Origin of the sequence: Enterococcus sp. DIV1208, assembly GCF_050530455.1 — a bacterium.
GTDB lineage: Bacteria > Bacillota > Bacilli > Lactobacillales > Enterococcaceae > Enterococcus_B > Enterococcus_B hirae.
Genome location: NZ_CP172887.1, coordinates 1 through 57,671, shown reverse-complemented (window position 1 = coordinate 57,671; position 57,671 = coordinate 1). Strand labels below are relative to the sequence as shown.

The window sequence follows — 57,671 nt, the reverse complement described above, 5'->3', positions numbered from 1 at the left end:
TAACAATTCCATTACGAATATTTTCAGCAGCAAAAGCAATATGATCCGTTAACGCGATCAACACATGCTCATTCAGCTTTTTCATTAAAACTGTTTCTGCATGATCAATAATGTGTTCAGCAGCAAAAAGAAACTTTTCGTCAATTTGATTCAGCAAACTTTGTAGTTTCATTTGACTTTCTGGCTCCATCACAAACATCCGCTCAATTTCTCGATGAAAAATCAAGTCATTGCGCTTTTTATCGAATCCAACACCTTTACCAATTGCGACCTTTTCTTGTCCATCGTCATCGACTAAGACCGCATTTTGATTAAAAATCTTTTTGATTTTCATAATAATAACCCTTTTTCTGCAGAATTAAAGTTACTTCATGGACCAATCATCCTTTATCAATCTTAAGCTTGACAACAAAAAAAGCATAGAAAAATTCCACCAAAGTCTCCTTATCGACGGAATCTTCCCATGCCTAGTATGATCTAGTCACATGAAAAATAAATATGTTAACGCTTTAATTTTATCGAGGGAACGTTTTTTTGTCAACATCTTTTTTTCCTTTTGTCAAACAAAATGCTTTCATTTACTCAATAAAGTTTAAAATAAGCCATAAAAAAAGCCATGATGTCTAATGACACCATGACTTTTTATTGTCCGAATACAATGTTGCTTACAATTCAGTTGATCAAAGATTAAGCTTTGATTTCAGTAACGACACCGGCACCAACTGTACGTCCGCCTTCACGGATTGAGAATTTAGTACCGTTTTCGATAGCGATTGGGTGGATTAATTCAACTTCCATTGTTACGTTGTCGCCAGGCATAACCATTTCAGTTCCTTCTGGTAATTCAACAACACCTGTTACGTCAGTTGTACGGAAGTAGAATTGTGGACGGTAGTTAGTGAAGAATGGAGTATGACGTCCACCTTCTTCTTTTGTCAACACGTATACTTCTGCAGAGAATTTTGTATGAGGTGTGATTGTACCTGGTTTAGCTAAAACTTGTCCACGTTGGATGTCTTCACGTGCAACACCACGTAGTAAAGCACCAATGTTGTCTCCAGCTTCAGCGTAGTCTAATAATTTACGGAACATTTCAACACCAGTAACTGTTGTTTGAGCTGTTTCTTCTGCGATACCAACGATATCTACAACGTCACCAACGCGAACTTGTCCACGTTCAACACGACCTGTAGCAACAGTACCACGACCAGTGATTGAGAATACGTCTTCGACTGGCATCATGAATGGTTTGTCGTTGTCACGTTCTGGAGTTGGGATATATTCGTCAACTGCAGCCATCAATTCAAGGATTTTTTCTTCGTATGAAGCGTCGCCTTCTAAAGCTTTCAAAGCTGAACCAGCAACTACAGGAACATCGTCACCAGGGAATTCGTATTCTGTTAATAAGTCACGAACTTCCATTTCAACTAATTCTAGTAATTCTTCGTCGTCAACCATATCTACTTTGTTCAAGAATACAACGATGTATGGAACACCAACTTGACGAGATAATAGGATATGTTCACGAGTTTGAGGCATAGGACCATCAGCAGCAGAAACTACTAAGATAGCTCCGTCCATTTGAGCAGCACCAGTGATCATGTTTTTAACGTAGTCCGCGTGTCCTGGACAGTCAACGTGAGCGTAGTGACGAGTGTCAGTTTCGTACTCAACGTGAGCTGTTGAAATTGTGATTCCGCGTTCGCGTTCTTCTGGAGCACCATCGATTTGATCGTAAGCCATAGCTTGGCCGCCGTTTTTCTTAGATAGTACAGTTGTGATTGCTGCTGTTAAAGTTGTTTTACCGTGGTCAACGTGTCCGATTGTACCAATGTTAACGTGTGGTTTAGAACGGTCAAATTTTTCTTTTGCCATTTTAAAATGTCCTCCTAAAAATACAATATATTTTTTATTTGTCTGATAGGTATGTGATAAACCAAAAGTCTATCACATGCCCATATCATCGATAATTATTTTACACGAAACTATATTAAAAATACAGTCTCTTTAGATAATCTGTCAAACAGACGATCTTGTTTTAAGAAATTATTCAGCTTTACCGCCGTTTTTCTTAATGATTTCTTCTTGGACTGATTTAGGAACATCTTCATAGTGGTCAAATACCATCATAAATGTACCGCGTCCTTGAGTTGCTGAACGCAATGTTGTTGCGTAACCGAACATTTCAGCCAATGGAACAATCGCATTAACGATTTGTGAGTTACCATGTGCTTCCATACCTTCAACGCGACCGCGTCGGCTAGTTACGTGTCCCATGATATCACCTAAGTAATCTTCTGGAACAGTAATCGTTACTTTCATCATTGGTTCTAAAATAACAGGACGTGCGTGTTTTGCAGCAGCTCTTAAAGCCATAGATGCAGCAACACGGAAGGCTGTTTCATTTGAATCGACGTCATGGTATGAACCATCGTAAAGTTTTGCTTTGATATCCACTAATGGATAGCCAGCAAGAACACCGTTATTCATAGATTCTTCTAGTCCTTTTTCAACAGCAGGGATGTATTCACGAGGAACGACCCCACCGACGATTGCATTTTCAAATTCGAAGCCTTTACCTTCTTCGTTTGGTGTAAATTCAACCCATACGTGACCGTATTGACCTTTACCACCAGACTGACGTACGAATTTACCTTCAGCTTTTGTTGCTTCACGGAATGTTTCACGGTATGAAACTTGTGGAGCACCAACGTTTGCTTCAACTTTAAATTCACGTTTCATACGGTCTACTAAAACGTCTAAGTGCAACTCACCCATACCTGAGATAACAGTTTCACCAGTTTCAACGTTTGTTTCAACTCGGAATGAAGGATCTTCTTCTGCAAGTTTTTGCAACGCAACACCCATTTTATCTTGGTCTGCTTTTGATTTAGGTTCAACAGCAACTTGGATAACTGGGTCAGGGAATTCGATTGACTCAAGAATAACCGGTGAGTCTAATGCACATAATGTATCCCCAGTTGTTGTATCTTTCAATCCAACAGCAGCGGCGATATCACCTGAGTACACTTTATCAATTTCTTGACGAGTGTTGGCGTGCATTTGTAGAATACGTCCGATACGTTCTTTTTTGCCTTTAGAAGCGTTCAATACATATGAACCACTTTCAAGGACACCAGAATAAACACGGAAGAAAGTTAGACGACCTACGAATGGGTCAGTCATTACTTTAAACGCTAATGAAGCAAAAGGAGCTTCATCGTCAGCTGGACGTGTTGTTTCTTCGTCTGTTTTTGTATCGATCCCTTTGATTGCTTCGATATCAACTGGAGAAGGCAAGTAATCAAGAACGGCATCCAACATTAATTGAACCCCTTTGTTCTTGAACGCTGAACCAGCTAATACAGGGAAGAATTCAACATTAATTGTTGCACGGCGGATACCAGCAATCAATTCTTCTTGTGTGATTTCTTCACCTTCAAGATATTTCATCATTAGTTCTTCGTCTGTTTCAGCAACAGCTTCGACTAATTTTTCGCGCCATTCTTGAGCTTGTTCTAAATATTCCTCAGGAATTTCAGTTTCTTGAATATCTGTTCCTAAGTCATTTGTATAGATTTCAGCTTTCATTTTAACCAAGTCGATGATACCAGTGAAGTTTTCTTCAGCACCGATTGGCAATTGGATTGGATGCGCGTTTGCTTGCAAACGATCATGCAATGATTTTACTGAGTACAAGAAGTCCGCACCGATTTTATCCATTTTGTTACAGAATACGATACGAGGCACTCGGTACTCAGTTGCTTGACGCCAAACTGTTTCAGTTTGAGGTTCAACACCTGACTGTGAGTCAAGTACAGTTACCGCACCATCTAATACACGTAGAGAACGTTGAACTTCAATTGTGAAGTCTACGTGTCCTGGTGTGTCGATGATGTTTACACGGTAACCTTTCCACTGCGCTGTAGTCGCAGCAGATGTAATTGTGATACCACGTTCTTGTTCTTGTTCCATCCAGTCCATTTGTGAAGCTCCTTCGTGGGTTTCACCAATTTTATGGATTTTACCAGTATAGTACAAGATACGCTCTGTTGTTGTAGTTTTACCTGCATCAACGTGAGCCATGATACCAATATTACGAGTTTTTTCTAGCGAAAATTCTCTTGCCATTTTCTTACTCCTCTCTTTATTTAAATCGATTGTAAATTGACTTTCTGCTGTCGTTTACCCCAACAGGCAGAGAGGATCTTACCAACGATAATGAGCAAATGCACGGTTGGCATCAGCCATTTTATGAGTGTCTTCACGTTTTTTAACAGAAGCACCAGTGTTGTTTGCAGCATCCATGATTTCTTTTGCTAAGCGTTCTTCCATTGTGTGTTCACCGCGCAAGCGAGCGTAGTTTACTACCCAACGAAGAGCTAAAGTTGTACGACGTTCAGGGCGAACTTCAACTGGTACTTGATAGTTTGAACCCCCAACACGACGTGCTTTAACTTCAAGAACAGGCATAACATTTTTCATAGCTTGTTCAAACACTTCTAATGGATCATTACCTGTAGATTCTTTAATCAAATCAAAGGCGTTATAAATAATACTAGCTGCAACACCGCGTTTTCCGTCAACCATTACACGGTTGATCAAGCGAGTTACTAATTTTGAGTTATAAATAGGATCTGGTAAAACATCACGTTTTGCAACAGGACCTTTACGTGGCATCCGTAACTCCTCCTTCCGAAATATTCTTCATAGTAATTGCCTTACTCTCTTAACATAGTAAGAACAAGTTTCATTTGTTTAATAATTAAAATTAAGCTTTAGGTTTTTTAGTACCGTATTTAGAGCGGCTTTGTTTACGGTCGTTTACACCAGCTGTATCAAGTGCACCACGAACGATATGGTAACGTACCCCTGGTAAGTCTTTTACACGTCCACCACGTAGTAATACTACGCTATGTTCTTGTAAGTTGTGACCAATCCCTGGGATATAAGCAGTAACTTCAATTAAGTTTGACAAACGAACACGAGCATATTTACGTAAAGCTGAGTTCGGTTTTTTAGGTGTCATTGTACCCACACGTGTTGCTACCCCACGTTTTTGAGGAGAGTTCACGTTTGTTTGAGTTTTCTTAAAGCTGTTATATCCTTTGTTCAAAGCAGGTGAATTAGATTTTTCCACCTTTGATTTACGAGGTTTACGTACTAATTGGTTAATTGTAGGCATTCCTTGTTTCCTCCTTCCCACGATTCGCGTCTAGTTCCACACATCCAGGTGGTTCTTTTTTTGCGATAAAAAATAAATGCAATTCTGCATCTTTATCAAATATGCTTTGATAAACAGTCAGCACGTCTCTTTACCAGAGACCTGTAGATAAAGCACCTTGGTTAGGATATCATGAATAAAGTACTCTGTCAACCAGTGTTATGTATTTTTTTTAGCCATTTGAAATTAAAAAAAGGACGCTATCTTTTTCCAATCATTCAATATAAAATAGCTATGAATAGAGACGAAAGAAAAGGTGGGAACAACAGATGAATTTGAAACAAGCAGCTGGAATTGAAGCAGCTAAATTTGTGAAGGACGGAATGATCGTTGGTTTGGGTACCGGTTCTACAGCCTATTATATGGTAGAAGAAATTGGTAGAAGAATGCGTGAAGAAGGATTAAACATCACTGGTGTCACTACATCGAATGCCACTAAAGAACAAGCAGAAAAATTAGGTATCCCTCTTAAGAGTATTGATGAAGTACCCGTAGTTGATCTCACGATCGATGGTGCTGATGAAATCAGTAAAGCATTTCAAGGAATTAAAGGTGGTGGCGCAGCATTACTTTTTGAAAAAATTGTTGCTACGTATTCAAAACAAGTCATCTGGATCGTTGATGAATCAAAATTAGTGGAGCAACTTGGGCAGTTCCCTCTTCCAGTAGAAGTGATTCCTTATGGCGCTCAACAATTGATGCGGATCTTTGATGAGAAAGGTTACCAACCTGTTTTACGTCAAACCGAAACAGGTCAGATAGTCAAAACAGACAGTGGTCATTACATTATTGACTTACATTTAGAAGTGATCAATGACCCTGAAGCTTTAGCAACGTACCTTGATCAACTGGTTGGTGTCGTTGAACATGGACTGTTTTTAAATATGGTTTCAAAAGTCGTTGTCGGCTCCGCACAAGGCGTATCAATTATCGACTCACCTCATCAAAAATAACAACCCTGATATTAGTTATAAAAATTAGCAAAAATAGTTCATTTTAAAAACATAAAAAAACTATCTTTTCAATGGACTTTATGCTACATTTTTACTGTTATCTATAGACAGAAAATCATTGCTAGAAAGGAATCACCATGAAGATTATTGGTTATGCACGCACAACCATAAATGATGTTGATCTTACAACACAAGTGGAGCAACTCTCTAATTTTGGTTGTCAGGAGATTTTTCACGAGACATACAAGTCTAAAGATGCGGTGTCTAATAATATTTGTTTAGAAAAAGTAATCAAGGAAATGCGACAAGGCGATACTTTAGTTATCTGTCAACTTCATCGTCTAGGGAAGTCCACTCGTCAGCTAACAGAACTCACACAATTATTCAAAGATCGTGGCTTACACCTAGTTAGTATCCAAGAAGAAATCGATACGCGTACACCGATGGGGAAAATCTATTTTCAACTAATGGAAGGATTAGCCATTATGGAGTGCTCTTTAATCAAGGAACGGACACTTGTTGGGTTAGATGAAGCACGTAAAAAAGGTAAAATCGGGGGTCGTCCAAAAATCGATCCAAAAACAATTAAAAAAATTCGTCGGCTTTATTATGAAAAAAAAGAAACGATCCAATTAATTTCTACTAAATGTGGTGTATCAGTCGGAACCTGTTATAAATATATCAATCTTCCAGAAAAAGAGATTCAGCAATTATCTTAAACGACTGCCTACATCTTGATATTCTTTCATTTAAAAATGGATTGGCGCAACAAACGCAGACTGTCTGCTAAAGACGAATCAACTGTATATAATGAATAGGTAGGTGGATCAATGACAGTGCAGCCATTGACCCACCTACCTCTGTTTATCTGTCACTGTAAGAATTATTTTTGTTTTTTTATCTGTCTATCTTCTGATTTTCCCTTTCATTAACTTCATTTTTCAATGGAAATCTAGTCAAAAAAATTGTACAATAAAGCAGAACTGAAATTTTCAGAAATATAACCTATTTTAAAGGAGAGCTAAACATGCCAAAATTAGTTTTTTCTCGTCATGGTCTTAGTGAATGGAATGCATTAAACCAATTTACTGGTTGGGCTGACGTAAACTTAGCACCAGAAGGAATCGAAGAAGCCAAAGAAGGCGGACGCAAAATCAAAGAAGCTGGAATTGAATTTGATGTTGCTTACACTTCAGTTTTAACTCGTGCCATCAAAACATGTAATTTGATTTTAGAACACTCAGATCAACTTTGGGTTCCTCAAATCAAATCATGGCGCTTAAACGAACGTCATTATGGTAAATTACAAGGATTGAACAAAAAAGAAACAGCTGAAAAATATGGAGATGACCAAGTACACATTTGGCGTCGTTCATACGACACTCTTCCTCCATTGATGGACGAAAGTGACGAAGGTTCTGCTGCAAACGATCGTCGTTATGCAATGTTAGACAAACGCGATATTCCTGGTGGCGAAAACTTGAAAGTTACTTTAGAACGTGCTTTACCATTCTGGCAAGACGAAATTGCTCCAGCTTTACTAGACAACAAAACTGTTTTAGTAGCTGCACATGGTAACTCTCTACGTGCTTTAGCAAAACACATCGAAGGAATTTCTGATGAAGATATCATGGATCTTGAAATTCCAACTGGTCAACCACTTGTTTATGAATTAAACGATGACTTGACAGTTGCTAAAAAATACTATTTATAATAAATAAAAAAAGTGGGCAAGCGATTCAATTGAATCACTCGCTCACTTCTTTTATTAATCTGCGATTGCTGTTTCTAATCCGACTTCGATCATTTCGTTAAATGTCGTTTGTCGTTCTTCTGCAGTTGTTTCTTCTCCGGTAAGCAAATGGTCACTCACTGTCATGATTGCTAATGTTTGGACATGATATTTTGCTCCCAAATAGTATAAAGCAGCTGCTTCCATTTCCACACCTAGCACACCTAATTCAGCTAATTTAAACGTTTCTGTTGAATCATCTTTATAAAATGAATCTTCCGAGAGAACATTTCCTACATGTGTGGTAAATCCTTTGTCTTTTGAAATTTCATACGCCTTCAACAATAAATTAAAATCACTGATCGGCGGAAAATGAAAGGCTTGGAAATTTTTCTCGATCATCGAAGAACTAGTAGCTGCTCCTTGGGCTAAAACAAGATCACGAACATGGACATCTTTAGATAATGCACCACATGTACCCACTCGTATCAATTTTTTCACACCGTATGAATGAATCAATTCATGGGCATAGATCGTCGCTGACGGCATCCCCATCCCCGTTCCTTGTACCGAAACACGTTCGCCTTTGTAGGTTCCAGTAAAACCTAACATCCCACGAACTTGGTTGTAACATACTGGATCTTCTAAAAATGTTTCAGCAATATACTTTGCTCGTAAAGGATCGCCTGGAAGTAGTATTTTATCAGCGATCTCTCCTTGTTTTGCTTCAATGTGTACGCTCATCTGACACTCTCCTTGATTCAGTTATAGTAATACTAATACTTCTTTAATCAATGCCTTAAATGATTGTTTGACACGTTGCGTTGTTTCCACCACTTCTTCATGGTTAAGGTTCGCTTGCATGCCTGCTGCTAAATTAGTGATACATGAAATGCCGAGAACTTTCAATCCGCTATGTGCTGCAACGATCACTTCTGGCACAGTGGACATTCCGACTGCATCTGCTCCCATCGTACGTGACATCCGAATCTCTGCTGGTGTTTCATATGTTGGTCCAGAATAGCCCATATATACCCCTTCTTTAAGAGTCAAATCTAATTGGCTCGCAGCCTCTTTGGCTACTTCACGGTAAGTTAAGGTATACGCCTCGCTCATATCAGGGAAGCGTGGACCGATCTCATCTTCGTTAGGACCAATCAATGGGTTTTGACCTGTGAAGTTGATATGATCAGTAATCAACATCAAATCGCCAGGAACAAATGATTCATTTACCCCACCACTTGCATTCGTGACAATCACCGAATGAGCCTTTAATGCTGCCATTACCCGCACAGGATAAGTGACAGTTTGCATTGAATGACCTTCATAAAAATGGAATCGTCCTTGCATTGCCAGAACTTTTTTACCAGACAAGGTACCATAGACTAATTGACCAGCATGGCCGACAACTGTTGATGTTGGGAAAAATGGGATTTGGTCATAAGGAATCACGATCGCTTCCTCGATTTCTTCCGCTAACTCTCCTAAACCTGAACCTAAGATCAAACCAAAATCAATTTCTTTTACGCCCTTTTCTAGAATAAATTGAGTCGTTTCTTGTAACATTTCGCTTAATTGGGTCATTTACTTTCTCCTATTAACTATTTTTTTCTACAGAAGTCAAGAGGTTAGAAGCCCTGTCGTTCGACTAGCTAAAAAAACAGGTATGCCTGATTAACAAGGCTTTTTCACCTCTTGATTGATACTGTTAAAGCAAGATGGCTCTTTGAACAAAATGATTGACCTATCTTAGTTACGCTTTTTCAGGTCAAATTTTCAAACGCGGTCTGTCATTCCTATTTCAAAAGTTTTAAGAAACTTTCGCCGTTTTCGGTAGCAGGAACATCGAAGTTTTCAGCAATCGTTGCTGCGATATCTGAATAGTAGCCTTGTGGCAAGCTTCCTTGTCCTTGCATTTTTTTGCTGAAAACTAATAATGGTACATATTCACGTGTATGATCTGTTCCAGGGAATGTTGGATCATTTCCATGGTCAGCAGTAATCATCAGTAAGTCGTCCTCTGCCATTGCCTCTAATATTTCAGGAATACGTAAATCAAAATCTTCAATTGCGTGGGCATAACCTACAACATCCCGACGATGTCCAAATAATGCATCAAAATCAACTAAATTAGTAAAACTGATCCCTGTAAACTCTTTTTTCATCACATTTAATAATTGGTCAACGCCATCCATGTTGCTTTTCGTACGGACGAACTCTGTAATCCCTTGACCGTTGAAGATATCGTTGATTTTTCCAACAGCGATAACGTCTTTTCCTGCTTCTTTTAATGAATCTAAAACCGTATGCCCGAATGGATCCAATGCGTAATCATGTCGGTTGCTCGTACGAGTAAAATTACCAGGTTCTCCAACGTAAGGTCGCGCAATAATTCGACCAATCATGTATGGGTCGTCTTTAGTAATGTCACGAACGAACTGACAAATCCGATAAAGTTCTTCTAAAGGAATAATTTCTTCATGCGCAGCAATTTGTAGAACTGGATCTGCGGACGTATAGACGATCAAATCACCAGTTTTCATTTGATGTTCACCATAGTCATCTATAACAGCGGTTCCACTATATGGTTGATTGCAAACAATTTTGCGTCCTGAGAAGTCTTCAATTTGTTTGAGTAATTCATCAGGGAAACCGTTAGGAAATACTCGAAATGGTGTCTTGATGTTCAGACCCATGATTTCCCAGTGACCGGTCATTGTATCTTTTCCTACAGATACTTCCTCTAATTTAGTGGCATAGCCTTGGTGGTTTTTAACCGCTTCGACACCTTCTAATGGGCGAATCGTTCCTAATCCTAACTGTTCTAAATGAGGAATTGTCAAACCAGCTTCTTTTGCGATATGCCCTAGTGTATCTGAACCTTTATCACCAAATTTTTCAGCATCTGGCGCTTCACCGATTCCTACTGAATCCATGACAATCAAATGTACGCGTTTAAACATGATTATTCCTTCTTTCTTTTTTATTATTGCTATTAAATCAAAAAGGGCGAGTCGAAAAAACATTTCCCGTAACCCACCCTTTTTATTCACTAAAAGTTTATTTTGATTTTATATAATTTTTACCGTTCGCTTTAGGTCCAGATGCTTTTCCTAAGAACGCTACTAACACAATAACGGTTAATAGGTAAGGTGCAATCTGCAGCAATACTGGCGGTATCGAAGAAATCACTGGTAATTGAGCTCCGATGATACTTAAACTTTGCGCAAAACCAAAGAATAAAGAAGCGCCCATGGCCCCTAGTGGATTCCATTTACCGAAGATCATAGCAGCCATTGAGATAAACCCTTGACCTACGATCGTTCCGGCAGAGAAATTCCCTGAAATCGATTGAGCGAATACTGCGCCACCCATTCCGCCAAGTAAACCAGAGATCAATACCCCAGAATAACGCATCGCGTAAACATTGATTCCCAATGTATCCGCTGCTTGAGGATTTTCACCCACTGAACGTAAGCGAAGTCCGAACTTTGTCTTAAAGATAATAAACCAAGCAAGAATCGCAATTAAAATGGCACAATAAGCTGGTAAAAATGTATTTTTAAAGAAAATTGGTCCAATTACTGGAATTTTTGATAATCCAGGAAATGAGAAATATCCTAAGTTAACTGAAATGTTATCAGTTTGTCCTTTTCCATACCATGTTTTAATTAAAAATACACCCAAAGCTGGTGCCATCAAGTTGATAACTGTCCCGCTGATGATATGGTCTGCACGTAAACTAACAGTTGCTACTGCATGTAATAAAGAGAATAACACACCAACTATCCCACCGACTAAAATAGCGATCCATGGTGTCATGTCTCCTAAGGTAGGACTCATGGTTAGATTAAATACTACCGCACTGAAAGCACCCATAACCATGATGCCTTCTAAACCTACATTGACAATCCCACTTCGTTCAGAAAAAGTTCCACCTAAAGATGTAAGAATTAATGGTGTTGAATAAACCAACGTTGAAGTGAGGATTAAAGCAATTAACTCAGTTGTTGACATTATAATTCTCCTCCTTCTTGACTCTGATTTGTTGGTTTCGATTCAACAGTCTCCACGATCGCTTCTTGTTTTTTACCTTGGAAGAATTTCGCCATAATGAAACGAATCAAGAAGTTGATCCCAACAAAGAAAATAATCAATGCAATCGATACATTTACGATTTCAAATGGTATACCGGCACCTGTTTGCATCCCCAAACCACCGATTTTCAAGATACTGAACAAGAGTGCTGAAAGTAAAATTCCAATCGCTGAACCAGAACCTAACAGTGACACAGCCATTCCGTCAAATCCGATGGCTAAGGAAGTTGTTTGAACGAAAAAGTTTTGATACGTTCCTAATCCTTCGACTACTCCACCAAGTCCTGCTAAAGCGCCTGAAATCATCATGGAGAAGACGATCGTACGTTTACTACTCATTCCAGCATACTCAGAAGCAAAAGGATTTAGACCTACCGAACGAATTTCAAAGCCTAACGTCGTTTTCTTCATCAATAGCCAAACAACAACCAGTGCAATCAATGCTAAAAACAAACCAGCATTTACACGAGAACCGCCAAACATTTGTGTCAGCCAAGGTAATCTAAGAGAAGCATTTTGCCCAATCAAATTTGAAGAATCTAAGCTTGAACGATACGTATCTGGCATGATGTCATGTAAAGCAAAAGTACTTAAATAAAGTAAAATATAGTTCATCATAATAGTGACGATTACTTCACTTGTACCGAAAAAGGCTCTTAATACCCCTGGGATAGCCGCAGCCAAAGCTCCTGCCAAAGCACCTAAAATCACACAAGTCGGTAATAAAATGACTTTTGGCAGATCAGGAAAGGCAAGTGCTACCCACACACTAACGATCCAACCACAGAGTGCTTGTCCCGAAAGCCCGATATTGAAGAATCCTGCTGAGTTCGCAACAGAAAAACCTAATGCAGTAAAAATCAACGGTGTTGCTTGCCGTAATGTTTCACCAATACTTCTTTGAGAACCAAGGGACGCATTTAACATTGAAGAATAACCTTGGCCTGGGTTATAACCAAAAGCTGCCATCAAGATAGCACCTAAAACTAAACCTAGAATTACCGAAAAAATAGGAACTAGGAGATTACGTATCTTTTCATTGCGATCATTCATGTGCGCCACCAACCTTTTCTAACTCTTTTCTTGCTTCTTCTAAAGAATAGCCCGCCATAAGTAATCCTAGTTCATTTTCAGAAGTTTCTTTTGGATCAACGATTCCCACGATTTTTCCTTCGTGGAGTACCGCAATACGATCAGAAACATTCAAAATTTCTTCTAATTCAAAACTAATCAATAAGACCGCTTTGTATTTGTCTCTTTGTTCAATCAAACGTTTATGAATAAACTCGATTGCTCCAACATCTAGTCCACGTGTCGGATTAGCAACGATCAACAAGTCAGGATCACGATCGATTTCCCGAGCGATGATTGCTTTTTGTTGGTTCCCACCTGATAATGCTTTTGCTGGCACAAGTTCATTCGTTGTCCGAACATCATACTCTTCGATTAATTCACGTGCATGTTCATTTATCAAAGAATAATTCAATAAGCCATTCCTACTGTAAGGTTTTTGGTAGTAATTTTGTAAAGCAATATTCTCCGCTAACGTCATATCCAGAACTAAGCCATACTTATGACGGTCTTCGGGCACATGTCCTACACCAGCCTCCGTAATTTTTCTTGGCTTTTTATTCGTGATATCTTCATCTTTTAAGCGGATCGTTCCACTTTCTGCTTTACGTAAACCGGTTAACGCCTGGATCAATTCTGACTGTCCGTTACCATCAATACCAGCAATTCCTAAAACTTCTCCTGCTCGTACTTCTAAACTTAAGTCTTTGACTGCGTCCAATCCTCGGTTTTCTTTAACCACTAGATTTTCAATCGATAACACAACTTCTTGAGGCTGACTTTCTTTCTTCATTGTCTTAAATGAAACCGTACGTCCAACCATCATATCTGCCAATTGTTGTGAAGAGACATCTTTTACATTTACTGTACCAATCCCTTTACCACGACGGATAACTGTACAACGATCTGCTACAGCTTTAATCTCATCTAACTTATGGGTGATCAAAATGATCGATTTTCCTTCTTTGACCAACTCTTTCATGATTACAATCAGTTCGTCAATCTCTTGTGGCGTTAATACTGCTGTAGGTTCGTCAAAAATCAAGACATCTGCCCCACGATAAAGTGTTTTTAAAATTTCTACCCGTTGTTCCATTCCAACAGAGATATCTCGGACATACGCATCAGGATTGACCGATAAACCATATTGTTCAGAAAGCTTTTGGATTTCTTCACGTGCTTGGCGACGATCAAGTACCCCTGCTCGACTTGGCTCACTTCCCAAAACAATATTTTCAGTAACAGTAAATGCATCCACAAGCATAAAGTGCTGATGGACCATTCCGATACCTAGCTGGTTCGCTTTTGTCGGACTTGTAATTTTCACTTCTTTCCCATGCATCAGTATTTCACCTGATGTTGGCTCTAAAAGGCCTGAGAGCACATTCATCAAGGTTGATTTTCCGGCACCATTTTCTCCAAGTAAAGCGTGGATCTCTCCTGCTTTCACTTGCAAGTTGATGTTGTCATTTGCTTTGAACGTACCAAACTGTTTGGTGATATTCCGCATTTCGATGACAATATTTTCTTGAACCACAATTTTTCACATCCTAACGATTTCTATCTAGGCAACGATTAACAAAGATTTTTCATAAAATCTCAAATTGAAGCAAAAACTTCAGGGGATTATTCCCTTATCAAGAGGCTGTGAAAAGAGCGTTTTGACCTGAGCATTAAGGAAGAAAATCTCGAAACAGCTTTTCATGTTTTGAGATTTTTTGACTTAATGCCGAAGGTCAGCTCTTTGAATGCCGTTTAGCAAGAGGCTGTGAAAGAAGCGTTTAGCTCCGAGCAAATAAGAGAGGATTTTTTAAAATAGCTTCTCATATTTTTAAAAATCATCGCTTATTGTTGAGGAGCTGCTTCTTGAACGCCGTTTAGTAAGAGGCTGTGAGCAGCATGTTCTACTTCAAGAATTAAGAACAAAAAAACGAAAATAGCTTCTCAGCAACATCTTGATAAAGAAACAATCGTTAGTTATTTACTAAACCATAGCCTTGTCAAACAATTGTCCAACAAGGCTATAGAAATTCGTTTGATTATTTTTCAGGAGTTTCTGGTACTTTGATATCTCCTGAGATGATTTTTTCTTTTGCTTCATTCACAGCTTTTTCTGCTTTTTCTGAAAGTTGACCTTTTGTGATACCAACACCGTCTTCTTTCAATCCGTAAACGGTATGTTCTCCACCAGGGAAATCACCGTCAGCTGATTTTTGAGCTAAGTCTTCAACAACAGTTCCTACACCTTTTAGAGTTGATGTCAAAGTAAAGTTTTTCTTTTCACCGTTTAAAGTGTATTCGCCTTCGTCCGATTGGTCACGGTCAACCCCGATAACCCAAACTTTTTTGTCGCCTGATTCGTTTAATGATTTCGCTTCTTGGAATACACCGTTACCAGTACCACCAGATGCGTGGAAAATGATATCTGCATTTTGTGCATACATTCCTTGAGCAATTGAACGTCCTTTATCTGGCGCTGAGAAGTCTCCTGCATATTGATTCAAGACTTTAATTTCTTTGTTTAAAGCTTTTGCACCAGCATCTACACCAGCTTTGAATCCTGCGTCAAAACGATCGATTACTTCACCTTTTACCCCACCAATGAAACCAACAGTGTTTGTTTCAGTTGTGTAAGCTGCGGCAATCCCAGCAAGATAAGAAGCTTCGTTATCTTTAAATGTTGCTGAAACCACGTTGTCTTTGCCGTCGATAACGTCATCAATAATAGCAAAGTTTGTTTCAGGATTTGATGCAGCTTGCTCTTCAATAGCTGGCTTCAATTTATAACCAATACCAAAGATTGTTTTAAAACCTGCATTCAAAGCTTGGTCAATATTAGGGATATAATCTGATTCATTTGCTGATTGGAAATATTGGAACCCATCATTTCCACGTGATAGATCATGATCTTTCCCCCAAGCTTGTAGTCCTTCCCAAGCTGACTGGTTGAATGAACGGTCATCAACACCGCCCGTATCTGTGATCAATGCTGCAGTTGCTGTTTTTGAACCGCTGTTTCCACCGGTTGAATCAGTTGAATCTGATCCGCTGCCACATGCGCCCAATAATAACCCAGCAGATAACGCTACAGCACTTAAACCAAATAATTTTGCTTTTTTCATTTCTGTAAAGCCCCCTAAAATAATTGTTTTATTTTTCAACAGTCAGCTGACTGAATGAACATGAGTGATAATTCTATAGATCTTTTTCTGTAAAGGCGTAAGGTAATAGTTCTTTAACCGTCATTGCCTTAGTCACACCGTTATCCCCTACTAAAGTTACCGGCATGTCTGGTACACAAAACTCAGCCATTACTTGACGACAAGCACCACAAGGAGAAATTGGCTCTGGCGTATGACCAGCCACTACTAAATGAGTAAACTCTTTTTCTCCTTCAGAAACAGCTTTGAAAAAAGCCGTGCGCTCCGCACAATTGGTTAAACCAAACGAGGCATTTTCGATGTTGACCCCTTGATACGTTTTTCCAGATTCAGTGACTAAACATGCACCTACTGGAAAATGTGAATATGGTACATATGCTTTATCCAATGCTTCTACTGCAATGTTGATCCATTCTTGCTTCACTTCTGTCATAAGCTTCCCCTTACTACTTAATAGCCTTCGCCAGTAGATCCTGACATAATCGAAACTCCTGCACTGGTACCAATTCTTGTCGCACCAGCTTCAATCATTGCCAAAGCTTCAGCTTCGTTATGGATACCACCAGATGCTTTTACACCCATTTCAGGTCCAACAGTTTCACGCATTAAACGAACATCTTCGACTTTTGCTCCTCCAGTTGAAAATCCTGTAGAAGTTTTAACAAAGTCTGCCCCAGCGGCTTTTGCCAGCTCACAAGCTTTTACAATTTCCTCATGATTTAATAAAGCTGTTTCGATGATGACTTTGACTAAAGCACGATCTTTGGCCGCTGCAACCACTGCTTCAATATCTTTTTGGACTTTATCAAACTGTTGAGACTTCATTGCCCCAATATTGATGACCATATCCACTTCATCTGCGCCATTTTCAATCGCATTTGTAGTTTCAAAAGCCTTAGTTTCAGCAGTATTAGCTCCTAAAGGAAAGCCAATTACTGTACATACTGCCACTGGTTCGCCTTTTAATTGTTCTTTTGCTAGTGCGACCCATGTTGGGTTGATACAAACAGAATAGAAATGGTATTTCTTTGCTTCTTCAATAATTCGCATAACGTCTTCTTGAGAAGCATCTGCTTTTAAGATGGTGTGATCGATCATTCGGTTCAATTCCATTTTTTTCTCTCCTTTTATTCGGTGATGATATCATGTATCAACGTAGGCTTTTCAGCCGAGTCACTAATTTGGATATTTTGATAGAGCAATTCTTGAACAGAAGAAATCTCTTTTGTATTACTGTAGATTGTCAACAATGATTCTCCCTCTTTTACAGGATCACCAATTTTTTTATTTAATTTAAGACCAACTGCGTGATCAATATCATCTTCTTTAGTTTTGCGTCCTGCACCTAACATCATAGCTGCAATCCCCAACTCATTCGCAACGAGTTTTGAGACAATACCACTCGATTTGGCTGGCAACTCAACAACATACTTAGCTGTCAGTAATCGTTCTGGTTGGTCTACGATAGAGTCATCTCCACCTTGATTACGGATCATTTCCTTAAATTTGTCTAAGGCTTTGCCAGATTCTAGCGCTTCTTGCAGTAAACTTCTAGCTTCTTCGATTGTTGCTGCTTGATTGGCTAAGACCACCATCTGACTCCCTAATGCATAACACATTTCCAGCAAGTCTTCTGGTCCATTGCCGTTTAACGTTTCAATTGCTTCCACAACTTCAAGACTATTACCAATTGCTTCACCAAGAGGTTCAGACATATCAGAAATTACGGCTACTGTCTGACGATGAGCTAATTTTCCAATACTAGTCATTGTTTTTGCTAAACGTCTAGCATCTTCAATATTCTTCATAAAGGCGCCGTCACCTGTCGTCACGTCTAAAACGATCGCATCTGCTCCTGCGGCAATTTTCTTACTCATAATCGAACTGGCAATCAAAGGAATCGAATCCACTGTCGCAGTCACATCCCGCAAAGCATAAAGTTTTTTATCTGCTGGTGCAAGATTTCCTGATTGTCCAATAACAGCCACTTTACTCTCATTGACAATTCGGATAAACGCTTCATCAGAAAGTTCGATTTGAAATCCAGGAATTGCTTCTAGTTTATCCAGCGTACCACCTGTATACCCCAAACCTCTACCTGACATTTTGGCAACTGTAACACCCACACTTGCGACTAAAGGTGCTAAGATCAACGTTGTCGTATCTCCCACACCACCTGTAGAGTGTTTATCCACTTTGATCCCATCTAAAGGACTTAAATCAATGACATCTCCTGAGTGGGCAATGGCAAGTGTTAAATCCGTGATTTCTCTATCGGTCATATCTTGATAAAAGATCGCCATCAACAATGCGCTGATTTGATAATCTGGAATTTCACCATTCGTGTATTTTGTAATAATATACTCGATTTCTTTTGTCGATAATTCATTTCCGTCTCGCTTTTTTTCAATCAGATCCACCATTCGCATTGCTTGATCCTCCTCGTCTTCATTCGGTATTATACAGGAATTTTCCAAAAGGTAAACCACTTTAGTAAACCAGTTTACTAAGAATACAAAGAGCTACTCACCGCCTTTGTAAACACTTACATAAGCAATATAACGCTGAGTTATCCCTTTGTCAATGTTTTTATGCTCTCACGAATAATTAATTTTGTTTCAAAGACTTTGTTCGGAACTTTGCGTTGTGGGAACTCGATCGTGTCGATCAAAAATCTTGCGGCATAAAATCCAATATCAGAACTTGGCTGTTTCACTGTTGTCAATTGAGGGATCATATACTCGGATAACTTCAACCCATCGAAACCAATAACTGAAATATCATCGGGGATTTTTTTGCCTAATTCATCAATCGCTTGGTAACAACCAATCGCCATTGCGTCATTTCCACAAAAAATTGCTGTAAGATCTTTGTGCTTTAAGAGCCGTTTAGACGCCTCGTATCCACCTTGGACCGTCAACTCCCCTTGTTCTACATACTTTCCATTGAAAGGGATTCCATGATCCTTTAGTGCATGACGATACCCGTTGAACCGTTCTTCTAACTGGTAATAGCCTGTTGTTTCTTTGAGCATACCGATTTTGGTATGACCGTTCTTAATAAACAAAGAAACTGCTTGATAAGCCCCCTCATACTCTTTTACAATCAACCGACCATTATCTCTGGTATTCAATCCACGATCAATCAAAATAATCGGCATATTTTTATAAAAATCACTATCTAAAGAATAGTCATCTGGCAAAACATTGGGCGTAGCCAATAAGATTCCATCCACTGAGCGATGAGCCAATTCTTTTAAATACTTGATTTCATTTTCTTGACTATGACGAGAGTTGCAAAGCATGATCACATACCCCAGTGGATTCAAGTAACTCTCGACCCCTTCAATCAATTTAGAAAAGAAGAAGTCAGTGACATCTGGCACGATCATACCAATCGTTTTAGAATGACGATTGATCACATTCGAGGCAAAGTAATCTGGTTTATAATGGTGCTCGTTAACAATATTCAGGACTTTTTTTCGTGTTTTATCACTAAAGCGGCTCCCTTTATTATTTAAAATTTGTGATACAGTGGTGACTGAAACACCTGCCATTTCTGCAATGTCTCGGATCGTTAGTTTCACTTCTTCTCCTCCTTTATGATGTAAATTCTTTTTTAGTTTACCAAAAGCATATAAAAAAGAATAGATAGAAAAAAATAAGAAAAAATCTTTTATTCACTAATAAAAATAAATAGCTTGGAAAGTGCCAATTTCCTAAACTGACTTCTTAAAAACTGCTGTAACTGCCGATCATCTGTCATTGTTCTTCTCTTTCATAGGAGTTTTTTCATTAGCTTGAGTAACTAGCGATTGATCTTTTCTATTATTGATTGCACTAGTTACTTTCTCACTCAAAGAAGACTTCTGACTTTGGGTTACTAAATTATCAGCAGCTAGATGTTCAGAATCCCGTTTTTCAATCGCTCCTACCATTCCATCTACCTGCTTGAGAAGTATTTTTTTCTCATCATGAGCTATTTCCTGATCGTTTAAGATTTCATTATGGAGTTCTAGAATCTTTTCTCGAACAGATGAAAAAAGTTGAAGCTCTTTTTGATAACCTGCCGTTCGATCCGTGGCGATCATCGTTGTTAGCTGTTCAAGGAAAGGTTTTTTATTGTCAATAGGAATCTTTGGATCTTGCCTTACTTGTTGCCTAAGATTTAAAAAGTTTAAATCATGTTTATCGACTGCCTGAAAATAGTCTGCCGTATTTCCTTTCATAAGAAGCTCTCCGATATCCATAGCTAGCCTCTGCTCTTCATTCTCTTGCAAATCTTTTTTAGTCAGCGTAGCTTGTTGACTGGCTTTTTCTTGTTCATCCTTGGGAACAGAAATCTTTCCCCCATCCCCTATCAGTTGTTTCTCTTGGCTCTCAAATCTATTTATGGCATCAAAGAGTCCTGTTCTTATCTTTAGAATTTTTTGTAACTTTTGTTCGTATTTAATCATGCGATGATCAATTTGTTGCTCCTTCTTCGTCTTTTGAGAAACCTCTTGTTGGTATCCTAGTTGTATATTTTGAACGTGAGACTTTAAAACAAGAGCAACAAGTGTGGAATCTTGCCGATTTTCTCCACCAACTCGTTGATTTTTTGCTGTTGGTTCCTTTAACTCAGATAAAACGATTACTTTCAAATGTGGAGGGATTCGTTCCTCTTGATTGATTCTTTTAATCATTTCCTCTTCCCATTTATTTTCACTTATAAACTTTTGGCACTCTTTGATATCACTTTGAGCAGTTACATGTTCCTTTTGTTTTTCATTACTATTCGTGGCTTTTTCTATTTGTTCAAAAAGCGGCTGATAGGTTTTATCCGTTGCCACTCGTTCTTTTAGTACTTCTAACAGTTGCTTTCTAATGAAAAATTCCTGTTTGATAACTGATATTTTTTTGATGTTGTTCTTTTTCGCTTCCTCTGAGGGATTAATTTCAGAAATGAGAGCTTTTTTTATTTCTTCTGAATACTCTTTGCTTTGTTTGATGCTAGCTACCACTTCTCGGGTCAATTGTTTGTCACTCATCAGTGCTTTATATGTATCTAGTTTTTCTTGAGCCACTTGTTTTCTTACTAATTCTTCGGTCAACACATTCTTTGTTAGCCAATCCAAATTTGACTCATCTTTGATTCCTTTGAGCAAGTCAATTCGCTCTTGTGGTACATCTTTTTTGAACATCTTATGTAAATCCTTATTTTTTTCACTTAAATCCGCAACTGCTTCTTCAAACAGTATAGCTTGACTATTAAATTTGGCGATACGTGCATCTAAATCGTTATGAAGTGCCTGTTTTTCTTCTGGAGTCAATCCATCTTGATGATCAATTTGTTCTTTCACATGTTTTACTTTAGAATAATCTGCCACACTTCTAATACTAACAAACTCCCAATAGACTGTTTTATTTCTCTGTGAAAGCTTGTCAAGCGTTGCCGCAGGACGATTTTGAATTTCTTGATTTAAGTTGTCTCGTCGCTGATCGTTGGGAATCGTATGGGTTAGAAATTCTTTTACCAGTTGTTCCCTCTCTGAGCGAGAAAAATCAAGTAGTTCAAACAGCAGCATGTTTCCAACAAATAGGACATCGTTGTTTTTTTGAGAATGGTAGCCTTTTTTGATCTGAGCAAATTTCTTTGGTTTTTTTTGGTAAAGCTTAATCATAGGCTTGTCGTTCATGATTTGAGTGAACCCGTTCTTAGCATCTCGATTCTTAAGTAAGAAATCAAATTTTTCTTGATCTTTCCATATCAATAGATTTTTATACTTAGACACCAGCGTGGGACGATACTGATGCAAAACATGATGTACTAATCCATCTAAGAGATCTAAAAGTTCATTTGTTAAAGCAACATGTTGATCATCTGGCTGAACTTCACTTTTTTCTCTTTTGCTATTTAATTTTTCTCTTTTCGTTTTATTGTTCTGGACGATCCCCTTCGCCTTTTCTTCCCATGCTTTAAATGTTGTAGCCATTTCGACATGGTCTTTTTCTAAATACCTTAATACGTTTTCCTGGTTATACATGGGTAATTCTAAAATAGATTTAGTATCTACTATCATTCTGGTTTGTGTCATCTTTTTATTCTCCTTTCAAGTCACTCAAATTTTTCAATACCATGCTAGTTTTGTTTTCTAAAAAAGGAAGAAACGTTATTCAATTATTAGCTCCTTGAAATACGCCACTTTTCAATAGGAAAAAGTTCCACTAGTTAGCGAAGTGTCTCACTCCTTTCATCAACTTTTTTACGATCTCCATATTCCCATGACCTAGAGTACCTATCGCCTGTTTTTTAATAGAAAGAAAGGGACAAAAATAAACCGAAGGACCCGAAAATAGTTACTTCTATTTTAGGATTCTTCGGTTGCTTTTAGAGTGTGTTATTTTGTCATAGCTTTTTATTTAGTCTCAAACACCACAATCAAACAGTTATTCTTTGATACTTTTGATGATATAGTACCCTTTCTCTTTATGGACGATTTCAGCATTCCCAAAGGTCTCTGCCATTTTGCTTTTCGCACTAGGAGCCCCTTGTTTTTTTTGAATGACAATGGTTAGTGTTCCACCCGATTTTAACCTTGGATATGCTTCGGTTAAAATTTCGTGTACCACTTTTTTACCGGCACGAATTGGCGGATTGCTGACGATTGCTGCATAAGTTTCTTCATGAACTGCTTCATAGATATTCGATTGATGAATATCCACCTGTTTGATCCCATTGCGGTTCGCATTTCCTTGAGCTAATTCTACTGCCCGAGAGTTAATATCGACCATCTCAACAAATCGCTGACTAGCAAAAGCGATCGCCAATCCAATCGGACCATAGCCACAACCAACATCCAAAATTTTGCCATCAGCTGGCAGCTCTTCCCAATTAAAGGTATCAATTAACACTCGTGAACCAAAGTCGACTGTTTCACGTGAAAATACTCCTGAATCTGTTACAAATTGGAAGTTTTTTCCTTTTAATTCAAATGACCATTGTTCAAAGTCATGTTCTGTCGTTGGCTCTTGCGAATAATAATGATTCGTCATATCGTTCATCCTTTTTATATTGTTTCTTGTTTCTTAGTCTATCCTTTTATCAATTGGCATGCAATGTCTATTTTTCCTAGTTTAAATAAATAGTTGATCAGAAACACGAACAGAATGAATTTTGATATGTCATCCTTTTTATTTATTCAGTTAAAAATAAGAGACTTATAACCATTCTCGTTTAGTGGTGGGGTTTAGCCGTGTTTTATGTTAAAATGATTCCATTGATGGGAGAATGCAGGAGGCTATTATGAATGATCCAATGAACTACTACCGTGTGGCAAGAGAAGAATGGCGTGAATTTTATCGTAATGGACAAGCACCTTTGACCCAAGACGAGCTAGATAACATCAAAAGTTTAAATGACCGTATTTCAATGCAAGATGTTCGAGATATCTATGTTCCTCTTGCTCATTTGATTTATCTATATATGAAAGAATTTGAATCTCTTTCATTAAGTAAAGGTCTATTTCTTCATAAATATGTCGAAGTACCGCCATTTATTATTGGAATTGCTGGGAGTGTTGCCGTTGGAAAAAGCACAACAGCTCGCCTGTTACAAACGATCTTATCACGTACATTTAAACGCAGGAATGTTCAGTTGATTACAACTGATGGTTTTTTATATCCTAATGAAACGTTAAAAGAACGAGGGATCATGAATCGTAAAGGATTCCCAGAAAGTTATGATATGGAGATGTTGATCGATTTTCTTAATCGAGTAAAATCCGGTCAGGAAGAAATAAAAGTACCTGTTTATTCACATGACATTTACAATATCATTCCTGGCGAATATGAATTGATCCAACAACCTGATATTCTGATTGTTGAAGGAATCAACACGCTGCAACTGCCTGCTAATCAACAAATCTATGTCAGTGATTTTTTTGATTTTTCTGTTTATGTTGATGCTGATTCATCATTAATTGAAAAATGGTATTTAGATCGATTCGGTGCCTTACTCGACACCGCTTTTCAAAATCCACAAAATTATTACTATCAATTTGCTATTGGCGATCGTGACGATGCATTTAAAATGGCGCAAGAAGTATGGAAAAATGTGAATTTGAAAAATTTAAACGAATATATCTTGCCTACTCGTGGCAGAGCAGATATAATTCTCCATAAAACTGAAAATCATATTATCGATTCGATTTTCATGCGAAAATATTAGCATTTTAAAATAGTTTATTCTATTTTGAGATAAAATTTAAAGGGATAGGGGTAATAAATGTGACAAACGTTGCCGACATGACAAACGTTGAAAAGATTATCGTATTAGACTACGGTAGCCAGTATAACCAATTGATTACACGACGCATCCGTGATTTAGGAGTTTTTTCTGAATTATTGAGCCATCGGGTTTCTGCTGAAGAAGTAAAAGCAATGAATCCAAAAGGAATCATTCTTTCCGGTGGTCCTAACAGTGTGTATGATGAAAATGCTTTTGGAATCGATCCAGAAATCTTTAACTTAGGGATTCCTGTATTGGGTATTTGCTACGGTATGCAATTGATTACGTATAAGCTAGGTGGGAAAGTTGAACCAGCTAAAAACCGTGAATACGGAAAAGCTCAGTTAGAAGTAACCAGTGACGATGCAGTATTGTTCAATGACACACCTAAACAACAAACCGTTTGGATGAGCCACGGGGACTTAGTAACCCAAGTTCCTGAAGGATTTGAAATCGTTGGTACAAGTAAAGACTGCCCGATCGCATCCATCCAAGACACAAAACGTAATTTCTATGGTATCCAATTCCATGCAGAAGTTCGTCATTCTGAATACGGAATCGAATTACTCCGTCATTTTGCTTTTGATGTTTGTCATTGTGAAGGAAACTGGACAATGAATAACTTCATCGATATGCAAATCGAAAAAATTCGTGAACAAGTTGGCGATAAAAAAGTATTGCTTGGACTTTCTGGCGGCGTGGATTCTAGTGTCGTTGGTGTTCTTTTACAAAAAGCAATCGGTGATCAGCTAACTTCCATCTTTGTTGACCATGGTTTATTGCGTAAAGGCGAAGCAGACCAAGTAATGGAAAGCTTAGGCGGGAAATTTGGTCTAAATATTATCAAAGTGGATGCAAGAAAACGTTTCTTAGACAAGTTAGCCGGCGTTTCTGATCCTGAGCAAAAACGTAAAATCATTGGTAATGAATTTGTGTATGTTTTTGATGATGAAGCAACAAAATTAGCGGGAGAAGAAGGAATTGCTTTCTTAGCCCAAGGAACACTTTATACTGATGTGATCGAAAGTGGAACGGAAACTGCTCAAACGATCAAATCTCACCATAACGTGGGTGGACTACCAGAAGACATGCAATTCCAATTGATCGAACCTTTGAACACATTATTCAAAGATGAAGTCCGTGAATTAGGAACACAACTAGGAATGCCAGATTCAATCGTTTGGCGTCAACCTTTCCCAGGTCCTGGTCTAGGTATCCGTGTCTTGGGTGAAATCAGTGAAGAAAAACTAGAAATCGTCCGTGAATCAGATGCGATCTTACGTGAAGAAATCGCAGCAGCTGGCTTAGATCGTGACATTTGGCAATATTTCACTGTTCTACCAGGAATCCGCTCTGTCGGTGTAATGGGCGATGGCCGTACTTACGACTATACAGTAGGTATCCGTGCAGTCACTTCTATTGATGGGATGACAGCAGACTTTGCCCGTATCCCATGGGATGTTTTACAAAAAATCTCTGTCCGCATCGTAAACGAAGTCGCTCACGTCAACCGTATCGTGTACGACATCACTTCTAAACCACCTGCAACTGTGGAGTGGGAATAATAAAAAACAGCCAACAAACGTTGTTAAATCAATGTTTGTTGGCTGTTTTTCATTATCACACTTATTCTGTAGCCTTTTGATAAAATTCTTTCTATCTCCATTCCAATCAATCGTTCTAATTTCTTGCCACTCTTATCTTTGACAATCAATTGACTATTCGTATAAAATCGGAGATCTTGCTAAAAATAAAGAACGTAAAAAATCAGAAAAGCTAACTCGATGACCATAAAGTTAATAACTTGTTTTTTTCTTATTGCAGTTATCTTTTCGACATCTTCCCTGTCCAACAGAACGATTTTCAATGGATTATCGGGATGTTGATTTAGATAATTCTCCCAAAACTGTGTTTGTTTCTGACTTGACGGAGCGATTATACTAAGAAGTAAAATACAAAAGGTTAATGCACTTAAATAGGAAACTAGTCGAAAAATCTTGATAAAGCATACTAGTGACCAAAGCGCCTATAATACTTGCAAGTAATGCAACAGTCAATAACATTTGAATACCTTTTTTAAAAGTGGTATTCAAATACATATTTTGATAATTTATAATTGCTGTTTTTCTCAGCTTTAAGTCCTCTTTACTAAGTTCGGGGAACATTTCACTCACTTTATTTTTTTTTCTTCTTTTCCATAGCCCTTCTTTGATTACGTAATCTAAAACCACAAAAAATAAAGACGGGTATCGCTATAATTGCATAAAATTGACTAACTAATCTCAGTACTTCCATTGAGAACCTCCATCTGTTTCCTAATTAATTAGTCCATAATAGCAAAGTACATTAAACTTTTCATTAATATTAAATGAGTAATTTTTACTGCAAACTTACTTGAATTACTACCAAAACAATGAGGAAATATTTGCCTTCTCTAAAAGAACAGAAAGAAGTTTTTCTTCTTTCTGTCCAAATGATTCTAAGATTTCTCTTTACCAATATCATATCATTTAACAAAGAGCCCATAAAATTAGGTTAACTTTTAACCTATCTCTTCTTTTTGTTTCTTTTATCTGTGGAATATTCATTCACCATTGATCAGCGTTTCCCCTTATTGACCACCTATGTTCAAACTAACAATTTCTCAAAGTTAATAACTATCAAACACGCTATGTAATTTCTGTTCTTGTTTGTTGATAAAAGAAAATCAAGTTTTGAATTTCTCTTGATTTGGGATATATAGAAATACCAAATATAGGGATATTGAACTGTCTGTTCAGCATCGTATTGGAAACAATACAATCATAATTTTCCTTATGTAGCATCTGATCTGTAACTACCGGGGTTTTGCTGGCTACAAAACGATATCGTCCTCCTAGATAAAGCTCAAGCTTTGCAATAATGTAGCTAGCATATTGTTCAGAATTGGTTACAATCAAAGCCCTAATTTGTTTACTCGTTTCAATCTTTTTTAGCAGATCATGCCAGTAGACAAGTAACAAAGCGACTAATTTTCTGGTAAATTCGTCATTTTTCATATACTTTAATAACTCTTTTTGATCCTTGTTAATTAAATAATTCTTTAGTCCTACTTGAATACTTTCGATTTCTGGAAGTATCTGTTTTAAAAACTGATGATGTTTATCATATAAAATAAAAGAAAGATTTTCCATATAGTCGCCATCATTAATTATTTTATAGCAGATTTCTTGTCGTTCTTCACATTTGATCTGATATTTTATTTCCAAATAATCAAGCAATATCCCAACCATCTTTGTTAAATAAGGTTTTTGTTGGTAGTCATCGCTGTTGTTCTGTATATCCAGTAGCGAACAAACAAACGGCTGTTCAAAGATGTATTTTATCAGATCCTGATCCTATTCAAGAGATAACCATAAAGAAGTATTTTGCTTCTCATTTGATTCTAGGCATAAAAGATTATTCTGCTCTTTTTCAATAAATTGTTTTTCGTTTTTTACTTGGTAAATTTTCATAGCAATATAAAATAAAAGCTGATTATGTTTTCGGTGTTCCAGTTTACGAATTATATCTTGAAGTTGATTATTCGTTATGTATTTTAAGTATAATTGACGACTTTTTTGACAAATTTCTTCATTGAAGGCCTCTTCTAAACACACATATTTTTCTAAAAGTAACTGGATCGTCAACTTTTCAATTAATTGTGTATTTCCCGTTAATCGAATCAATCCTCGAATTCTTAAGTGATATTGCTCTAAGGAAAGGTTGATGCGCTTCACCATTCGTCTTAAAGTGCTCTCTGAAATAAATAGTTGTTCCGTTACTTCCAAGTAGTTCGTATATTTATTTAACACGATTGCTTCTAAAAATTGATACTCAATCGATTCATTCATAATAATTCGGTAAATATATTCTTCTGTGACATGAGGAGCAATTTCTGCAAATATCCCATTCTCACGATCAGTATGTATATTAATTTCTTTTGCATAAGAATCGATATCCATCAAGTCATTTCTCAATGTTTTTGAAGAACACTTTAATTGAGATTCTAAATCTTGAAAGCGATAGGTTTCTCCTTCAAAAAGCAATTCCAGTAGAAGTAACTGTCGTTTCATTTTTTTCGATAAAATATTTAACATTTACTTCCTCCCCTCTTTTTACCAACTATAAAAAAGCATTCACTTTTTTCTATTTGAATGTTCCTATTTATATTTTAAAGAAAATTTTTAACGAATTAGAATTTTTTTTTCAAAAAAATAGTAAAAATGGGTATAAAAAATATGAAAAATAAGCAATCCTATCTACCTATTTTATAAATAGATCATTTATGGCCTTTTTTTGCCCTTAGACCTTTCAAATAATCAGAATGCTGATCTTGCCAACAGAAAATAGTATCATTCGCCTTCTCATTTTAAAAAATAACTAAATAAATTATTTTAGCGAAATAATTTATTTGATTGAAACATTCCTTCAGTAAAACAAACTGCTAAAATTAAGTATTTTATGCTTTATTTTTTTTATATTTAAATTTATACTGTTTTTAAAGCAATTAATTAATAACAAAAATTAATAAAAAAAGGCATATATTATACCATTTTTAATGATTAAAAAACTATTTTTATCATAAATGTACTTTTTTACGTCATAACTGTTAGATGGGAGTGTCCAAGGTGAAGAAAACAATTATTATAGTTAGTAGTTTTTTAGGTTTAATTGCTTTATTTTTTATGATTGAATACTTTGCTTCTCCTGTAAAAGATGTTACTTCAAAAGCTGAAATGAAAATGACTACTGGAGCCAAGATGGAATATGTGCCAACAAAAGATGAACTAGTAAAAATTGAAGGAGATCAACTTCAATTACTGGGCATTTACACAGTAGTTGGTATCCATTTCGACAGACATTCTTATGTGACGTTAGCAAATGCCGAACAAGAAGAAATCAACTTTTCTATTTCAATTATAGACAAACAAAAACAGACATTTTCAATCCCCGCCATACAATTCTCACCTCAAAATTTACAGCTATCTGATTCTTTTGGCATAGCAAAAAAAGAAGCACGCTACTTTGCTTATAAAAAAAATTATCCTGTCGCAAGTGCCACTCATACAACAGACTGACCAATCAAATATACCCCTACAAGGTATATTTGATTGGCTTTTATCTTTTCAATGGAAAGAACCTCGAATAACTTTTCTGTTTATTTTTTTTCTTCTCCCACTCGACCATTGATCTTTTATACTAACTATTTCATTCGAGACGGCTTGTTTCCTTTGTTTTTCGTCATTTTTCCTAATTTATTTGATTCTTCTTGTGAAAAAAATAAACCAATTATTAAATCCGTTATTTTAAAAAGATAAAATAACACTATGTTCAAAAACCGAAAGTTATTTAATCAGATGGATCAATCTATATAAATTGTTGTCTGCCTATTCATTTAATATTTATACAAAAATATTGTATACCTGCTTTTATCGATAGGTTGGAACTTTTCGTTTTCGTTATCCCCTGTGGAAAACTTTCGGAACAGATTACCTCTCTGATACGTATCTGTGTATAATTAGATACAACGAATCCCGGATCTTTCAATTCTTTAGACTGAAAGATCCGGGATCAAAAATAAACGCTTCTTACTTCTTTAATGCTACAACAAATGGAATCATCATAGATAACAAAATAACCAATAAACTACATTGCCGATGATCTATATAGATAAGGATCGTTATCATGCTCGTAGTTAGACCGATATTCAATTTTTTTTGATTGATCATAATCATCCCTCTTCAAGGAAGATTTTCCTCTAGAAGTTCGACCATTTTTTTATCTTTTTGTTATATTTCTCTTAATTTTTTTGAACATCTTTAATTACTATATTGAGATTCGATTTTACGGCTAGGAATCAGCCAACCAAGTAAAATCACAGCATTCGTTACTAAAACAGCTATTGGTGTAATGACATAGCCTAAAATAATTCCTAAAATATTTAACCCAATTGACCAGTAGGATTTTCGATAGTTATCTAGTAATTCTTTGATATTCTTTTTATTTTTAGGATCAGACTGAACCAACTCTCTTGCTAAAATATAGTAAGCAATATTAGCTCCTAAAGTTACTACACCGTATGTGATCTCTGGCGCTAAACTATGACTATACTCGCTGATCCAAGACGTGACAAAGGGAAAAAATGATAAAGCAAAGATAAAAAAGCTATTTGCCCACAAAACTCGCCAATTTACTTTATGAACGACTTGAAACATATGATGATGATTATTCCAATAGATGACCAATGTAAAAAAGCTGACAATATAGATCATAAAACGATATCCTAAGGCACTTAGCGCTTGCCAAGTGTCAGTGTTTGGCTGGTGAAGCTCTAAGACCAAGATAGTCATAATGATTGCGATAACTGCATCGGTAAAAGCTTCTAAACGATTTTTTGGCATATTTTTGCCTCCTTTTCTGACTTATTGTAGTAAAGATAGCTAGAAAAAAGCAACTAAATCAGTCTATAGTTGGAGGTAACGCTCACTTTATACTGCTATACTCAATGAAACAAGAGGATTTAACTATCCTAGTTCTCTAATAAATAAGCTAAGTTCTAAGTACATTTTTATTAAATTTAACTTATTTTGGGAACTAGAAAGAAATGAGGGGTTTGTATGGGACAAAAAAATACTTTTTCAACTATTTTCATGCTAGTAATGGTATTCATTATAGGTAGTTTTGTAATTAGCCTTTTTACTAGTATTTTATGGTTTGCAATTAAATTACTCATTCCTATTGCAATCATTATTTGGCTAATTCGTGTAATTTCTGGAACAAATCGTCGACATCATCGAAAATATTACTAATATTGAAAAAAGCAGCACACGACAGATTCCCCAGTCTTGTGCTGCTTTTTTCGTTATATTTTTATCAGTTGTTCCAAATGATATATCATTTGATGGTATTACCCTAAAGCTACATCTAGTACCATCATAATGATAAAACCTAACATCACCCCAAAAACGGCAAAATGTCGTTTACTTGATAATGTTTGTTGGGCTTCGGGAATTAATTCCTCAACAACCACATAGATCATCGCACCTGCTGCAAATGCCAGTGCATAAGGTAAAAGGATGGTTACTCGTGTCACTAGCACCGCACCAATCACACCTGCGATCGGTTCAACAATACCTGAAGCTTGTCCATATATAAATGCCTTTGTTCGACTCAATCCTTCTTGTCTTAAAGGAATCGAAACAGCTGCACCTTCCGGAAAATTCTGAATTCCAATACCCAATGCAACCGAAATGGCTGCCAAAACGGCCGCTGTTGGATTATCGGCTGTACTGGCAGCCCCAAATGCTACCCCTACAGCCAAACCTTCAGGGATATTGTGCAAGGTGATCGAAAAAACTAATAAGATTGTTCGTTTTAAATGCGTAGGTAGGCCTTCTTTTTCGTGCTGTGGGCCAAAGTGCATATGGGGAAGCGTTTTATCAGCGATATAAAGAAAGACACCACCTAATCCAAAACCAATACTAACGACCAGCCAAGCGATATCGCCATTTTCTTCAGCTTTTGTAATCGCAGGATCAAGCAATGACCAAAAACTAGCAGCAATCATGACCCCCGAAGCAAAACCAAGCATGAGATTCAATACTTCTTTTTTGATTTCTTTAAAGAAAAATACCAACCCAGCCCCCAGAGCTGTCATAAAATACGTAAATGCTGTCCCCGCTAATGCTTGTTGCCACGGGGCTAAGCTTAGTAGCCATTCTGTCATTTTATTCTCCTTTCGTGCCTTTACTTATTACTCTAGCATATTCAAAAAATCATGACTACTGTTTGTGTGAAAAAGCGAATCAGTTGGGCTTTTATTCTTAAAGCACTATACTTTAATTAATAAAGTTACGAAATTTTATCATTCATTTGATAAAGGAGTGGGAGAATATGGCAACAATCAATGCTGGTATCGCAATGGTCAAAGTAATGGAAAGTTGGGGAATCGAGCATATTTATGGGATTCCTGGTGGTTCGTTTAATTCAATCATGGATGCTCTTTATCATGAAAAAGATCAAATAAAATATATCCAAGTACGTCACGAAGAAGTAGGAGCGCTAGCCGCAGCAGCCGATGCGAAACTAACAGGAAAAGTTGGGGCTGTTTTTGGTTCTGCTGGACCAGGCGCCACGCATTTGATCAATGGTTTGTATGATGCACAAATGGATCATGTTCCAGTTGTTGCGTTGCTTGGACAAGTTGCAACTACTGCTATGAACTATAACTCTTTCCAAGAATTAAATGAAAATCCAATTTTTGCAGATGTTAGTGTCTATAATCGGACAGTTATGACACCTGAAAGTTTACCTCATGTAGTGGACGAAGCAATCAAAGCAGCCTATGAAAATAAAGGAGTAGCTATTGTAACCATCCCTGTTGATTTAGGTTTTGCAGACATTGAAGAAGAGAAAATATCTAACGCAGCTACTCATAAAACAGGTACTGTCCTTCCTGATGAAAAAGATGTAATTGCTGCTCTTCCTTTTATTGAAAAAGCTAAAAAGCCTGTACTTTACATTGGACAAGGTACTCGTAATGGCTTTTCACAAATCAAAGATTTTACAGAACACTTTTCCATGCCAGTTGTTGCTTCTGTTTTAGCGAAAGGCATCATTCCAGATAACTATAAAAACTTTCTAGGCTTTGCTGGACGTGTGGCCACAAAACCTGCAAATGAAGCATTAGCAGAGGCCGACTTGATTTTATTTATGGGTAGTGACTTTCCTTTTGGTCGTGCGTTCTTTAACCCAGAGGCTGAATTTATCCAAGTGGACATCGATGCTTCAAAATTTGGTCGAAGACATGCTACCTCCCATACCATTTTAGGGGATGCCAATACCACATTAGCGAGATTAACAAAGCTGGGCAAACCACGTCCTGAAGATCGCTGGTATCTAGCCAACCAAGAAAACAAAGCGAATTGGGTAAACTGGTTAAACTCATTCGCTGACCTTGAAGACCAACCGATTCGTCCTGAAGCTGTTTATAAAGAAATCAATCGGATCGCTGAAGAAGATGCGATTTTTGTAACAGATGTTGGGAATACGACGATCCATTCCATTCGATTATTAGACATGAACGGCAAAAAAAAACACACGACCTCTGGTTGGTTCGCTACAATGGGGAATGGTGTTCCAGGTGGCATTGCTGCACAATTAAGTTATCCTAATCGACAAGTCTTTACTTTAAGCGGTGATGGTGGTTTTGCAATGGTGATGCAAGATATCATTACACAAGTGAAATACCAACTACCGATTATTAATGTGGTTTTATCGAATACATCGTTTGGGTTTATTGAAGCAGAACAAGAAGATACTGAACAGAAAAAATTTGGTGTGTTTTTAGAAGAGGCTGACTTCGGAAAAGCGAGTGAAGCACTGGGAGCTGATGGTTTCACGATTACTGAGTATCACCAATTAAGACCTGCATTTGAGGCCGCTAAAAAATCCCAACGACCAGTAGTAATTGATGTAAAAATCAATAACAAACGTCCTTTACCGGTTGAAGATCTTCATCTTGATCCAAGAAAATATACAGAAGAAGAAATCAAACAATTCAAAGAAAAATACGAAGTGCATGATTTACCTGTATTGAATGAATTATATGAAAAAAGGAAATAATTGAACCTCTACTCTTTGAGAGATTCAGACATATCAACTATAAAAAAAGAAGCAACCAGGAAAATTCAGCCTGATTGCTTCTTTATATACTTTACTTTGTTTATCTGAAAGCATATACGATATGGTTGATTCCAAAGAGCATAAAATAAAAACCGACAAGAAAACTTAAAGTCAAAGCGGAGGAAATAGGATTAAACAATAGTATACATCCTAATACCACACCCAAAATATTGATGATTACTGTAAACCAATAGTAGCCTGTGCTATAACCTTTCGCTAAATCAGCTGTAAATAAAGCTAAGATAGAGTCGGCAATAAACCAAATGGCAAAAACAAACGGTAAAGCAACTACTCCTGCACCAATATTGAACAAGAAGAAAATCCCGACTAAAATATCAATGATACCAATAACCAACGGCATTTTCCCTTTATATCCTGTCAATTCTTTCATGCGATTTCGTACAAATAATTCAAAAATTCCTTTTAAAAAGGCAAAAATAGCAAAAACAACGACAATCGCCACTAAATTACCAACAGGATCTTGAAAAGAGATTAATGAAACAAGGACAAATAAAATCCCTAAAATTAATGATCCCCAGTCTAGTGTTTTTCTTTCATTCATTTTCATTCCAACTTTCATTTTAATCTATTATTATACTAACGCTCTTTTTAAATAACGTCAAAACATATGCTGGTGATGAAAAGCAAAAGTAATTTCTTTTCTGATCAGCTTTTGCTGCTATTATTTTTTAGTAAAAGCTGCTCCACCTTTAACTTTCTGTAAACTCATTACCAACTTATTCTTCTACTAAATAATAAACATTTTGTCTTTCTTAACCACTTTCGAATCTCATCATTGCTTCATAGATACAATTTTTTCCATTCTTTCATGAGTTTTTGTCGTCATGTTCCACGTGAAACACAAAGAATAATTGATTACCTTGAAACTTTCTCTTTTCCCCTATATAATTCTAGGAGGCTCGTTAAATATTATAAAGATAAAGTGAGGAAAAAAATTGATTACTGTAAATGATGTAAGTTTGCACTTTTCAGACCGCAAACTATTTGATGATGTTAATATTAAATTTACTCCAGGAAATTGCTATGGCTTAATAGGTGCAAATGGTGCAGGTAAATCAACGTTCCTTAAAGTATTATCAGGAGACTTACAACCTTCTACAGGGACTGTTTCCATGGGACCAGATGAGCGAATGGCTGTATTGAAACAAAACCATTATGACTATGAAGAATATACAGTTTTAGAAACAGTTATTATGGGACATAAGCGTTTATACGAAGTTATGAAAGAAAAAGACGCTATCTATATGAAAGAAGATTTCACTGATGAAGATGGTATCCGAGCAGCTGAATTAGAAGGTGAGTTTGCTGAATTAAATGGTTGGGAAGCTGAACCTGAAGCTGCTGTTTTACTACAAGGACTGAATATTCCAGAAGAATTGCACCATCAATTGATGAGTGAACTTACTGGTGGTCAAAAAGTCAAAGTACTTTTAGCTCAAACATTGTTTGGTAAACCGGATGTGTTACTCCTTGATGAGCCTACGAATGGATTAGATATCCAATCCATCAACTGGTTAGAAGAATTTTTAATTGAATTTGAAAATACGGTTATCGTTGTTTCTCATGACCGTCATTTCTTAAATAAAGTATGTACCCATATGGCAGATTTAGATTTTGGAAAAATCAAATTATACGTTGGTAACTATGATTTTTGGTTAGAATCAAGTCAACTTGCTGCAAAATTACAAGCAAATGCCAATGCCAAAAAAGAGGAACAAATCAAAGAACTACAAGAATTTATTGCTCGTTTTAGTGCGAATGCTTCAAAATCTAAACAGGCAACTTCTCGTAAGAAAATGTTAGAAAAAATCACTCTTGATGATATTCAACCTTCTTCACGTCGTTATCCATTCGTTGGATTTAAACCAGAACGTGAAATTGGTAATGATCTCTTACAGGTCGAAAATGTGAGTGTAACGATCGACGGTAAGAAAATATTAAATGATATATCATTTAATTTAAGCAAAGAAGATAAAGTTGCGTTCGTTGCTGAAAATGATATTACAACTACAACTTTGTTTAAAGTAATCATGGGTGAAATCACTCCTGATACTGGAACCGTAAGATGGGGCGTAACAACGAGCAATTCTTATCTACCAAAAGATACTACGAAAGAATTTGACAATGAATTGACGATCTTAGATTGGTTACGTCAGTATGCAAGTAAAGAAGAAGACGATAATACATTCTTACGAAGCTTTTTAGGACGCATGCTATTTTCTGGGGAAGAAGTATTAAAACCTGTCAATGTCCTTTCTGGTGGTGAAAAAGTGCGTTGCATGCTTTCTAAAATGATGCTTTCTAAAGCAAATGTCCTAGTTTTAGATGATCCTACAAACCATTTAGACCTAGAATCGATTACAGCACTAAACGATGGCTTGATGGCCTTTACTGGTTCTATCCTTTTTGCTTCACATGACCATCAATTTATCCAAACATTGGCTAATCGTATCATTGCTGTTTCTGATAAAGGTGTTATCGATCGAGCAGATACAACCTATGATGAATTTTTAGAAAATAAAGATATCCAAAAACAATTAGAAGATCTCTGGAAGTAAAGCAACAATCATGTAGACTTAAGAAAATAGCCTATCAGGGACATCTCATCAGACGGTGAGATGTCCCTTTCTTTTATCATAAGCACTGTTTTTCACAACTAGCTAGAGGTACCTGAGTTCCATTTACTGTCTATAATCTATAGTATGAAGGAGACCATTATTTTTTCTCTTATTTGCTTTATTAACCGCTTTATTTTTTCTAACTGATAAGCTATAATTGGTAATGAAAAAGGGATTGCGCAAACAATCCCTTCATCAGTAATTCGTGCCGTTAAAAAGACGGTAGCTTTTTTATAGTATTGACCATCTAAAAACTTGGCTAAAAGTGGTTTAGATGGTTATTTTTTTGGTCTTTTTTGTCAATTAGCAACAGCACAAATGTCGCAAATGCGAGCATGAGTTGCAGTGCTTCATATACTGACAACTTTATTCCTTTCCAGGGACAAAGCTCTTAACCATAAGCATCACCCCTTATCTAAGAGATTAGCTACCATCCTTTACACTCCACGAATTACTGGTTTTATTGTAGCAAACTTAGCGAAAACTTACTATCAATATTAGCTTTAACTTAAAATAAAATAGTTATTTTTCAGCTGATAGTTAGTTGATTTGTGTATCGTATGCCTCATTTTTTTTTAAACTATTTAATCTATTTTCTTAATGGTTTTAAAAACTTTTTTTCAATCAACCGCTTTACTTTTTTCCAATTGATAAGCTATAATGGAAAATGAAAAAGGGATTGCTCTAACAACCCCTTCATCAGTAATTCGTGCCGTTAAAAAGACGGTAGCTTTGTTTAAGTAATTAACCATCTAAAAACTCTGCTAAAAGTGATTTAGATGGTTATTTTTTTGGTCTTTTTTGTCAATTAACAACAACACAAATGTCGCAAATGCGAGCATGAGTTGTATTGCTTCATATACTGACAACTTTATTCCTTTCCAGGGACAAAGCTCTTAACCATAAGCATCACCCCTTATCTAAGAGATTAGCTACCATCTTTTACACTCCACGAATTACTGGTTTTATTGTAGCAAACTTAGCGAAAACTTGCTATCCTCATTAACTTTATTTTTAAATAATAATGTTATTTTTTACCTGTCATGTATTTGATTCGTGTGCCTTCATTTTTTTTAATCAACAGCTTTACTTTTTTCCAATTGATAAGCTATAATGGATAGTGAAAAAGGGATTGCTCTAACAACCCCTTCATCAGTAACTCGTGCCGTTAAAAAGACGGTAGCTTTATTTTTTGGGTATATATACCATCTAAAAACTCTGCTAAAAGTGGTTTAGATGGTTATTTTTTTTGGTCTTTTTTGTCAATTAACAACAACACAAATGTCGCAAATGCGAGCATGAGTTGTATTGCTTCATATACTGACAACTTTATTCCTTTCTAGGGACAAAGCTTTTAACCATAAGCATCACCCCTTGTTCAAGAGATTAGCTACCATCTTTTACACTCCACGAATTACTGGCTTTATTATAGCAAATTTAGGAAGTACTTACTATCGACAAAAGATTTAACTTAATATAAATCAGTTATTTTATATTCTTAAAAAGAACCACTCGAAGAATATTCTTTTTCTTCTGAATGGTTCTTTTTTGGGGCATTTCTTCTACAATGACTACAATTTTTTATCGAGTGATTCCCATTGAGAATATCGCAATACATCCATATCCTGTATGGCTTGCGATGGTAGGGCCAAGTGGATATAACTTAACTTCTTTCATCTTAATATTCTCTTCAAGTAATTGTTTTGTTTTTTCAGCACTTTCTAAATCGCCAGCATAAGCAATATAAACAGTTTGTTCTAATGGAGCGACAATGGTTTTAACAGTTTCTTCAACAATTTTTTGTATCGATTTATTTCGTCCTCGTACTTTGCTGATATTCGTCAAACGTCCTTCCTGATCGACTGTGATAATTGGCTTCACGTTTAGAATACTACCTAGTGTAGCACTAGTTTTAGAGATACGCCCCCCACGTTCAAGGTGTTTGAGATCATCAACGGTTACCCAAGAATGTACTTTTAAGTAATTGTTTTCTAACCATTCTAAGTTCTCTTCTAATGTTTTCCCCTCGTTTTTCAATCGAACAGCTTCCAATACTAATAACCCTTCCCCAACGCTTGCGGCTTTTGTATCAAAGACCTTTACTTGTGGATCTGGATATTCTTCTTTTAATAATTCTACTGCTTGTAACGCACTACTATAGGATCCACTTAAAGCACTGGAAAAAGCAACATAAAGGATAGGAATATTTTGTTCAACATAAGGACGGAAAAATTCTAAGTATTGACCCACATTGATTTGTGAGGTCGTTGGGGTAGCCCCATTTCTTAATTGTTCCATATAATGATCATAATTAAACGTTTTTCCCAGATCATCTACTAATTCTTCTTCATCTAACTGGATCTTCATTGATAAATAATCAACCTTGGCTGCTTGTAGCACTTGATAAGGCAGATCACAACATGAATCGGTTACGATTTGATACACACCCTTCAACTCCTTCAACTTTTCATTTTACCCTTAACTCCTATTATAGCAAATCTCTTGCATGGAAAATAACGTTAACTATGTTTGTAAAAAGGAAAACCATTGTCTTCGTAAAATTTAAATGGATGATTAAAAAGAAGAACAACGCTCACCTCTAAACCAACTTTGATTACTTATTGAAAAAAAACGCCAAAATCTACAAAAATGTTAAAAACAAATTTCGCAGTTTCGACGTTTTCTTTCTTTACCGCATGAGCATTCTTACCTATACTTCTGCTATTTCGTTCATTCTTAAGGAACAAGAATGTCCTGTCTCAACGAACTTAGCTGAATGGCTTAAATTTGTGCCCAGACGCTTTCTAAGATATTTGTTTGTGTTCTATCAGGTCCAACAGAAAATGTTGAAATACGCACACCTACGAGTTCAGAAATACGTCTGACATAGTTACGTGCATTTTCTGGTAATTCAGCAAGTGTTTTGCATGCTGTAATATCTTCAGACCAACCTGGAAGTTCTTCATAAACAGGTTTACAACGTTTCAATTCTTTCAAACTTGCTGGATAATGATAAATCAATTCTCCATCGAGCTCATAAGCTGTACAAATTTTTACTGTATCAAGTCCACTTAAGACATCAATTGAATTAAGGGATAGATTAGTAATTCCTGAAACACGTTTTGAGTGACGCATCACTACTGAATCAAACCATCCCACACGTCGTGGACGACCTGTAGTCGTTCCGTATTCGCGACCAACTTCACGAATTTGTTGTCCCGTTTCATCAAACAATTCAGTTGGGAATGGACCATCTCCTACACGAGAAGTATAAGCTTTACATACACCAACAACTTTATTGATTTTAGATGGACCTACGCCACTACCGATCGTTACGCCACCTGCGACTGGGTTTGAAGAAGTAACAAATGGATAGGTTCCTTGGTCGATATCCAGCATAACCCCTTGTGCGCCTTCAAATAATACTCGTTTTCCTGCATCTAGGGCATCATTTAAAATGACAGATGTATCAGTAACATACTGTTTGATTTGTTGACCATATTCATAATATTCTTCAAATATCGAGTCAAAATCAATTGGCTCAGAATCAAACATTTTTACAAATTGACGGTTTTTATCTTCTAAGTTTAAACGTAAGCGTTCTTCAAAAATTTCTTTGTCTAGTAAGTCAGCGATGCGGATCCCTACACGAGCTGCTTTGTCCATGTATGCTGGTCCGATCCCTTTGATTGTTGTACCGATTTTATTTTCACCTTTTGCATCTTCTTGTAATTGATCCAACTTGATGTGATAAGGCAAAATAACATGTGCTCGGTCAGAAATACGTAAGTTATCAGTAGTTACACCTTTTTCATGTAAATAAGCTAACTCTTTGACTAATGATTTAGGATTGACTACCACACCATTCCCGATCACACTGATTTTATCTTTATAAAAAATCCCCGAAGGAATCAAATGCAGTTTATAAGTAACACCGTTGAATTTGATCGTGTGTCCTGCATTATCGCCACCTTGGTACCGTGCGATCACTTCAGCATTTTCACTAAGAAAGTCAGTAATTTTTCCTTTCCCTTCGTCGCCCCATTGTGTACCTACCACTACTACAGATGACATTTGAACACCTCGTTTTATTTTATTTAATCCTGAATTATTGTAACAATAACTCATTACTTATTCAACTAAAATCGAATGATTCTTTTATTTATTTTATAAAAACGCTTGAAAAACGAACGATGATACATTTTAAATAGAAACTAGTGTAAACCAAACTATTCAGAGAAGAAAGTTCCTTTAGTACAAAGCAAATAAGATAGTTTTTTAGGGTTTATTACTCGTTGCCACTGACAGAATCGTAATCTAAACATCTTTGCTTATTAGAAATAATGATTACTAGGGTAGACTGCTTCCTAATTTACTATACTATTATTTCCCAAATGTGATTCTGCTGCGTTTTCTTTTGATAAAGAACAGTTGGAATGATCGATAGCTAAAAAAGCACCTCCAAATTAACGAGATAATTTGGAGGTGCTTTTTTATAGTCAATTTATAATCAATATTCTTCTCTCGGGGATAACGACGAAAATTTGTTGTATTCTTTGATAAACAGTAATTCTACTGTACCACGGGCACCACTACGGTTTTTTTCGATGATGACTTCAATGACATTGTCGTTTTTTGGTTCGTTATCCTCATTGTCTTCGCCACCTTCTCTTTCATAGTAATCATCTCGATATAAGAAGGCTACGATATCAGCATCTTGCTCAATGGAACCCGATTCACGGATATCACTTAATACAGGACGTTTATCTTGACGTTGTTCTACTCCACGGGAAAGCTGAGACAACGCAATAACGGGTACTTTTAATTCTTTGGCTAGCTTTTTTAATTGACGTGAAATATCAGATACTTCTTGTTGACGATTTTCTCTCCCGTTTCCTTCAATCAATTGCAAGTAGTCAATCAAGATCAATCCAAGATTTCCTTTTTCCTGCGCTAATTTTCTGCATTTGGCACGAATCTCAGAAATTTTTATTCCTGGAGTATCATCAATAAAGATATTTGCCCGTGACAAACTACCCATTGCAACGATCAAATTGGACCACTCTTCTTCAGAAAGTTGACCGGTACGCAAATGGCTTGCTTCGATCGACCCTTCCGCACAAAGCATCCGATTAACAAGTGACTCAGCCCCCATTTCCAAACTAAAAATAGCAACTGAACGATCGGTTTTTGTCCCGACATTTTGAGCTATATTTAATGCGAAAGCTGTTTTCCCTACCGCAGGCCGAGCTGCTAGGATGATCAATTCCTCAGGTTGAAAACCTGCTGTCATTTTATCAAGTCCTTTGTATCCAGTCGGTAATCCTGTGATTTCTTCATTATTTTGGGCCAGCTGGTCAATATTTTCAATGGTTGAGTTCAAGACTTCTGCAATAGATAGAAAGCCACTGCGGTTTCTTTTTTCGGATACTTCTAAAATACTGCGCTCGGCATCATCCAGAATCGATTGGACTTCTTCCCCTTGTTCAAACCCTTTTGTCACGATCCCAGTAGCTGTTTGGATCAGTGTGCGAAGCAATGATTTTTCTTCAACGATTTTCGCATAGTAGACGATATTTGCTGCAGTAGGTACTGCTAACGCTAAATCTGAAAGGTAGCTTAACCCACCAGCATCTTCTAATAAGTTCGCTTGCTCCAACCGATCTTTTACAGTCACTACATCTATTGCTTCATTACGGTCATTTAATTCGATCATTGTTTCAAAAATGATTTGATGTCCCCGACGATAAAAGTCTTTCGGTTCTATGTACTCCATGGCATCAATGATCGTTTCAGCATCTAAAAAAACCGATCCTAAAACCGCTTGTTCAGCTTCAATATTTTGCGGTGGAATTCGATCCTGCCACACTTCATTCATACATATCGCTCCTTGTCTTCAATTGCTTTATTTTACAAGAAAATCGTAAAAAAGTCACTTTAAAAAAGTGAGTGTAATGGTTGCTTATCTTTCGAAATCAATAAAAGAGACAGTCAATACCAAGAATAAGTACAAAAAATACATATGTAGATTCATCAAAATCTTAAACTAGCAAAAACTTTGAGAACGAAGATCCCTTGATAAAATGAAACAACTATAAAAAGTATATCAGTCAAGTGATCCTTTATGCTAGTACCAAACTAGCTATATGTTCAATAGGTGTTGTCATAATCGAAAAAAAAAAGGAAACTTTTTTCCTGTTTTTTCATTTTTGACAAAAAATAGATCGCTTATGATTATTTAATACTATATACTATTGATTGTGCTAGAATCCATCAAAGAAATCGTTTTCTATCCCGCGCAAAAAATTTTAGGAGGAAATGTGTTACGAAAAAAATGAAACTCGTTGCTATTTTATTGTCTTGTCTGTCTTTATTTGGATCCGTAGTACCAGGAGTAACACAAATCGTTGATGCAGCTGAGAAAACCGCTAGTGTACCAGCTGAAAACCATTTTTAACTAGATCAAGTCAAGATTGTCGAATCCAATGAATTATACAAAACTTTTGTGCAAGAAGTGAATCGTCCAGAGATCAAACAACAGTTACTGAATCAGCCAGACTCAGCAGAAACAAAAGCTTTGATCCAGTCTCTTATCTTAAAATATGATGGCGCTGAAGTCCACTATGCTTATGGTGACAATACGTTCGCACGAGGACTTTACGATACTACCGGGTGGTCAGAAAAATTTGTTAATGGTGGTATCAACGATTATGCCACTAGTAAGACAGGATTAGCTAATTTAAGAGACTATTTAGGTTTTTGTTCTGTTGGTTTAGCAGTAAATGGTGCGGGTTATGGTGCTGTAATTGGTGGTGTGATTGGAGCTGTAGTTGGGACAATTATTGGTGCTGCAGTATTAGCCAAACGTTGCGATCAAGGTCAAAGTGATGTAAAAACAATGATTAGTAAAAATAGATCAAATGGAGGAGTGCGGATGACTTTAACAGCAGAATTTCCGATTTGCAGTTTAACGTCACAAACGCAGTGTAGTATATGAGACTGGGAACCTTATTAATTTATTCAACAATCCTTGTGATGATATTACTATTTTTGAAATATCGCAAGAAAAAATAATCTAAGCTTAAAGAGTCTAGGACATGAACAAAAAAATCTGGTTAATGTCCCACTTTTTTGATCTAGGGTATTAAAAAGCACATAATCTTGTAAGAATAAAGTAGCTAAAATCAATTGAAAAGAAAGTATGCTTTCCATACCATCCTATCAAATATCTTTACCATTAAATGAAAAAAATCAGCCGGATTTTGACATGATTCATCAAAATCCGGCTGATTTCTTTTTGAAGAGAACTCTCAGTCTCTGCGATCATTTCTCAACAAGTCCTATTACAAAACCTCAAGAGACTGCTAACAGAAATGATTGGTGAGGTAGCTATTCTGCTACCACATGCACTTTGATCGTTGCAGTCACTTCATGATGCAATTTGACTGGTACGTTCGTGTAACCTAACGTACGGATTGGATTATTCAATTCGATTTTTCGTTTATCTAGTTTTACTTTGTATTGCTTGTTCAATCCTTCAGCAATTTGTTTTGAAGGGATTGAACCGAATAAACGTCCATCTTCACCAGCTTTGGCTTTCAGTTCGACAACCGTTTCTTCTTTTTCTAAAAATCCTTTTAGTTCTTTTGCTTCTTCTAAAATTTCAGCTTCTTGTTTTTCTTGTGCCTTTTTTTGTCCAGCTAATTGGCTAATACTACTTTTATTTGCTTCTTTTGCCAAATTATTTTTTAATAGGAAATTTTGTGCGTAACCATTCGGTACTTCTTTAACGTCACCTTTTTTTCCTTTACCTTTTACATCTTGTAAGAAAATGACTTTCATATCCATTACTCCTTATCATATAATTGATTCCTATTTTCTTTGATTGCAGCAAGTAAACGCTGTTTGGTTTCTTCTACTGTGACACCTTCCAATTGGGTCGCTGCATTGGTGAAATGACCGCCGCCGCCAAGAGACTCCATGATCACTTGAACATTGATCGTGCCCGAACTACGAGCACTGATCCCGACTAGCCCGTCCGTTCGTTTCGTGATGACAAAAGCCCCATTGATATTGATCATTGATAAGAGGGTGTCTGCCGTTTTCGCAGCGATCACACTATTATATTCCTTTTCATCTGTCCCAGCTGCTACGACAATATCTGAAGTTACATATTCGCTCTGTGCAATCAAATGGCTGATTTCCAAATAGGTTGCTAAATCTGAACTCAATAAATATTGTACTAGGGAAGCATCCGCACTACAAGACCTTAAATAACTTGCTACATCAAAAGTTCGTGCTGTTGTGCGTACATTAAAACTGTTCGTATCAACAGTCATGCCTGCCAATAACAACGTCGCTTCAAAACGATCTAAGCGATTCGTGCGATTGCTTTGATACTGAATTAGTTCTGTTACTAACTCTGAAGCAGAAGAAGCAGAAGATTCGATATACGTCAACAGCGGCTTACTTGGGAACTCCTCCCCACGTCGATGATGATCAATAATAACGATCTTATCAAATTGCTCATATAGGCTCTGAGAGATCGATAGCGAGGGTTTGTGGTAATCTACCATAACTAGCAGGTCTTCTTCTTTTTTAAGCTCCATCGCTTTTTTGGGCGAAATCAGCTGTGCTTCTAGTTCAGGGTGTTTATGAATTTCCTCTAAACATCGTTCTACGTCTGGAATAATCTCGTTTTCATCAAGTACGATATACGCTTTTTTTTGATTGAAACGAGCTAAGCAACTTACCCCAAATGCTGAACCAATAGCATCCATATCGGGGAATTTATGCCCCATGATAAATACATCGCCAGTTTCAGTAAAAATCTTACGAAGTGCAGTACTCATCGCTCGTGAACGTACACGGGTTCGTTTGACTGACTTAGCTGATTTTCCTCCATAGTAAACAGGTTTTGCTCCCTCACGTAGTTCTTTCACGACAACTTGGTCGCCACCTCGAACTAGAGCAATGTCCAAATTATTTTGGGCTTCTCCCCCAATTTCATCTAACGAATCTTGACCGTAAGCAATCCCCATACTTAGAGTAATTGGCAAATTTTGTCGCTCTGCTTCTGCACGTAAACGATCCAACAGATCAAATTTTTTGTCCATCATTTTTTTCAAATCAATCATTTGTGCGACAAAGAAAAAGCGTTCTGCAGTGATCCGCTTAAAAAAGACATGGTATTCGTTCATCCAATCAGACACCATTGTAGTCACAAACGAATTGAGATAAGAGATTTCTTTGTCATCTAACTTATCGATAGCATCTGCATAATTATCAATTGATAAGATACCAATCACTGGCTGACTGTTGGTTTGATGGAGCTTCAACAATTGATTTTGGGTGATATCGTTGAAATAAACGACCCCCTTTACTGTATCCATTTCAAATTGAAAGGTTCGATCTGCTAAATATACTTGTTTTTTCTTTTTCTCTTTTGCCGAAAAAAAAGCATCTAATAGTTCTTCTTCTGTTAAGCTGCTTTGATCTTTGATTTTTAAGGCGAGTGGGTTCAACCATTCAATTTTTTGGCTTGTTGGTTGGTACGCAATCACTCCTACTGGCATCACTTCGGAGACATAAGCAAGATTGTTCTCAGCCACCGTTGAGGCTTGTTGGATTTTTTCACGATTTTTTATCATTAGCCATCGTTTTAATTTCAACCAATAACGTAAGCCAAAAAGGTTCATCAAAAGCACAACCAAAGCGCTAACAAAACGAAATGGCATAAATAATACAACCAGTACTTCAAGCAATAAAAATAAAAAAATGAAGAGAGGTCTAGGGGTTAAGTTTTCTTTTTCTTTTTCCATCTTCTTCCTCCCATAGTTGATTAGTTTAATTTTACCATAACTTCCCGTATTCAAGCGACTAAACAAATGCTTGATTATTTAACTGAAAATACTTTTCACTGTATTAAAAAAAATGGTAGAATAACTTGTTTTCAACCTTGAAATGACAGTTATCATCTAACCTCAAACCGAAATAAAGCAAATTATTACTACTTTGAATGTTCAAATGAGCAATTTATAAAAGGCAAAGGAGCATTATATGAATAAAATGAACAAATTAAGCTTCCATCATATCGGTAAACCAATCGATCTGGAAGAAATCAAAGATCATCCAGAAACAAAGTATAGTCCTTTATTCGATATGTACTCACTGGATGTGAAAAATTCTTTATCTATGCCAATCGAACTCCATGCCTTTGGTCCCGATTGTCGTCTTGATCCAATCATTCAAAAAGAAGCTCATGTTGCTTTTACAGTCGATAACATTGAGCTAGCATTGAAAGGACAAGAAATCATCATGCCTCTTTATCAACCTTTCGCTGGCTACCGTTGTGCAATGATCTTAGTCAATCAGCAACCAATCGAGTTGATTGAGAGCAGCTTGTCGGAAAGTCAGATTTGGGGAGATGGAATTTTTAAAGATAGTATTCTTTATCCCCAATCCTAAACGAAAATCGTGGATGCTTTTCTCTATGATTCTTCTAAGTATAGATGACACTCTTTTTTTTGATAATAAAACATCTAAACATTTATTCTCAAAAAGTAAAAAACGAGGGAACGGTAGTAAAACCATTTCCTCGTTTCATTATTTCAATTAATCTTCACTTACGAAAGGTAGTAAGCCCATGATACGTGCGCGTTTGATAGCAACAGTAATTTTACGTTGGTTTTTAGCGCCTGTACCTGTTACACGACGTGGCAAGATTTTTCCACGTTCTGAGATAAATCTTTTTAGTAATTCAATATCTTTATAATCGATATATTCAATATGGTTAGCAGCAATATAGTCTACTTTACGACGTTTACGTCCGCCTCTTCTTTGTTGTGCCATTCTATTTCCCTCCTATCAAATTCGTTTAGAATGGTAAATCATCGTCTGAAATGTCGATCGTTGAACTTGAACCAAATGGATCAGAATTGTCACGATCAAAATCAGGCATACCGTTGGATGATTGAGATGTTTGATTATAGTTATTACTTCCGCCAAAATCATTTGTCGATTGACCAGAGCTTTGGTAACCGCCAGTTTGTTGACGATTTTCAGATGCAGCACGACTTTCCAATAATTGGAAGTTTTCAGCAACTACTTCTGTTACGTATACACGTTGTCCTTGCTGATTATCATAAGAACGAGTTTGGATACGTCCAGTAACTCCTAAAAGAGTCCCCTTACGAGCATAGTTTGCTAATGTCTCTGCTGATTTACGCCAAATCACACAATTAATAAAGTCAGCCTCACGATTGCCGTTTTGGCTAGTAAAATTACGATTAACAGCTAAAGTAAACGTTGCTACTGCAGTGCCACTTGATGTATATCGTAAATCCGGATCTTTAGTTAGACGTCCAACTAGTACAACATTATTAATCAAAAGATTCATCTCCTCTCATCGTTGTTCTATTGTTCCACATGAAACAATAAATTATGCTTCTTCTTTCACGATCATGTGACGAATGATATCGTCGTTGATTTTAGCAAGACGGTCAAATTCATTGACAGCAGTTGCTGATGATGGAGAAGACACTTTAACGATGTGATAGATACCTTCACGGTAACCGTTCATTTCATACGCTAAACGGCGTTTTTCCCAATCTTTAGATTCGATAACTTCAGCTCCGTTATCTTTCAAGATTGCATCGAAACGTTCGATTAAAGCAGTTTTTGCTTCTTCATCAATGTTTGGACGAATAATGTACATGATTTCATATTTCGTATTTTCCATTGATTTTCACCTCCCTATGGACTTTCGGCTCTTAGATTCCCAAGAGCAAGGAGAGTTTTCTAATAAATTAGACTACTCACAATCTTTAATTATACACGTATAGAGTGAAAAAAGCAATAAGCTGAAGGGAAAATAGTGTAGAAAGAAGTTTTTAATAAGATGCTTTACTAAATGACTGCCGAAAGTTCTCTTTTTGAATCTCTTGAAAAACACGATCTCCTACAATAACAAAGTATAAAAACTACAAGAGCTATTCGTAGGTGGATTCTTTTTTATGTTGCAAAAGAATCCATGAACATAAAACAATAATAAGCCACAACCTCCGACAATCATTGTGTATCGGAGGTTGTGGCTTATTTTTACAAGCTTCCCATCGCTGAGACAAGCCCTGTTTTTTGACTATTCTTCTGTTTTATCTATTGTGGTATCTTCCACGGTCTCTGTTGGTGTCTCAGTTTCTTCTGTGCTTTCTGGCTCGACGGCCGCCATTGTCACAACCTTCGTATCAGCTTCCATTTTGATCAAACGTACGCCAAGTGTAGCACGTCCAGTTTGAGAAACAGTTGAGACATTGAAACGAATAATAACGCCTTTATCTGTGATCAGCATGATATCTTCTGTTCCAACAATCGTGGCTAGTCCAGCTAATGGACCATTTTTTTCAGTGATATTGGCTGTTTTGATCCCTTTACCGCCGCGACCTTTCACTGGATACTCTTTCACTTTCGTTCGTTTACCATAGCCTTTTTCAGTAATGATCAAGACTTCATGATTTTCATTCATCAAGGCAGCACCAATCACATAATCGTCTTCTCTTAAACGAATACCTCGAACTCCTGACGCTGTCCGTCCCATGTCCCGAACAGCTCCTTCCGCAAACGTTACCGAATAACCATCATGTGTACCAATGATAATGTTTGATTGACCATCTGTTAACAACACGTTGACTAATTCATCGTCTTCTTTTAAGCCAATCGCAATCAATCCATTACTGCGGATATTCGCAAAAGCAGTTACGGTGGTCCGTTTCACCGTTCCTTGACGAGTAGTGAAGAAGAGGTAATGTCCTTCTTGAGCTTCACCGGTGACTGCGATAATTGCTTGAATTTTTTCACTTGAATCGATCCCTAACAAGTTAATGATTGGAATTCCTTTCGCAGTTCGACCATATTCTGGAATTTCATATCCTTTGGCACGATAGACTTTCCCGTTATTGGTAAAGAATAGCAAGGTGTCATGTGTCGAACAAGAGACAAGGTTTTTGACGAAGTCATCGTTATGCACGCCCATTCCTTGTACACCGCGTCCACCACGACGTTGTGCTCTAAATTCATTGTTCGCTAAACGTTTGATATACCCATTGTTCGTGAGTGTAATAACGATTTCTTCTTCTTCGATCAAGTCTTCATCTTCAAGACTTAAAACTTCACCCACTAGTAATTCTGTACGACGTTTGTCACCAAAACGTTGGTTTAATTCTGCTAGCTCTGTTTTGATGATTTCGGTCACACGTTCTGGACGAGCAAGAATATCCGTTAAATCTTCGATCAATCGTAATAATTCTTGGTATTCATTTTCGATTTTCTCACGTTCTAAACCAGTTAGACGACGTAAACGCATATCTAAGATCGCTTGCGCTTGTCGATCAGATAATTCAAAACGATCAATCATCGTTGTTTTTGCTTCATCGTCAGATTTAGACCCACGGATAATTGCAATGATTTCATCAATATGGTCCAATGCGATCCGTAAACCTTCTAAAATGTGAGCTCGTGCTTCTGCCTTTTCTTTTTCAAAAATCGTTCGGCGAGTGATCACTTCACGCTGATGCTCTACATAGTTTTCAAGTATTTGTTTAAGACTCAGTACTTTAGGAACGCCTTTTTCAATGGCCAGCATATTGAAACCAAATGAATTTTGTAATGAAGTCAACTTATACAGGTTATTTAAAATAACCGAAGCACTTGCATCACGGCGGATATCGATAACGATCCGCATTCCTTCACGAGAAGACTCATCACGCAAATCCGTAATTCCTTCAATCCGTTTATCACGGTGTAATTCAGAGATTCGTTCGATCAATTTTGCTTTATTGACCATATAAGGAAGTTCCGTTACGATAATTCGTTCTTTGCCATTAGGCATCTCCGTGATTTCTACTTTTGCTCGAACAGTTATTGACCCTTTCCCCGTTTCGTAAGCACGGCGAATACCTGATTTACCCATTACGAGACCACCGGTTGGAAAATCGGGACCAGGTAAAACTTCCATCAATTCATTGGTTGTTACTTCTGGATTTTCCATCAATAGATCGATCGCTGCTACTACCTCAGATAAATTATGAGGGGGGATATTCGTCGCCATACCAACTGCGATCCCTGTTGTTCCGTTAACTAGCAGATTAGGAAAGCGTGCTGGAAGTACGACTGGTTCCCTTTCTGTATCGTCATAGTTACTTTGGAAATCTACAGTATTTTTATTGATATCCCGTAGCATCTCCGTGGCAATTTTACTCATACGTGCTTCGGTGTACCGCATCGCAGCTGCTCCATCACCATCGACAGAACCAAAGTTACCATGTCCATCCACTAGCATGTACCGATAACTAAATGGTTGTGCCATCCGTACCATGGATTCATAAATAGCACTGTCTCCATGGGGGTGATACTTACCCATAACATCCCCAACGATTCTGGCAGATTTTTTATGGGCTTTATCTGGGGTCACACCCAATTCGTTCATCCCGTATAAAATACGGCGATGAACAGGTTTTAACCCATCTCGAACATCCGGTAGTGCACGAGCAACAATAACACTCATCGCATAATCGATGAAGGAGTCTTTCATTTCGCTAGTTAGATTGACATCATGGATGTTCTCTCTGATTTCTTCACTCATCTTTTTTCCTCCTTCATGACTAAATATCTAAGTTTTTCACATAATGGGCATTTTCTTCAATGAATGCACGACGAGGTTCCACTCGATCACCCATTAACATTTCAAAAATTTGATCAGCTGCGATAGCATCATCCACACTAACACGAGCCATCATACGATTGCTAGGGTCCATCGTTGTTTCCCATAGTTGATGGTCATCCATTTCACCTAACCCTTTGTATCGTTGAACACTTGGTTTTGGTGTAGCTGGTAGAGAAGCAACTACTTGTTTCAAATCTTCTTCAGCGTTTTTACCGGGTTGTACATACGTGATTTTTTTCCCTTGTTTTACCCCGTATAGCGGCGGTTGTGCAATATAAACATATCCCGCTTCAACAATTGGGCGCATATAACGATAAAACAAGGTTAAGAGCAATGTTCGAATATGGGCACCATCGACATCGGCATCCGTCATAATCACTAATTTGTGGTAACGAGCTTTGGAAACATCGAAGTCTTCACCGAATCCTGTTCCCATAGCGGTAAATAAAGAGCGGATTTCTTCATTGGCTAGAATTTTATCCATACTTGCTTTTTCAACATTTAAGATTTTCCCACGAATCGGTAAAATTGCTTGAAATTCACGATTTCGCCCTTGTTTTGCTGAACCGCCGGCAGAATCTCCTTCGACGATGAACAATTCGCATTTTTCTGGATCATTACTTGAGCAATCCGCCAGTTTACCAGGCAAATTACTGATTTCTAATGCGCCTTTTCTTCTGGTTACTTCACGGGCACGTTTCGCTGCTAGACGTGCTTTAGAAGCCAACAATCCTTTTTCAATGATTTGTCGTCCAACACTTGGATTTTCTAACAAGAATTTCATGAAATGCTCGCTAAACAGACGATCTGTTACTGTCCGAACTTCAGAATTACCTAATTTTGTTTTGGTTTGCCCTTCAAATTGTGGATCTGGGTGTTTGATCGAAATTACTGCGGTCAGTCCTTCCCGCACATCTTCACCAGTTAAGTTATCATCATTTTCTTTCATCAATTTTTGTTTACGTGCATAGTCATTGATCACACGTGTCAACGCTGTCTTGAAGCCAGATTCATGCGTACCACCTTCATAAGTATGGATATTATTTGCAAAACTCATGATGTTGGAGTGGTAACCATCGGTATATTGCATGGAAACTTCTACCGTGATGTCTTGTTGTTCTCCTTCTAAATAAACTGGCTCTGGAAAAATGACCGTTTTATTTGCATTCAAATATTCCACATAGCTCTTGATCCCACCGTCATAATGGTACTCTTTTACTACTGGAGATTCTTCTCTCTTATCTTCAATCGAGATCTTCATTCCCCGGTTCAAGAATGCTAATTCGCGGATACGGGTCGCTAGCTTATTAAAATCAAAAACTGTTGTTTCCGTAAAGATTTCTGGATCTGGTATAAAATGAACAGTTGTCCCGTTTCGATCGGTTTGTTCAATAATCTTCAGATCATCGACAACAGCACCACGACGATATTCCTGATAGTACACATTTCCATCTTTGTAGACTTTTACATCAAGCTGAGTGGAGAGCGCATTTACAACCGAAGAACCTACCCCGTGAAGACCACCAGATACTTTATAACCGCCTCCGCCGAATTTCCCACCAGCATGGAGTACCGTAAACACCGTTTCTACCGCTGGACGACCAGTTTTGGCTTGGATATCAACGGGGATACCTCGGCCATCATCGATGACAGTAATACTGTTATCTTTTTCAATTATTACTTGGATTTTCGTCGCAAATCCTGCTAGGACTTCATCGATAGAGTTATCAACGATTTCCCATACTAAGTGATGTAATCCTTCCGAACTTGTGGAGCCGATATACATACCAGGACGTTTTCGAACGGCTTCAAGTCCTTCAAGAACTTGGATCTGACTGGCATCATATTCTTTTGCACGTTCTACTAAACTTTTTTCATCTGTCATTTAGCCTTCTTCTCCTTTTATTTCCCCTTGCTGAACATAAAAAATCTCTGGTTCAACAGTCATTTTGTTTTTTACATGATCAAGTGTCGTTGTTGTTAAGAAAGTCTGTACCTTTCCTTCAATCGTTTCTAGTAAATGTAGTTGGCGATTATCATCTAGCTCACTCATTACATCATCAAGTAAAAGAATTGGATACTCCCCAGTTTCTTCTTTGATCAAATCAATTTCAGCCAACTTGACACTTAAAGCAGTGGTCCGCTGCTGTCCTTGAGAACCATACGTTTGCACGTTTTTTTGATTGACGAAAAAAGAAAGATCATCACGATGTGGTCCAATTGTCGTTGTTCCGCGAAACATATCTTTCTTTTTGTTTTGATTCAACAATTCTAAAAATTGTGTTTGGATCTCTTCTTGTGTTTGTGTACTTAAAGAAGAAAACGAGGTGACATATTCAATCTCTAATTGCTCTTTTTGATGGGTGATTTGTTGGTGCAATGTATTTGCCCAAAATTCCAGTCGTCGAACAAACTGTGCACGTGCTTTCAATACTTTACTTCCAAATTCAGCTAACTGTTCAGATAAAATATCTAAATAAAGTAAATCTGTTTGTTTTTTTTCATTCAGTTGTTTCAAATATTGATTTCTTTGTTTTAGAATACCTTGATATTGAACCAAATCGTAAAGATAGATCGGATTGATCTGTCCTAACTCCATATCAAGAAATTTTCGCCTGATCTGCGGACTACCCTTTACTAATGAAAGGTCTTCAGGTGCAAATAAAATGACATTTAATTGACCAACATAGCTACTTAATTTTTTTTGTTCGATATGATTGATCTTTGTTTTGCGTCCCTTTTTTGAAAGAAGGATCTCCAAAGGAATCTTAGAGGTTCCTTTTGTCACTTCGCCCTGGATCAGTGCTTGCTCGCCTTGCCATCCGATCAATTCTTGCTCACTGCTGGTACGGTGACTTCTCGTCATAGCCAAAACATAAATACTTTCCAAAAGATTCGTCTTACCTTGGGCATTTTCTCCTAAAAAAATGACAAGGTTTTTAGTAAACGTAATCTTTAATTCCTGATAGTTTCGATAATTTTTTAGATACAGCTTATTCAGCCTCATTATCGTTTATTCCTTTTTTTACCATAAAAAAAGTTCCCACTTCTGGAACTTCAACCATCATGCCGGGATAAAGTTTTCGTCCACGACGATTCTCTGGTTCGCCGTCTACCAAGACAGTGTTTTCAGCTAAATACCATTTTGCTTGTCCACCACTGCTAATTACTGTGACTTCTTTTAGCATTTGACCCAACGTCATAAATTCTGTTTTTAGAATGACTTGTTGTTTCAATGTTCATCCCTCATTTTCATTAATAAATGTATACTCTATTATACCTTTTTTTAGGCAATAAAACAAATTTATCCATATATTTTTCCATATAAGACGATTTAAGCGAAAAAAGGTGTTTTAAACAAAAATAAACAAAAAGCCTTAAAAGTGATTTTATGGCTTTTTGTTTATTTTTTGTTTTTTTCATTACTTTTTCAAAATGATATACAGATTAGTTCGTACGTACTGGTGTGATTAACTGGATAAATTGAACACCATCTTCTGTTGGTTCTAATGTAAACGGACGAATAGAAGAAATAAATTTCACTTTGATACTCATATCACCAAATGCACGTAACGCAGCTTTCATGTAATCAGGGTTAAAGGAAATATCCAAAGGATCCCCACTACTTGCCACATAATTCAGACTTTCTTCTACTTTTCCGATTTCAGGTGAGTTTCCATATAGAATCACCGCATCTGATTGGATGGATAAACGAACGATATTATTACGTCCTTCATGAGAAAGTAATGAGGCACGTTCAATCGCTGCAAGGAAACTTGGAACAGAAAATTCTACTTCTGTGTTGAAGCTTGAAGGAATCAACCGATTCGTATCGGGGTAGTTTCCTTCCAACAGACGGGAATAAAAATACATGTTTTCTGTTTTAAAGAGTACTTGGTTTTCCATGATACTGATCTCAACGATTTCTTCTTCATTTGTCAATGAACGAGATAATTCAGTCAGACTTTTACCAGGAATCACGATATCAAAATGATCAGCTGCTTGTTCAACTGGAATCACTCGTTGGCTTAGACGGTGGGAATCAGTTGCGACAGCCAAAAGAGAATTTCCTTCTAAAATAAAATGGACCCCTGTTAGAATTGGACGACTTTCATGTTGTGAGACAGCGAATACTGTTTCATTGATCAATTTCGTTAAGACATGTACCGGTAATTTCATTTGATTATGGCTTTCAACGACAGGTAAATGAGGGTAATTGTCTGCATCTAACCCATTTACTAAGAAGTTGGCTTTTCCTGAAGTAATGGCTACTTGTTTATTCTCTAAGACTTCAAGAGTAAAGGTGTCTTCTGGTAAGCGACGGATAATTTCACTAAAGAAACGAGCTTGTAACACAATTGCTCCAGTTGATTCAATTTGCATTTGGGCTTTTTCATTTTCAACAGATAAAAAAGTTTCAATAGAAATATCTGCATTACTCCCAGTTAGCGTTAATCCTTCTTGAGTCAAAGTAATTTTGACTCCAGTCAAGATTGGAATAGTGGTTTTACTTGAAATAGCACGTTGAACAGTTTGCAATTCTTGCATAAAACTTGCTCGATTTAAAGTTACTTTCATGTTGTGTCTCCTTTAAGCGTTTATTTATTATTAGTTAATATATAAATAATAAAAGTATTAGGTACTGTTGATTCTGTGGAAAACTAAAAAAATGCAAGAAATAAAAGAAAAAACAGCTGTGGAAAATCTGTGTATAACTTTTAGGCTTTTTTTGACTTTATCCACAAAGCGTTTTTTCGTTTTTCAAAGTTAATTTAATAAGAAATTTTTGATTTCGGATACTTCATTTTGCATGCTGACACTTGATTCCATTAATTGCTGGATTTTTTCGTGAGCATGAATCACTGTTGTATGGTCTTTCCCACCAAATTCAGCACCAATTTTTGGTAAAGAACTATCCGTTAGCTCTCTTGCTAAGTACATAGCGATTTGTCTCGGTACAACGATTGATTTGACACGTTTTTTTCCTTTTAGGTCTTTTAACTGAATATGATAATATTTCGCGACTTCTTCTTGGATCTGTAAGATAGATAATTGCGGATGACCTTTACCAGATTTTAGTGTTTTCAGTGCATCTGCAGCTAAACTAGTTGAGATATCTTCACTATTCATCGCAGCAAATGCTTGAACGCGAACGAGTGCTCCTTCTAATTCACGGATGTTTGAATCAATTTGTCCGGCAATGTAACTCAAGGTATCATCGGGTATTTCCAAACGTTCGGCTGCTGCTTTTTTACGTAAAATCGCAGTTCTCGTTTCTAAATCGGGTGGTGTGATATCAACTGACAATCCCCACGCAAAACGTGAAACCAAACGTTCTTGTAATTTTGGAATCTCATTTGGTAAACGATCACTCGTCAATACAATTTGTTTTCCTTCATTGTAGAGTGCATTGAAAGTATGGAAAAATTCTTCCTGTGTTGCTTCTTTTTCAGCAAAGAATTGAATATCATCGACCAACAAAAGATCGACGTTTCGGTATTCTTGGCGAAATTCCTCTGCAGTTTTGTTTTGGATCGAGTTAATAAAGTCATTGGCAAATGTTTCACTACTAACGTATTTGACCTTTGCATCAGGCTCGCTTAACAACATTTGATGTCCGATAGCATGCATCAAATGGGTTTTACCGAGGCCGACACCACCATAAAAGAACAAAGGATTATAAATGGAACCAGGGTCTTCTGCAACGACTAAAGCTGCCGCATGAGCCATTTGGTTTCCTTTACCGATAACGAAGGTATCAAATGTATATTTCGGGTTCAACATCGCCTTCTTTATTGGATTTGCAACAGGTATTTTAGGACTTTTAATTTCTTCGACGACTTCTTGCTCCACCTCTTCACCAGTTACAAACCTTGGAATGATCTCTTTTCCAGTTAGCATGTAACCAACTTCAACAATTTTGGTTGTTAGATTCTTTTCCCAATATTCTTTATGAATTTTACTTGGTACTTCGACGACTAATTGACTCTGATCCAATGAACGTGGATGAGCGGTTTCGATCCAAGTATTATAGCTCGCAGGTGAGAGATCCTTTTGATAAGTTGTTTTTAATTCGTTCCATAAAGCATCGAGGGATACCAT

At 37.0% G+C, this 57,671-nt stretch carries 52 protein-coding genes (1 of these 52 running past the window's edge); 11 read left to right on the top strand and 41 right to left on the bottom strand.

The annotated features are described in order from the left end of the window. The 5 genes from IGK91_RS00260 to rpsL all read right to left on the bottom strand — a co-directional run. On the bottom strand, positions 1-334 hold the beginning of the coding sequence (locus tag IGK91_RS00260; RefSeq protein ID WP_010736794.1) for a PRD domain-containing protein. The gene continues 503 nt to the left of window position 1, outside the view; 334 of the gene's 837 nt are visible here — the first part of the coding sequence; its start codon is at positions 332-334; its stop codon lies off the left edge, out of view. Between the two features lie 353 nt (positions 335-687). Next, on the bottom strand, positions 688-1,875 hold the full coding sequence (gene tuf / locus IGK91_RS00255) for an elongation factor Tu (RefSeq protein ID WP_010720459.1): 1,188 nt from the start codon (positions 1,873-1,875) through the stop codon (positions 688-690). A 171-nt stretch (positions 1,876-2,046) separates the two neighbouring features. After that, entirely contained in the window at positions 2,047-4,131 is a 2,085-nt protein-coding gene (fusA, locus tag IGK91_RS00250) for an elongation factor G (RefSeq protein WP_010720460.1), read from the bottom strand. Positions 4,132-4,209: 78 nt separating this feature from the next. Further along, a complete protein-coding gene (gene rpsG / locus IGK91_RS00245) occupies positions 4,210-4,680 on the bottom strand; it encodes a 30S ribosomal protein S7 (protein ID WP_010720461.1) in 471 nt (156 codons plus the stop codon). A 91-nt stretch (positions 4,681-4,771) separates the two neighbouring features. Continuing rightward, complete coding sequence (gene rpsL, locus IGK91_RS00240; protein WP_002294318.1) at positions 4,772-5,185, bottom strand: 30S ribosomal protein S12; 414 nt, start codon at positions 5,183-5,185, stop codon at positions 4,772-4,774. Positions 5,186-5,493: 308 nt separating this feature from the next. Here rpsL and rpiA point away from each other — a divergent pair, with 308 nt between their 5' ends. The 3 genes from rpiA to gpmA all read left to right on the top strand — a co-directional run bounded on the left by rpiA (position 5,494) and on the right by gpmA (position 7,891). After that, positions 5,494-6,177, top strand: coding sequence for a ribose-5-phosphate isomerase RpiA (gene rpiA, locus IGK91_RS00235; RefSeq protein WP_010736793.1), 684 nt, complete (start codon positions 5,494-5,496; stop codon positions 6,175-6,177). Positions 6,178-6,314: 137 nt separating this feature from the next. Next, positions 6,315-6,896: a recombinase family protein gene (locus IGK91_RS00230; protein WP_010720463.1), complete on the top strand. Its 582-nt coding sequence runs from the start codon at positions 6,315-6,317 to the stop codon at positions 6,894-6,896. A gap of 308 nt (positions 6,897-7,204) precedes the next feature. Next, on the top strand, positions 7,205-7,891 hold the full coding sequence (gene gpmA, locus IGK91_RS00225; protein WP_010720464.1) for a 2,3-diphosphoglycerate-dependent phosphoglycerate mutase: 687 nt from the start codon (positions 7,205-7,207) through the stop codon (positions 7,889-7,891). Positions 7,892-7,945: 54 nt separating this feature from the next. Here the strand turns inward: gpmA and deoD are convergent, their stop codons facing one another. The 13 genes from deoD to IGK91_RS00160 all read right to left on the bottom strand — a co-directional run bounded on the left by deoD (position 7,946) and on the right by IGK91_RS00160 (position 23,272). Continuing rightward, a complete protein-coding gene (gene deoD / locus IGK91_RS00220) occupies positions 7,946-8,653 on the bottom strand; it encodes a purine-nucleoside phosphorylase (protein WP_010720465.1) in 708 nt (235 codons plus the stop codon). Positions 8,654-8,674: 21 nt separating this feature from the next. Next, the gene (locus IGK91_RS00215) at positions 8,675-9,493 is read right to left on the bottom strand and encodes a purine-nucleoside phosphorylase (RefSeq protein ID WP_010736792.1); all 819 of its coding nucleotides are present in this window, start codon (positions 9,491-9,493) and stop codon (positions 8,675-8,677) included. 212 nt (positions 9,494-9,705) lie between these two features. Further along, on the bottom strand, positions 9,706-10,872 hold the full coding sequence (gene deoB / locus IGK91_RS00210; protein WP_010720467.1) for a phosphopentomutase: 1,167 nt from the start codon (positions 10,870-10,872) through the stop codon (positions 9,706-9,708). Positions 10,873-10,969: 97 nt separating this feature from the next. Continuing rightward, positions 10,970-11,926, bottom strand: coding sequence for an ABC transporter permease (locus IGK91_RS00205; protein ID WP_010720468.1), 957 nt, complete (start codon positions 11,924-11,926; stop codon positions 10,970-10,972). After that, on the bottom strand, positions 11,926-13,059 hold the full coding sequence (locus IGK91_RS00200; protein ID WP_010720469.1) for an ABC transporter permease: 1,134 nt from the start codon (positions 13,057-13,059) through the stop codon (positions 11,926-11,928). The genes IGK91_RS00205 and IGK91_RS00200 overlap by 1 nt, the downstream gene beginning before the upstream one ends. Continuing rightward, positions 13,052-14,614, bottom strand: coding sequence for an ABC transporter ATP-binding protein (locus IGK91_RS00195; protein WP_010720470.1), 1,563 nt, complete (start codon positions 14,612-14,614; stop codon positions 13,052-13,054). The genes IGK91_RS00200 and IGK91_RS00195 overlap by 8 nt, the downstream gene beginning before the upstream one ends. 502 nt (positions 14,615-15,116) lie before the next feature. Next, positions 15,117-16,199, bottom strand: a complete 1,083-nt coding sequence (locus tag IGK91_RS00190) for a BMP family lipoprotein (protein WP_010720471.1) — start codon at positions 16,197-16,199, stop codon at positions 15,117-15,119. A 73-nt stretch (positions 16,200-16,272) separates the two neighbouring features. After that, positions 16,273-16,671 (bottom strand): cytidine deaminase, encoded by a 399-nt coding sequence (locus IGK91_RS00185; protein WP_010720472.1) that lies wholly within the window; start codon positions 16,669-16,671, stop codon positions 16,273-16,275. Between the two features lie 17 nt (positions 16,672-16,688). Next, positions 16,689-17,351, bottom strand: a complete 663-nt coding sequence (gene deoC, locus IGK91_RS00180) for a deoxyribose-phosphate aldolase (protein ID WP_010720473.1) — start codon at positions 17,349-17,351, stop codon at positions 16,689-16,691. Positions 17,352-17,365: 14 nt separating this feature from the next. Continuing rightward, positions 17,366-18,667 carry a pyrimidine-nucleoside phosphorylase gene (locus IGK91_RS00175; protein WP_034697695.1) on the bottom strand — a complete coding sequence of 434 codons (1,302 nt, stop codon included), beginning with the start codon at positions 18,665-18,667 and terminating at the stop codon, positions 17,366-17,368. Positions 18,668-18,807: 140 nt separating this feature from the next. Beyond that, the gene (locus IGK91_RS00170) at positions 18,808-19,824 is read right to left on the bottom strand and encodes a LacI family DNA-binding transcriptional regulator (protein WP_081123098.1); all 1,017 of its coding nucleotides are present in this window, start codon (positions 19,822-19,824) and stop codon (positions 18,808-18,810) included. A 168-nt stretch (positions 19,825-19,992) separates the two neighbouring features. Continuing rightward, complete coding sequence (locus IGK91_RS00165; RefSeq protein ID WP_258924945.1) at positions 19,993-22,314, bottom strand: hypothetical protein; 2,322 nt, start codon at positions 22,312-22,314, stop codon at positions 19,993-19,995. A 352-nt stretch (positions 22,315-22,666) separates the two neighbouring features. Further along, a complete protein-coding gene (locus tag IGK91_RS00160) occupies positions 22,667-23,272 on the bottom strand; it encodes a class I SAM-dependent methyltransferase (RefSeq protein WP_010736788.1) in 606 nt (201 codons plus the stop codon). A 250-nt stretch (positions 23,273-23,522) separates the two neighbouring features. Between IGK91_RS00160 and coaA the strand changes: the two genes are divergently transcribed. Next, positions 23,523-24,446: a type I pantothenate kinase gene (coaA, locus tag IGK91_RS00155; protein WP_010720479.1), complete on the top strand. Its 924-nt coding sequence runs from the start codon at positions 23,523-23,525 to the stop codon at positions 24,444-24,446. Between the two features lie 59 nt (positions 24,447-24,505). Next, positions 24,506-26,071, top strand: a complete 1,566-nt coding sequence (guaA, locus tag IGK91_RS00150; protein WP_010720480.1) for a glutamine-hydrolyzing GMP synthase — start codon at positions 24,506-24,508, stop codon at positions 26,069-26,071. Between the two features lie 1,104 nt (positions 26,072-27,175). On the opposite strand, the gene IGK91_RS00145 is transcribed toward guaA, so the two are convergent. Continuing rightward, positions 27,176-27,766 (bottom strand): hypothetical protein, encoded by a 591-nt coding sequence (locus IGK91_RS00145; protein WP_014834371.1) that lies wholly within the window; start codon positions 27,764-27,766, stop codon positions 27,176-27,178. A gap of 117 nt (positions 27,767-27,883) precedes the next feature. After that, entirely contained in the window at positions 27,884-28,624 is a 741-nt protein-coding gene (locus IGK91_RS00140) for a helix-turn-helix domain-containing protein (RefSeq protein WP_181915953.1), read from the bottom strand. Between the two features lie 531 nt (positions 28,625-29,155). Here IGK91_RS00140 and IGK91_RS00135 point away from each other — a divergent pair. Further along, positions 29,156-29,605 carry a hypothetical protein gene (locus IGK91_RS00135; RefSeq protein ID WP_010736785.1) on the top strand — a complete coding sequence of 150 codons (450 nt, stop codon included), beginning with the start codon at positions 29,156-29,158 and terminating at the stop codon, positions 29,603-29,605. A 510-nt stretch (positions 29,606-30,115) separates the two neighbouring features. Here the strand turns inward: IGK91_RS00135 and IGK91_RS00130 are convergent. Further along, positions 30,116-30,256: a hypothetical protein gene (locus IGK91_RS00130; protein WP_014834373.1), complete on the bottom strand. Its 141-nt coding sequence runs from the start codon at positions 30,254-30,256 to the stop codon at positions 30,116-30,118. A gap of 90 nt (positions 30,257-30,346) precedes the next feature. Then, a complete protein-coding gene (locus tag IGK91_RS00125; protein WP_010720484.1) occupies positions 30,347-30,928 on the bottom strand; it encodes a TMEM175 family protein in 582 nt (193 codons plus the stop codon). Between the two features lie 216 nt (positions 30,929-31,144). Here IGK91_RS00125 and IGK91_RS00120 point away from each other — a divergent pair, with 216 nt between their 5' ends. Then, complete coding sequence (locus IGK91_RS00120) at positions 31,145-31,336, top strand: hypothetical protein (protein ID WP_010736784.1); 192 nt, start codon at positions 31,145-31,147, stop codon at positions 31,334-31,336. Between the two features lie 98 nt (positions 31,337-31,434). On the opposite strand, the gene IGK91_RS00115 is transcribed toward IGK91_RS00120, so the two are convergent. Next, positions 31,435-32,253, bottom strand: a complete 819-nt coding sequence (locus IGK91_RS00115; RefSeq protein ID WP_010720486.1) for a ZIP family metal transporter — start codon at positions 32,251-32,253, stop codon at positions 31,435-31,437. A 167-nt stretch (positions 32,254-32,420) separates the two neighbouring features. Here IGK91_RS00115 and spxB point away from each other — a divergent pair, with 167 nt between their 5' ends. Next, positions 32,421-34,151, top strand: coding sequence for a pyruvate oxidase (gene spxB, locus IGK91_RS00110; protein WP_081123093.1), 1,731 nt, complete (start codon positions 32,421-32,423; stop codon positions 34,149-34,151). Positions 34,152-34,251: 100 nt separating this feature from the next. On the opposite strand, the gene IGK91_RS00105 is transcribed toward spxB, so the two are convergent. After that, positions 34,252-34,773 carry an HdeD family acid-resistance protein gene (locus tag IGK91_RS00105; RefSeq protein WP_010720488.1) on the bottom strand — a complete coding sequence of 174 codons (522 nt, stop codon included), beginning with the start codon at positions 34,771-34,773 and terminating at the stop codon, positions 34,252-34,254. A 394-nt stretch (positions 34,774-35,167) separates the two neighbouring features. Here IGK91_RS00105 and IGK91_RS00100 point away from each other — a divergent pair, with 394 nt between their 5' ends. Beyond that, positions 35,168-36,790: an ABC-F family ATP-binding cassette domain-containing protein gene (locus IGK91_RS00100; RefSeq protein WP_081115159.1), complete on the top strand. Its 1,623-nt coding sequence runs from the start codon at positions 35,168-35,170 to the stop codon at positions 36,788-36,790. Positions 36,791-37,109: 319 nt separating this feature from the next. On the opposite strand, the gene IGK91_RS00095 is transcribed toward IGK91_RS00100, so the two are convergent. The 6 genes from IGK91_RS00095 to dnaB all read right to left on the bottom strand — a co-directional run bounded on the left by IGK91_RS00095 (position 37,110) and on the right by dnaB (position 42,728). Further along, positions 37,110-37,214 carry a putative holin-like toxin gene (locus IGK91_RS00095; protein ID WP_191984884.1) on the bottom strand — a complete coding sequence of 35 codons (105 nt, stop codon included), beginning with the start codon at positions 37,212-37,214 and terminating at the stop codon, positions 37,110-37,112. 400 nt (positions 37,215-37,614) lie between these two features. Then, positions 37,615-37,719 (bottom strand): putative holin-like toxin, encoded by a 105-nt coding sequence (locus IGK91_RS00090; protein WP_191984885.1) that lies wholly within the window; start codon positions 37,717-37,719, stop codon positions 37,615-37,617. Positions 37,720-38,090: 371 nt separating this feature from the next. Beyond that, a complete protein-coding gene (locus IGK91_RS00085; RefSeq protein WP_223603319.1) occupies positions 38,091-38,177 on the bottom strand; it encodes a putative holin-like toxin in 87 nt (28 codons plus the stop codon). A gap of 254 nt (positions 38,178-38,431) precedes the next feature. Further along, positions 38,432-39,295: a DegV family protein gene (locus IGK91_RS00080; RefSeq protein ID WP_010736781.1), complete on the bottom strand. Its 864-nt coding sequence runs from the start codon at positions 39,293-39,295 to the stop codon at positions 38,432-38,434. Between the two features lie 336 nt (positions 39,296-39,631). Then, complete coding sequence (locus IGK91_RS00075) at positions 39,632-40,924, bottom strand: adenylosuccinate synthase (RefSeq protein WP_010720491.1); 1,293 nt, start codon at positions 40,922-40,924, stop codon at positions 39,632-39,634. A gap of 436 nt (positions 40,925-41,360) precedes the next feature. Next, complete coding sequence (gene dnaB / locus IGK91_RS00070) at positions 41,361-42,728, bottom strand: replicative DNA helicase (RefSeq protein ID WP_081123091.1); 1,368 nt, start codon at positions 42,726-42,728, stop codon at positions 41,361-41,363. Between the two features lie 636 nt (positions 42,729-43,364). Between dnaB and IGK91_RS00065 the strand changes: the two genes are divergently transcribed. Next, complete coding sequence (locus IGK91_RS00065) at positions 43,365-43,847, top strand: glycine zipper family protein (protein ID WP_225613714.1); 483 nt, start codon at positions 43,365-43,367, stop codon at positions 43,845-43,847. 392 nt (positions 43,848-44,239) lie between these two features. Here IGK91_RS00065 and rplI read toward each other — a convergent pair whose 3' ends face one another. Then, positions 44,240-44,692, bottom strand: coding sequence for a 50S ribosomal protein L9 (rplI, locus tag IGK91_RS00060; RefSeq protein ID WP_010720494.1), 453 nt, complete (start codon positions 44,690-44,692; stop codon positions 44,240-44,242). A 5-nt stretch (positions 44,693-44,697) separates the two neighbouring features. Continuing rightward, complete coding sequence (locus IGK91_RS00055) at positions 44,698-46,671, bottom strand: DHH family phosphoesterase (protein WP_034697669.1); 1,974 nt, start codon at positions 46,669-46,671, stop codon at positions 44,698-44,700. 238 nt (positions 46,672-46,909) lie between these two features. Here IGK91_RS00055 and IGK91_RS00050 point away from each other — a divergent pair, with 238 nt between their 5' ends. Further along, positions 46,910-47,317, top strand: coding sequence for a hypothetical protein (locus IGK91_RS00050; protein WP_010736777.1), 408 nt, complete (start codon positions 46,910-46,912; stop codon positions 47,315-47,317). Positions 47,318-47,464: 147 nt separating this feature from the next. On the opposite strand, the gene rpsR is transcribed toward IGK91_RS00050, so the two are convergent. From rpsR to dnaA, 9 genes are all read right to left on the bottom strand, one after another. Continuing rightward, entirely contained in the window at positions 47,465-47,701 is a 237-nt protein-coding gene (gene rpsR / locus IGK91_RS00045) for a 30S ribosomal protein S18 (protein WP_002288370.1), read from the bottom strand. Positions 47,702-47,726: 25 nt separating this feature from the next. Then, entirely contained in the window at positions 47,727-48,239 is a 513-nt protein-coding gene (gene ssb / locus IGK91_RS00040) for a single-stranded DNA-binding protein (RefSeq protein WP_010720497.1), read from the bottom strand. A 51-nt stretch (positions 48,240-48,290) separates the two neighbouring features. Then, positions 48,291-48,590 (bottom strand): 30S ribosomal protein S6, encoded by a 300-nt coding sequence (rpsF, locus tag IGK91_RS00035; protein WP_010720498.1) that lies wholly within the window; start codon positions 48,588-48,590, stop codon positions 48,291-48,293. A 399-nt stretch (positions 48,591-48,989) separates the two neighbouring features. Continuing rightward, positions 48,990-51,488, bottom strand: a complete 2,499-nt coding sequence (gyrA, locus tag IGK91_RS00030; RefSeq protein ID WP_010720499.1) for a DNA gyrase subunit A — start codon at positions 51,486-51,488, stop codon at positions 48,990-48,992. A 19-nt stretch (positions 51,489-51,507) separates the two neighbouring features. Next, positions 51,508-53,454 (bottom strand): DNA topoisomerase (ATP-hydrolyzing) subunit B, encoded by a 1,947-nt coding sequence (gene gyrB, locus IGK91_RS00025; RefSeq protein ID WP_010736776.1) that lies wholly within the window; start codon positions 53,452-53,454, stop codon positions 51,508-51,510. Continuing rightward, positions 53,455-54,576 (bottom strand): DNA replication/repair protein RecF, encoded by a 1,122-nt coding sequence (recF, locus tag IGK91_RS00020; RefSeq protein WP_034697664.1) that lies wholly within the window; start codon positions 54,574-54,576, stop codon positions 53,455-53,457. Then, complete coding sequence (yaaA, locus tag IGK91_RS00015) at positions 54,563-54,805, bottom strand: S4 domain-containing protein YaaA (RefSeq protein ID WP_010720502.1); 243 nt, start codon at positions 54,803-54,805, stop codon at positions 54,563-54,565. Before yaaA ends, recF begins: the two co-directional genes overlap by 14 nt. 211 nt (positions 54,806-55,016) lie before the next feature. Further along, positions 55,017-56,147 carry a DNA polymerase III subunit beta gene (gene dnaN, locus IGK91_RS00010; RefSeq protein WP_010720503.1) on the bottom strand — a complete coding sequence of 377 codons (1,131 nt, stop codon included), beginning with the start codon at positions 56,145-56,147 and terminating at the stop codon, positions 55,017-55,019. 189 nt (positions 56,148-56,336) lie between these two features. Continuing rightward, on the bottom strand, positions 56,337-57,671 hold the full coding sequence (dnaA, locus tag IGK91_RS00005) for a chromosomal replication initiator protein DnaA (protein ID WP_010720504.1): 1,335 nt from the start codon (positions 57,669-57,671) through the stop codon (positions 56,337-56,339).

Coding starts and splice junctions, on each gene's coding strand:
- tuf (WP_010720459.1), bottom strand. CDS start 1,875: ATGGCAAAAGAAAAATTTGACCGTTCTAAACCACACGTTAACATTGGT.
- fusA (WP_010720460.1), bottom strand. CDS start 4,131: ATGGCAAGAGAATTTTCGCTAGAAAAAACTCGTAATATTGGTATCATG.
- rpsG (WP_010720461.1), bottom strand. CDS start 4,680: ATGCCACGTAAAGGTCCTGTTGCAAAACGTGATGTTTTACCAGATCCT.
- rpsL (WP_002294318.1), bottom strand. CDS start 5,185: ATGCCTACAATTAACCAATTAGTACGTAAACCTCGTAAATCAAAGGTG.
- rpiA (WP_010736793.1), top strand. CDS start 5,494: ATGAATTTGAAACAAGCAGCTGGAATTGAAGCAGCTAAATTTGTGAAG.
- IGK91_RS00230 (WP_010720463.1), top strand. CDS start 6,315: ATGAAGATTATTGGTTATGCACGCACAACCATAAATGATGTTGATCTT.
- gpmA (WP_010720464.1), top strand. CDS start 7,205: ATGCCAAAATTAGTTTTTTCTCGTCATGGTCTTAGTGAATGGAATGCA.
- deoD (WP_010720465.1), bottom strand. CDS start 8,653: ATGAGCGTACACATTGAAGCAAAACAAGGAGAGATCGCTGATAAAATA.
- IGK91_RS00215 (WP_010736792.1), bottom strand. CDS start 9,493: ATGACCCAATTAAGCGAAATGTTACAAGAAACGACTCAATTTATTCTA.
- deoB (WP_010720467.1), bottom strand. CDS start 10,872: ATGTTTAAACGCGTACATTTGATTGTCATGGATTCAGTAGGAATCGGT.
- IGK91_RS00205 (WP_010720468.1), bottom strand. CDS start 11,926: ATGTCAACAACTGAGTTAATTGCTTTAATCCTCACTTCAACGTTGGTT.
- IGK91_RS00200 (WP_010720469.1), bottom strand. CDS start 13,059: ATGAATGATCGCAATGAAAAGATACGTAATCTCCTAGTTCCTATTTTT.
- IGK91_RS00190 (WP_010720471.1), bottom strand. CDS start 16,199: ATGAAAAAAGCAAAATTATTTGGTTTAAGTGCTGTAGCGTTATCTGCT.
- IGK91_RS00185 (WP_010720472.1), bottom strand. CDS start 16,671: ATGACAGAAGTGAAGCAAGAATGGATCAACATTGCAGTAGAAGCATTG.
- deoC (WP_010720473.1), bottom strand. CDS start 17,351: ATGGAATTGAACCGAATGATCGATCACACCATCTTAAAAGCAGATGCT.
- IGK91_RS00175 (WP_034697695.1), bottom strand. CDS start 18,667: ATGCGAATGGTGGATCTGATTGAAAAAAAGCGAGACGGAAATGAATTA.
- IGK91_RS00165 (WP_258924945.1), bottom strand. CDS start 22,314: ATGACACAAACCAGAATGATAGTAGATACTAAATCTATTTTAGAATTA.
- IGK91_RS00160 (WP_010736788.1), bottom strand. CDS start 23,272: ATGACGAATCATTATTATTCGCAAGAGCCAACGACAGAACATGACTTT.
- coaA (WP_010720479.1), top strand. CDS start 23,523: ATGAATGATCCAATGAACTACTACCGTGTGGCAAGAGAAGAATGGCGT.
- IGK91_RS00140 (WP_181915953.1), bottom strand. CDS start 28,624: ATGTTAAATATTTTATCGAAAAAAATGAAACGACAGTTACTTCTACTG.
- IGK91_RS00130 (WP_014834373.1), bottom strand. CDS start 30,256: ATGATCAATCAAAAAAAATTGAATATCGGTCTAACTACGAGCATGATA.
- IGK91_RS00125 (WP_010720484.1), bottom strand. CDS start 30,928: ATGCCAAAAAATCGTTTAGAAGCTTTTACCGATGCAGTTATCGCAATC.
- IGK91_RS00120 (WP_010736784.1), top strand. CDS start 31,145: ATGGGACAAAAAAATACTTTTTCAACTATTTTCATGCTAGTAATGGTA.
- IGK91_RS00115 (WP_010720486.1), bottom strand. CDS start 32,253: ATGACAGAATGGCTACTAAGCTTAGCCCCGTGGCAACAAGCATTAGCG.
- spxB (WP_081123093.1), top strand. CDS start 32,421: ATGGCAACAATCAATGCTGGTATCGCAATGGTCAAAGTAATGGAAAGT.
- IGK91_RS00105 (WP_010720488.1), bottom strand. CDS start 34,773: ATGAATGAAAGAAAAACACTAGACTGGGGATCATTAATTTTAGGGATT.
- IGK91_RS00075 (WP_010720491.1), bottom strand. CDS start 40,924: ATGTCATCTGTAGTAGTGGTAGGTACACAATGGGGCGACGAAGGGAAA.
- dnaB (WP_081123091.1), bottom strand. CDS start 42,728: ATGAATGAAGTGTGGCAGGATCGAATTCCACCGCAAAATATTGAAGCT.
- rplI (WP_010720494.1), bottom strand. CDS start 44,692: ATGAAAGTCATTTTCTTACAAGATGTAAAAGGTAAAGGAAAAAAAGGT.
- IGK91_RS00055 (WP_034697669.1), bottom strand. CDS start 46,671: ATGGAAAAAGAAAAAGAAAACTTAACCCCTAGACCTCTCTTCATTTTT.
- IGK91_RS00050 (WP_010736777.1), top strand. CDS start 46,910: ATGAATAAAATGAACAAATTAAGCTTCCATCATATCGGTAAACCAATC.
- rpsR (WP_002288370.1), bottom strand. CDS start 47,701: ATGGCACAACAAAGAAGAGGCGGACGTAAACGTCGTAAAGTAGACTAT.
- rpsF (WP_010720498.1), bottom strand. CDS start 48,590: ATGGAAAATACGAAATATGAAATCATGTACATTATTCGTCCAAACATT.
- gyrA (WP_010720499.1), bottom strand. CDS start 51,488: ATGAGTGAAGAAATCAGAGAGAACATCCATGATGTCAATCTAACTAGC.
- gyrB (WP_010736776.1), bottom strand. CDS start 53,454: ATGACAGATGAAAAAAGTTTAGTAGAACGTGCAAAAGAATATGATGCC.
- recF (WP_034697664.1), bottom strand. CDS start 54,576: ATGAGGCTGAATAAGCTGTATCTAAAAAATTATCGAAACTATCAGGAA.
- dnaN (WP_010720503.1), bottom strand. CDS start 56,147: ATGAAAGTAACTTTAAATCGAGCAAGTTTTATGCAAGAATTGCAAACT.
- dnaA (WP_010720504.1), bottom strand. CDS start 57,671: ATGGTATCCCTCGATGCTTTATGGAACGAATTAAAAACAACTTATCAA.